Source organism: Streptomyces sp. TRM70350 (assembly GCF_019219825.1).
Taxonomy (GTDB): Bacteria; Actinomycetota; Actinomycetes; order Streptomycetales; family Streptomycetaceae; genus Streptomyces.
Genome location: NZ_JAHUXH010000017.1, coordinates 1 through 57,671, shown reverse-complemented (window position 1 = coordinate 57,671; position 57,671 = coordinate 1). Strand labels below are relative to the sequence as shown.

43 protein-coding genes and 9 pseudogenes (1 of these 52 running past the window's edge) are annotated in these 57,671 nt (G+C 71.4%); 18 read left to right on the top strand and 34 right to left on the bottom strand.

Annotated elements, in window-relative coordinates; translation table 11 throughout:
- Window positions 1–667, bottom strand: partial view of a sugar ABC transporter substrate-binding protein gene (locus KWI83_RS23890; RefSeq protein WP_256362727.1) — the 5' portion only. It extends 593 nt beyond the left edge of the window; only the first 667 of its 1,260 coding nucleotides appear in the window; it begins with the start codon at window positions 665–667; its stop codon lies off the left edge, out of view.
- A 190-nt stretch (window positions 668–857) separates the two neighbouring features.
- Window positions 858–1,892, bottom strand: a complete 1,035-nt coding sequence (locus KWI83_RS23885) for a LacI family DNA-binding transcriptional regulator (RefSeq protein WP_256362726.1) — start codon at window positions 1,890–1,892, stop codon at window positions 858–860.
- A gap of 266 nt (window positions 1,893–2,158) precedes the next feature.
- Between KWI83_RS23885 and KWI83_RS23880 the strand changes: the two genes are divergently transcribed.
- Both KWI83_RS23880 and KWI83_RS23875 read left to right on the top strand, forming a co-directional pair.
- Complete coding sequence (locus KWI83_RS23880; RefSeq protein ID WP_218516434.1) at window positions 2,159–5,104, top strand: GH32 C-terminal domain-containing protein; 2,946 nt, start codon at window positions 2,159–2,161, stop codon at window positions 5,102–5,104.
- Between the two features lie 994 nt (window positions 5,105–6,098).
- Window positions 6,099–6,401, top strand: a pseudogene (locus tag KWI83_RS23875) (DDE-type integrase/transposase/recombinase); the annotation flags it as partial.
- Between the two features lie 171 nt (window positions 6,402–6,572).
- On the opposite strand, the gene KWI83_RS23870 reads toward KWI83_RS23875, so the two are convergent.
- The gene (locus tag KWI83_RS23870; RefSeq protein ID WP_218516433.1) at window positions 6,573–7,946 is read right to left on the bottom strand and encodes a PI-PLC domain-containing protein; all 1,374 of its coding nucleotides are present in this window, start codon (window positions 7,944–7,946) and stop codon (window positions 6,573–6,575) included.
- 64 nt (window positions 7,947–8,010) lie between these two features.
- Window positions 8,011–8,727 (bottom strand): chitinase, encoded by a 717-nt coding sequence (locus KWI83_RS23865; RefSeq protein WP_218516432.1) that lies wholly within the window; start codon window positions 8,725–8,727, stop codon window positions 8,011–8,013.
- A 186-nt stretch (window positions 8,728–8,913) separates the two neighbouring features.
- Between KWI83_RS23865 and KWI83_RS23860 the strand changes: the two genes are divergently transcribed.
- On the top strand, window positions 8,914–9,372 hold the full coding sequence (locus KWI83_RS23860; RefSeq protein ID WP_218516431.1) for a hypothetical protein: 459 nt from the start codon (window positions 8,914–8,916) through the stop codon (window positions 9,370–9,372).
- Between the two features lie 18 nt (window positions 9,373–9,390).
- On the opposite strand, the gene polX is transcribed toward KWI83_RS23860, so the two are convergent.
- Window positions 9,391–11,136 (bottom strand): DNA polymerase/3'-5' exonuclease PolX, encoded by a 1,746-nt coding sequence (gene polX, locus KWI83_RS23855; protein ID WP_218516430.1) that lies wholly within the window; start codon window positions 11,134–11,136, stop codon window positions 9,391–9,393.
- Between the two features lie 33 nt (window positions 11,137–11,169).
- Window positions 11,170–11,526 (bottom strand): annotated as a pseudogene (locus KWI83_RS23850) (hypothetical protein); the annotation flags it as partial.
- 93 nt (window positions 11,527–11,619) lie between these two features.
- Between KWI83_RS23850 and KWI83_RS23845 the strand changes: the two are divergent.
- Window positions 11,620–11,947, top strand: a pseudogene (locus tag KWI83_RS23845) (ATP-binding cassette domain-containing protein); the annotation flags it as partial.
- Window positions 11,948–12,250: 303 nt separating this feature from the next.
- Here the strand turns inward: KWI83_RS23845 and KWI83_RS23840 are convergent.
- Both KWI83_RS23840 and KWI83_RS23835 read right to left on the bottom strand, forming a co-directional pair.
- Entirely contained in the window at window positions 12,251–13,438 is a 1,188-nt protein-coding gene (locus KWI83_RS23840; protein ID WP_218516429.1) for an RNA polymerase sigma factor, read from the bottom strand.
- The gene (locus KWI83_RS23835; protein WP_218516490.1) at window positions 13,438–13,791 is read right to left on the bottom strand and encodes a YciI family protein; all 354 of its coding nucleotides are present in this window, start codon (window positions 13,789–13,791) and stop codon (window positions 13,438–13,440) included. The genes KWI83_RS23840 and KWI83_RS23835 overlap by 1 nt, the downstream gene beginning before the upstream one ends.
- Before the next feature lie 97 nt (window positions 13,792–13,888).
- On the opposite strand from KWI83_RS23835, the gene KWI83_RS23830 reads away from it, so the two are divergent.
- On the top strand, window positions 13,889–14,929 hold the full coding sequence (locus tag KWI83_RS23830) for an acyl-CoA dehydrogenase family protein (RefSeq protein ID WP_218516428.1): 1,041 nt from the start codon (window positions 13,889–13,891) through the stop codon (window positions 14,927–14,929).
- Window positions 14,930–15,015: 86 nt separating this feature from the next.
- On the opposite strand, the gene KWI83_RS23825 is transcribed toward KWI83_RS23830, so the two are convergent.
- Window positions 15,016–15,183, bottom strand: coding sequence for a hypothetical protein (locus KWI83_RS23825; protein WP_218516427.1), 168 nt, complete (start codon window positions 15,181–15,183; stop codon window positions 15,016–15,018).
- 419 nt (window positions 15,184–15,602) lie between these two features.
- On the opposite strand from KWI83_RS23825, the gene KWI83_RS23820 reads away from it, so the two are divergent.
- Entirely contained in the window at window positions 15,603–16,043 is a 441-nt protein-coding gene (locus KWI83_RS23820) for an SPW repeat protein (protein WP_218516426.1), read from the top strand.
- Between the two features lie 69 nt (window positions 16,044–16,112).
- Window positions 16,113–16,357: pseudogene (locus KWI83_RS38975) on the top strand (nucleoside deaminase); the annotation flags it as partial.
- An 842-nt stretch (window positions 16,358–17,199) separates the two neighbouring features.
- Here KWI83_RS38975 and KWI83_RS39795 read toward each other — a convergent pair.
- Window positions 17,200–17,874 (bottom strand): chaplin family protein, encoded by a 675-nt coding sequence (locus tag KWI83_RS39795; protein ID WP_218516424.1) that lies wholly within the window; start codon window positions 17,872–17,874, stop codon window positions 17,200–17,202.
- 297 nt (window positions 17,875–18,171) lie between these two features.
- Between KWI83_RS39795 and KWI83_RS23805 the strand changes: the two genes are divergently transcribed.
- The 3 genes from KWI83_RS23805 (at window position 18,172) to KWI83_RS23795 (ending at window position 22,020) form a co-directional block, all read left to right on the top strand.
- On the top strand, window positions 18,172–19,785 hold the full coding sequence (locus KWI83_RS23805; protein WP_218516423.1) for an alpha/beta hydrolase: 1,614 nt from the start codon (window positions 18,172–18,174) through the stop codon (window positions 19,783–19,785).
- A 52-nt stretch (window positions 19,786–19,837) separates the two neighbouring features.
- Window positions 19,838–20,932, top strand: coding sequence for a chemotaxis protein (locus tag KWI83_RS23800; protein ID WP_218516422.1), 1,095 nt, complete (start codon window positions 19,838–19,840; stop codon window positions 20,930–20,932).
- A 62-nt stretch (window positions 20,933–20,994) separates the two neighbouring features.
- Window positions 20,995–22,020 carry a Gfo/Idh/MocA family protein gene (locus KWI83_RS23795; RefSeq protein WP_218516421.1) on the top strand — a complete coding sequence of 342 codons (1,026 nt, stop codon included), beginning with the start codon at window positions 20,995–20,997 and terminating at the stop codon, window positions 22,018–22,020.
- An 8-nt stretch (window positions 22,021–22,028) separates the two neighbouring features.
- Here KWI83_RS23795 and KWI83_RS23790 read toward each other — a convergent pair whose 3' ends face one another.
- Window positions 22,029–22,271 carry an SsgA family sporulation/cell division regulator gene (locus tag KWI83_RS23790; protein WP_218516420.1) on the bottom strand — a complete coding sequence of 81 codons (243 nt, stop codon included), beginning with the start codon at window positions 22,269–22,271 and terminating at the stop codon, window positions 22,029–22,031.
- A gap of 302 nt (window positions 22,272–22,573) precedes the next feature.
- Between KWI83_RS23790 and KWI83_RS23785 the strand changes: the two genes are divergently transcribed.
- Entirely contained in the window at window positions 22,574–23,995 is a 1,422-nt protein-coding gene (locus KWI83_RS23785; protein WP_218516419.1) for a PP2C family protein-serine/threonine phosphatase, read from the top strand.
- 44 nt (window positions 23,996–24,039) lie between these two features.
- Here KWI83_RS23785 and KWI83_RS23780 read toward each other — a convergent pair whose 3' ends face one another.
- The gene (locus tag KWI83_RS23780) at window positions 24,040–25,533 is read right to left on the bottom strand and encodes a hypothetical protein (protein WP_218516418.1); all 1,494 of its coding nucleotides are present in this window, start codon (window positions 25,531–25,533) and stop codon (window positions 24,040–24,042) included.
- A 245-nt stretch (window positions 25,534–25,778) separates the two neighbouring features.
- Between KWI83_RS23780 and KWI83_RS23775 the strand changes: the two genes are divergently transcribed.
- A complete protein-coding gene (locus tag KWI83_RS23775) occupies window positions 25,779–26,960 on the top strand; it encodes an aminoglycoside phosphotransferase family protein (protein ID WP_218516417.1) in 1,182 nt (393 codons plus the stop codon).
- Between the two features lie 276 nt (window positions 26,961–27,236).
- Window positions 27,237–27,498, top strand: a pseudogene (locus KWI83_RS23770) (N-acetylmuramoyl-L-alanine amidase); the annotation flags it as partial.
- A gap of 29 nt (window positions 27,499–27,527) precedes the next feature.
- Here KWI83_RS23770 and KWI83_RS23765 read toward each other — a convergent pair.
- The 8 genes from KWI83_RS23765 to KWI83_RS23730 form a co-directional block, all read right to left on the bottom strand.
- A complete protein-coding gene (locus KWI83_RS23765; protein WP_218516416.1) occupies window positions 27,528–28,025 on the bottom strand; it encodes a hypothetical protein in 498 nt (165 codons plus the stop codon).
- Between the two features lie 71 nt (window positions 28,026–28,096).
- Window positions 28,097–28,696: an ABATE domain-containing protein gene (locus tag KWI83_RS23760; RefSeq protein WP_218516415.1), complete on the bottom strand. Its 600-nt coding sequence runs from the start codon at window positions 28,694–28,696 to the stop codon at window positions 28,097–28,099.
- 46 nt (window positions 28,697–28,742) lie between these two features.
- Window positions 28,743–29,648 carry a universal stress protein gene (locus KWI83_RS23755; protein WP_218516414.1) on the bottom strand — a complete coding sequence of 302 codons (906 nt, stop codon included), beginning with the start codon at window positions 29,646–29,648 and terminating at the stop codon, window positions 28,743–28,745.
- A 149-nt stretch (window positions 29,649–29,797) separates the two neighbouring features.
- Window positions 29,798–30,040, bottom strand: a complete 243-nt coding sequence (locus tag KWI83_RS23750) for a DUF397 domain-containing protein (protein ID WP_218516413.1) — start codon at window positions 30,038–30,040, stop codon at window positions 29,798–29,800.
- 82 nt (window positions 30,041–30,122) lie between these two features.
- On the bottom strand, window positions 30,123–31,289 hold the full coding sequence (locus KWI83_RS23745; protein ID WP_218516412.1) for a thiolase domain-containing protein: 1,167 nt from the start codon (window positions 31,287–31,289) through the stop codon (window positions 30,123–30,125).
- Window positions 31,286–32,335 carry a thiolase domain-containing protein gene (locus KWI83_RS23740; RefSeq protein WP_218516411.1) on the bottom strand — a complete coding sequence of 350 codons (1,050 nt, stop codon included), beginning with the start codon at window positions 32,333–32,335 and terminating at the stop codon, window positions 31,286–31,288. Before KWI83_RS23740 ends, KWI83_RS23745 begins: the two co-directional genes overlap by 4 nt.
- A complete protein-coding gene (locus KWI83_RS23735) occupies window positions 32,332–33,273 on the bottom strand; it encodes a Zn-ribbon domain-containing OB-fold protein (protein WP_218516410.1) in 942 nt (313 codons plus the stop codon). The genes KWI83_RS23740 and KWI83_RS23735 overlap by 4 nt, the downstream gene beginning before the upstream one ends.
- Before the next feature lie 141 nt (window positions 33,274–33,414).
- Window positions 33,415–34,215: a crotonase/enoyl-CoA hydratase family protein gene (locus KWI83_RS23730; RefSeq protein WP_218516409.1), complete on the bottom strand. Its 801-nt coding sequence runs from the start codon at window positions 34,213–34,215 to the stop codon at window positions 33,415–33,417.
- A gap of 186 nt (window positions 34,216–34,401) precedes the next feature.
- Between KWI83_RS23730 and KWI83_RS23725 the strand changes: the two genes are divergently transcribed.
- A complete protein-coding gene (locus KWI83_RS23725) occupies window positions 34,402–36,006 on the top strand; it encodes an acyl-CoA synthetase (protein WP_218516408.1) in 1,605 nt (534 codons plus the stop codon).
- On the opposite strand, the pseudogene KWI83_RS23720 reads toward KWI83_RS23725, so the two are convergent.
- Window positions 36,003–36,983, bottom strand: a pseudogene (locus tag KWI83_RS23720) (IS630 family transposase). The gene KWI83_RS23725 and the pseudogene KWI83_RS23720 sit on opposite strands and share 4 nt — an antisense overlap.
- Before the next feature lie 157 nt (window positions 36,984–37,140).
- The gene (locus KWI83_RS23715; RefSeq protein ID WP_218516407.1) at window positions 37,141–37,992 is read right to left on the bottom strand and encodes an alpha/beta fold hydrolase; all 852 of its coding nucleotides are present in this window, start codon (window positions 37,990–37,992) and stop codon (window positions 37,141–37,143) included.
- A 169-nt stretch (window positions 37,993–38,161) separates the two neighbouring features.
- Between KWI83_RS23715 and paaK the strand changes: the two genes are divergently transcribed.
- Window positions 38,162–39,457 (top strand): phenylacetate--CoA ligase PaaK, encoded by a 1,296-nt coding sequence (paaK, locus tag KWI83_RS23710; protein WP_218516406.1) that lies wholly within the window; start codon window positions 38,162–38,164, stop codon window positions 39,455–39,457.
- A gap of 1 nt (window position 39,458) precedes the next feature.
- Here the strand turns inward: paaK and KWI83_RS23705 are convergent, their stop codons facing one another.
- The 3 genes from KWI83_RS23705 to KWI83_RS23695 all read right to left on the bottom strand — a co-directional run bounded on the left by KWI83_RS23705 (window position 39,459) and on the right by KWI83_RS23695 (window position 43,730).
- Window positions 39,459–40,958, bottom strand: a complete 1,500-nt coding sequence (locus KWI83_RS23705) for an acyl-CoA synthetase (RefSeq protein ID WP_218516405.1) — start codon at window positions 40,956–40,958, stop codon at window positions 39,459–39,461.
- 115 nt (window positions 40,959–41,073) lie between these two features.
- Entirely contained in the window at window positions 41,074–42,621 is a 1,548-nt protein-coding gene (locus KWI83_RS23700) for an acyl-CoA synthetase (RefSeq protein WP_218516404.1), read from the bottom strand.
- A complete protein-coding gene (locus KWI83_RS23695; RefSeq protein ID WP_218516403.1) occupies window positions 42,618–43,730 on the bottom strand; it encodes a nitronate monooxygenase family protein in 1,113 nt (370 codons plus the stop codon). The genes KWI83_RS23700 and KWI83_RS23695 overlap by 4 nt, the downstream gene beginning before the upstream one ends.
- A 129-nt stretch (window positions 43,731–43,859) precedes the next feature.
- Between KWI83_RS23695 and KWI83_RS23690 the strand changes: the two genes are divergently transcribed.
- Window positions 43,860–45,638 (top strand): serine hydrolase domain-containing protein, encoded by a 1,779-nt coding sequence (locus KWI83_RS23690; protein WP_218516402.1) that lies wholly within the window; start codon window positions 43,860–43,862, stop codon window positions 45,636–45,638.
- Window positions 45,639–45,653: 15 nt separating this feature from the next.
- Here the strand turns inward: KWI83_RS23690 and KWI83_RS23685 are convergent, their stop codons facing one another.
- The 5 genes and pseudogenes from KWI83_RS23685 to KWI83_RS23670 all read right to left on the bottom strand — a co-directional run bounded on the left by KWI83_RS23685 (window position 45,654) and on the right by KWI83_RS23670 (window position 51,298).
- On the bottom strand, window positions 45,654–48,044 hold the full coding sequence (locus tag KWI83_RS23685) for a SpoIIE family protein phosphatase (protein WP_218516401.1): 2,391 nt from the start codon (window positions 48,042–48,044) through the stop codon (window positions 45,654–45,656).
- A 109-nt stretch (window positions 48,045–48,153) separates the two neighbouring features.
- A complete protein-coding gene (locus KWI83_RS23680; RefSeq protein WP_218516400.1) occupies window positions 48,154–49,725 on the bottom strand; it encodes an NAD(P)/FAD-dependent oxidoreductase in 1,572 nt (523 codons plus the stop codon).
- Between the two features lie 279 nt (window positions 49,726–50,004).
- A pseudogene (locus KWI83_RS23675) lies at window positions 50,005–50,562 on the bottom strand (oxygenase MpaB family protein); the annotation flags it as partial.
- Window positions 50,520–50,717: pseudogene (locus tag KWI83_RS38960) on the bottom strand (hypothetical protein); the annotation flags it as partial. The pseudogenes KWI83_RS23675 and KWI83_RS38960, both read right to left, overlap by 43 nt.
- Before the next feature lie 104 nt (window positions 50,718–50,821).
- Window positions 50,822–51,298, bottom strand: coding sequence for a MarR family winged helix-turn-helix transcriptional regulator (locus KWI83_RS23670; RefSeq protein ID WP_218516399.1), 477 nt, complete (start codon window positions 51,296–51,298; stop codon window positions 50,822–50,824).
- Between the two features lie 199 nt (window positions 51,299–51,497).
- Between KWI83_RS23670 and KWI83_RS23665 the strand changes: the two genes are divergently transcribed.
- Window positions 51,498–52,622, top strand: a complete 1,125-nt coding sequence (locus tag KWI83_RS23665) for an amidohydrolase family protein (RefSeq protein ID WP_256362723.1) — start codon at window positions 51,498–51,500, stop codon at window positions 52,620–52,622.
- A gap of 373 nt (window positions 52,623–52,995) precedes the next feature.
- On the opposite strand, the gene KWI83_RS23660 is transcribed toward KWI83_RS23665, so the two are convergent.
- The 4 genes and pseudogenes from KWI83_RS23660 to KWI83_RS40370 form a co-directional block, all read right to left on the bottom strand.
- A complete protein-coding gene (locus tag KWI83_RS23660; protein WP_374106360.1) occupies window positions 52,996–53,340 on the bottom strand; it encodes an IS3 family transposase in 345 nt (114 codons plus the stop codon).
- A 112-nt stretch (window positions 53,341–53,452) separates the two neighbouring features.
- Entirely contained in the window at window positions 53,453–53,770 is a 318-nt protein-coding gene (locus KWI83_RS23655; RefSeq protein WP_218516397.1) for a transposase, read from the bottom strand.
- 283 nt (window positions 53,771–54,053) lie between these two features.
- Complete coding sequence (locus KWI83_RS23650; RefSeq protein ID WP_374106362.1) at window positions 54,054–55,841, bottom strand: rhamnogalacturonan lyase; 1,788 nt, start codon at window positions 55,839–55,841, stop codon at window positions 54,054–54,056.
- A gap of 39 nt (window positions 55,842–55,880) precedes the next feature.
- Window positions 55,881–56,372 (bottom strand): annotated as a pseudogene (locus KWI83_RS40370) (RICIN domain-containing protein); the annotation flags it as partial.
- Window positions 56,373–57,137: 765 nt separating this feature from the next.
- Here KWI83_RS40370 and KWI83_RS23645 point away from each other — a divergent pair.
- Entirely contained in the window at window positions 57,138–57,566 is a 429-nt protein-coding gene (locus tag KWI83_RS23645; RefSeq protein WP_218516395.1) for a hypothetical protein, read from the top strand.
- The last annotated feature ends 105 nt before the right edge of the window (window positions 57,567–57,671 follow it).

Sequence of the window (57,671 nt, the reverse complement as noted above, 5' to 3'; positions counted from 1 at the left end):
CCAGGGCGCCCGAGGCGGTCTTGTAGCCGTCACGGTTGATCAGGTCGCCGCCGAAGCTCTGCAGCTGCGGGGAGTACGCGTACGGGTACCACTCGCCGAGGCTCCCCGTCCCCATCTCCAGCGGGTACTCGAACTTCCCGCCCTTCTTCAGCTTGGCCAGCGCGGCGTCGAACTCGGCCTTCGTCCACGGCTTGTCGATGGTCGGGATGCGGATGTCGTACTCGTTCAGCACCGACTTGCGGGCGAAGAAGGTGAGGGAGACGTCGTAGAAGCCGAACGCGTACACCTTGTCCTTGTAGCGGCCGACGGTGCTGGGCAGCTGGTCGTCCAGCGGGACCTCGCTGCCGGAGACGTCGATCGGGGAAAGATAGCCGCCCCAGGCCCAGTTCGGCACGTTGGGGCCGTCCACGTCGAGCAGGCAGGGCAGCTTGCGGGCCGAGGCCGCGGCCACGACCGAGTTGTTGTAGTCGTTCTGCGGGAACGCCTGGAGCTCGACCTTGTACGTGCTCTGGGAGCCGTTGAAGTCCTTGATGATCTTCTTGACGACGTCGAGCTCGGCCGAGTTGCCGGCGTTGTGCGTCCACAGGGTGAGCGTGTCGCCGCCGGCTCCGGACGTACTGCCGCCGCTTCCGGTCGCGCATCCGGCGACCAGCGCGGTCGCCGCCATGACGGCTACACTCGCACCAGCGAGGCGCCTGGTTCTGAACACCACGAGGGTTCCTCCATCTCACTGAGACGGGTCTTGCCGGACCCGCCTCGGCGACCGGTTGCGACGGTCGCTGTTCTTGGTGGTCGTCCCGCCGCCCGGGAGTCTCAGGTCCCGGGCGGCGGGACAACCGTCTTTCGGGCGCCCGGTATCAGCCCTCAGCAGGCGTGCCGATGGAGGCACGTTCCCGCAGCGGCATGGGCACACGGTGTACGACGGCTTCGAGCGGCCCCCTGCGGAGGATCAACTCCACGGCGAGGCGGCCGAGCTGGTAGTGCGGCAGTTTCAGCGTGGTGAGCGCCGGGCGCAGTACGGCCGCGATGTCCTGGTCGTCGAAGGAGACCACCGACACATCGCCGGGCACGGACAGACCCGCCTCGCCGAGCGCCTGGTAGGCGCCGAAGGAGACCCGATCGGTCAGGCACACCAGCGCCCGGGGGCGGTGGCCCGCCGCGAGCAGCGCGGACACCTCCCGGTAGCCGTCCGGTGTGCTCCAGTCGCACTCGACGACACCGTCCAGGCGGGCGCCGCCCTCCCGCAGGACCTCCTCCAGGCCACGCATGCGCTCGTTGCCGGCGATGATCCCCTCAGGCGTGGCCGGGACGGCCTGGTGGCCGCCGATCGCCCAGATGCCCTCGGTGTGGCCGACCGCGAGCAGGGCGCGGGCCGCGTCGCGGCCGGCCTCCAGCTCGTCCGGGACGACGGACGGTGCGTCGAAGCCGGGGGCCAGGCAGTTCAGCAGGACCACCCGGCGCCCGAACAACTCCTTGGGCGGCGTCACGTACCGGGTGAACATGGACGCGTAGATCACCGCGTCGACCTGCCGGTCCAGCAGCGCGTGGACCAGCGACGACTCGGCTTCGCGGTCGCCGCCCGCCTCCGTGATGAACAGCAGGTTGTCCCGCTCCCGCGCGGCCTCCATCGCGCCGCGGATCACCTCGCCCGCGAAGGGTGTCGTGGTGATCCGGTCCGACACGAACCCGATGGTCTGTGTCGACTTCGTCCGCAGGCTGCGCGCCGTGACGTTCGGGCGGTATCCCAGCTCCTTCGCGGCGTCCAGCACCTTCCGACGGGAGGCGTCGGAGATGCGCATGTCGGTACGGCCGGACAGGGCGAACGACGCGGTCGTCGGCGAGACGCCCGCCTTGCGGGCGACATCGGCCATGGTCACGCGACGTTCAGACATCAGCTGCTCAGCTCCGTTGTTAAATCGGATTAGCAAGGTGCGACGAGACTGATGCGCGTATCGCCTGATGTCAACACCCCGGACATTGCGAATGGGAAACGTGGGCACTATGTGCCGTTTTGTGAGGTCTTCAGGTAACAGCCAGGTAAATCGGTCTGCGTTAGCTCTTGCGTTAGCAGGAGCGGCGCGCGAACGATGCCGAGCCACCCGCTTAAACCGATTTGGCAGAGCGTCAGACCTGCCGCGTACCGCCCAGGAGCCAGTCCATGAGCAAGCCCATGAGGAGAAGGACAGCCCTCAGTGTCGTGTCCGCCGCCATCGGCGGCGCCGTCGTCCCTCTCTCGTTCGCTCCCGTTCCCGCCGCCGCCCAGGAACGGCGCGGCCCTCAACACCCCACGGCCCGCTGGGACTTCGACGAGCGCACCGGCGCGGTCACCCACGAGGCGGTCTCCGGCTCCGCCGACCCCATCGACTACGTCTTCAACGACGCCCGTTACAAGCCCGACAGCGATCCCCTACGGCGCCATGGGGTGCGCGGCCGGGCACTGTACTTCGACGGCTACTCCACCGTCGTCACCGCCCAGGGCCCCGGCAAGCTCGACCCGGCCGACGGCATGACCGTCGACGTGTGGATCGCCCCCTACGCGTACGAGCACGGCATCGACGGCAAGCCCCAAGCCCTGGTCAACCAGCACAACCCGGACGCGAGGACCGGATTCCTGCTCGGCCTGCGCCGCTTCGGGCGGATCGTCTTCCAACTCGGCTTCGGCACCGACCTGATCGAGGTCAAGGGAGCCCAGGACCAACCGGCCGCCAAGGGCAGATGGACGCACGTGGCGGCCACCTACGACCCTGCCGCCCATGAACTGCGCCTCTACCGCGACGGCCGTCTGATCGGCACCACGACCACCCCGGACAAGGCTCCCGAACTGGCCTCCGGCGAGCCCCTGCTGATCGGGCGGCACAACCGGCCCACCCTGCTCAACGGCGAGTTCCACGCCAACATGTACATGGGCCTGATGGACAGCCTCGTGATCCGCCCGGGCGCCCTGGACGATGCGACGGCGCAGCGGGAGCACGCCGACACGATCGCGGCGCTCCCCGGCCGCCGCGTGCCGAGTCCGGACCTGACCCCCAACCGGGCCCGCTTCGACGGCGACCGGCACCGCCCCCAGTTCCACATGCTGCCACCCTGGCACTGGATGAACGAGCCGCACGCGCCCGTGTACTTCAAGGGCAAGTACCACATCTTCTACCAGCACGACCCGCTCGGCCCCTTCTGGGGCCAGATCCACTGGGGGCACGCGGTCAGCACCGACATGGTGCACTGGCGCGACCTCCCCATCGCCCTCGCCCCCGCCGCGGACTCGGTCGGCCCGGACGGCTGCTGGTCGGGCTCGGCCTACGTCGACGGCGACCGAGGACCGGTGCTCTTCTTCACCGGCGGCGACGACCGGCTGCCCTACCGCCAGCGCACCGGCCTCGCCGTGTCCACGTACTCCACCGACGGCGACACGGACCTGCCCACCTGGACCATGAAGCCCGAGCCGGTCACCGAAGCCCCCGCCGACCTCCCGGCCGGCCCCGGCACCGCCTGGGCGGAGAACTTCCGCGACCCCTTCGTCTGGGAGGAGGACGGCGTCTGGTACCAGCTGGTCGGCAGCGGCATCGTCGACTACAACGGCACCCAGGTCACCCGAAAGCACGGCGGAACCGCCCTGGTCCACACCGCCCGCCGCCCCGAGGGGCCGTGGAAGTACCGCGGCCCGCTGCACTGGAACGACCTCGCGACGGTGCCCGAACCCGGCGAGGTGTGGGAGCTGCCGGTCCTCCTCCCGCTCCCCGGCCCCAGGGGGCGGCGCACCGGCAAGCACATCCTGCTGATCAGCCCGTGGTGGGAGGCGTTCAACCCGAACGCCGTCAAGCACACCTACTACTGGATCGGCACCTTCGACAAGGACACGTGCCGCTTCGTGCCCGACCACGAAAAGCCCCGCGAGTTCGACTTCGGCGAGCACTTCACCGGCCCCTCCGGCTTCGTCACCCCCGACGGCCGGTCCGTGCTCTTCAGCATCACCCAGGACCGCCGCAGCGAACAGCAGCACGCCCAGTCCGGCTGGGCGCACAACGCCGGGATGCCCGTCAGTGTCTCGCTGCGCCAGGACGGAACCCTCGGCATCGAACCGATCGCCGAGGCGGCCGGCCTGCGGGGCCGGAGGCTGGCCAGGATCCGTCAGACCTCGGTGAAGGAGGCGAACCGCAGGCTCGCCGATGTCTTTGGCGACATGCTGGACATCGAGGCCGTCATAGAACCGCGCGAAGCCACGACCATCACCCTGGCTGTCCGGGCCGCCGCTGACGGCAGCGAGCAGACCCTGCTCTCCTACGACGCAACCGAGCACCGCTTCTTCATCGACCGCAGCCGCTCCAGCCTCGACCCGGACGTCCGCAAGGGCGTCCACGGCGGGACCGTGAAACTCGACGGCGGACGACTGAGGCTGAGGATCCTGCTCGACCGCTCGGTGCTGGAGGCGTACGTCAACGGCACCAACAGCCTCACCAGCCGTGTCTATCCCACCCTGGCCGACGCCACCGGCCTGCGACTGACCAGTGAGGGCGGATCGGCCCGGGTCGTGTCCCTGGACGTCTGGCGGATGAACGGCGCCTACGACACCCCTGTCGCTCCCGCCGCCTACGACCCGCCGCGCCCGACGGACGTCGACGCCCTCCCCAACCACGACTTCGCCACCGGAGACCTCACCGGTTGGACCGTCGTCTCGGGCACGACCTTCAGCGACGCCAACGTGACCACCCGCACCGACTGGGGCTGGGGCGGACCCTTCTACCAGGCCGAGACCGAGGACGACTCGGCCGGCCACCACCTGTGGGGCTTCAACCCGGACCGGGGCGGTGACGACGCGGTCGGCGTCCTCCGCTCCGCCACCGTCACCCTCGGCGGAGACGGCATCGTCGATCTCCTCGTCTCCGGCGGCAACGACCCCGACCGCCTCTACGCGGCCGTCGTCCGTGCCGGCGACGAGAAGGTGCTGGCCAAGGCCACCGGCCGCGGCAGCGAACAGTACCGACGTGTGACCTTCGACCTCTCGGGCCACATCGGCGAACGGATCTACGTCGAGGTCGTCGACAAGGCGACCGGCGGCTGGGGCCACATCAACGTCGACGACGTCAACGTTCCCGTGCGCCGGGCGTAAGGACCGCCACCGCGGCATGACGATCCGCGGTGCGCCCACGGGGCCGACGACCGCGGTGACGTGGCCGGGCACGGGCGCGCAAGTACAGGGCCACTGACGCTGGTTGGGCTGACCTGCGGCGATGACCATAGAGGCTCCGCCCCAAGTACCTGGGCGGAGCCTGTGGGCGCTGTCCGGCGCGAACTGCCGGGGTCGGTCAACGCGTCGGCGACGCACTCGCCGATGACGGAGGACGCCGATCAGATAGCGATCCGCACAATGGTGTTCTGCCTCATCACGAAGTTGAAGGCGATCATCGCCAGCGTCCACGCCTTCGTGGCGACGCCCGCTAGCCAGAGTCCCTGAACGAGCTACGGCGCGTTTTCCGCGATCGTGGCTATTCCGTCCGCCATCGCCCCCAGCACGCGGAAGAGTGGGCCGGAGAGCGGAGAGAGTGCCCGTCCCACTTCGAAGAACGCTGCCGATGTCGCCGAGCGACTCGGCTGCTATCGGGCCCATCCTGCTCGCGTAGTCGAGGAAGCGCTCAAACTCGGGAGAGCCTCGGAGCCCAGTCCCCCAGTTCGCGAATCGGCCGGTGATCCGCTGCATTCGCTGGGAGATGGATTCCATGTGCGGGAAGAAGGCGTCGACGATTCCCACGATGCCCTTGAACGTATTTCCAAGCGCGATACCCAGCCCGACGATCGCGGGCTTCGCACTCTCCCTGGCGTCAGACCGGGGATCGCGGGCTTCGCACTCTCCCTGGCGTCAGACCGGGGAGGGACTTCTTCGCCCCGTCGACGGCCCGCGTGAAGAGCGGCAAGACATGCGGTTGGAGTTCCCGCGCCCACGCCTTGTACGCGGCCGTCAGACCCTTCGGGCTCGCGATGGAGTCGTACAGGGCTCGTTGCTCGGGAGTCGGCTTCGCGAGGGCCCTTTGGCACTCGTCCGCCTTTGACGACCTCGCTCTTCCAGACCACGGGCCGCCGCGGACACGATGGACTCCGAGGCCCGGATCTGGGTGCCGGACAAGAAGCTCGGCAACATCCCCGACGGCGGCGGCCACAAGGTCCTCGGCCCCGCCGCGGGCCGCAAGAAGCGTTCCGGCGCCGGCTACAGCTACCTGCACACCGCCGTCGACGACCACTCCCGCCTGGCCTACAGCGAGATCCACGCAGACGAGAAGAAGGACACCGCCACAAACTTCTGGAGCCGCGCGCAGGCGTACTTCGCCTCCTGCTGGATCACCGTCGAGCGGGTCCTGACCGACAACGGCTCCTGCTACAGGTCCCGTCTGTGGCGCGATGCCCTGGCCGCGCGTCTGTCGTCATCGACACCACGGCGCGGGCTGTCACGAAAGGAGCAGAGCGCGCCCTGGACGGTGACGAGTCGGGGCACCGACTACACGTACACCAATCTCTCCGACCATTACCCGGTGACCGGGTACTGAGTCGTGCTACGGGGGCCCCGGTGTCCGGGGCTTATGGCGTTACGGATACGTGTAGGTGTTCAGGGCGTTCACCGCGGACGCGGAGTCGCCCAGCTCGTAGCGGTCCACGGCGAGGAAGTTGGGCTTCTTGCGGGCGGCAGGCTGGCAGAAGCGGCGGGCGCGGTCGGCGAGTTTGGTGTTGTCGTTGCGGACCGTGGCGGTGATCGGGACGTCACGGAAGTGGTTCATCACGAACAGCGGGCGGAAGCCGGGTTCGGTGCGGGTCAGCGGGATGTTGGTGCCCGCGTCATACCAGCGGCTGTAGCAGGACCAGTCGGAGGAGCCGATGCCCGAGCCCATGGACCAGTAGTTCTCGACGGTCCACTCCCGCTGGTACATCACGCCGAAGCTGTCCCGGGTCAGGCCCGCGGACTGGTCCGCGGAGCGGCTGTGGTCCGTGAAGATCAGCAGCCGGTCGTTGGCGGCGACCAGGTCGGCGAGCCGAGGCCAGCCGTTCTGGCGGACGCCTGCCCGGTCGGGACGGTACAGGACGTCGTCCAGGCCGTTCACGCGGGCGAGTTCGGCGCGCAGGACGCCCGGGTCGACGTAGTCCTCCAGGAAGACGGTGACGAACTGGTCGGGGTGGGCCCGGAGGAAGTCCACGATCCGCTGGAGGTCGACCCACAGGGCGACCGGTCTGCTGACCAGGGTGCAGCTGTTGTGGCAGAGGATCGCGCCGTCGGGGGTCTGGTGGATGTCGAGCATGAATCCCCGGACTCCGTCGGCGAGTTGCTGGGTGAGGCCGCGCGACTGGTTCGGGGCCAGGTTCACGAAGGGCGGGGCGAAGCCGCCGTCGACGCCGTTGGCATAGGCGTTGTGCGAGGTGAGGAAGGTGACCTGGTCCAGGGTGCGTTGGTCCTGCGGTGGCATGGGGGTGGTGGCCGGGGTGACGGGGGTGAGGTACCAGGCGGCGAGGGAGCCGGGGGTGCCGATCGCCAGTTGGGCAGGGTAGTTGGCGCCGGAGGGCTTGGGAGCGAGTGTGAGGTGGCGGTCGGTGCCGGGGGCCTTCAGGGTGTACTGGTCGGCGCCGGTGGGCGTGATCTCCCAGGCCGCGTCGGCGCTCGCGCAGGCGACGGTGCGCGCCCGGTCGGCCGAGCGGCCGAGGCAGCTGCCCGTGGCGTCCGTGCTTTCGAGGACGTACGAGGATCCGCTCGGCCGCAGGTTCCACTGCTGGCGGTCCTCGTTGCCCTTGGGTCTGTGCTGTTCGACCGTGCCTTGGCTGTCGGCCGCGTTGAGGCCGGTGATGGTGCTCTGCAGGTAGTACGCGCCGGGAGCCGGGGCCGCCGCCGCGGCCCCGGCCGGGGGCGAGGGCGCCACCACCGCGGCGGCCAGCGCGGTGGTCGTGGCGAGCAGGGCGTGGGGGGTGCGACGCATGACGATGCCCTTCGTCCGCAGGGATGGCAGTCAGGTGCATGACACCATGCCCCGCGAACCGGCGTCAGCAGTAGAGGTTGCCGCCCGGTGAAACTCCGAGGATCTGCGTGAACCGCTGGTAGTTGTTCACCCGGCTCTGCACCTGCGCGGGGTTTTTGCCGTCGCACTCCAGGGCGCCGTTGATACTGCGGACGGTGTGGCCGAAGCCCGCGCCGTTGACCATGGCGTTGTGGCCGGTCATGGTGCCGGGGCCGGTCTGGGTGTTCCAGTACCACAGGCCCGTCCTCCAGGCGACCGAGGCGTTGTTCTGCACCCTCCAGGGGTTGTTGAGGAGGTTCAGGCCGAGCGCGTCGCCTGCGGCCTTGTAGTTGAAGTTCCAGCTGAGCTGGATGGGACCGCGCCCGTAGTAGGCGGACTGTCCGGCCGGGCAGCCGTACGGCCGGCTCCAGTCGCAGTAGTGCGGGTGGTTGGCCTGGTTCTGCTCGACGATGTGCACCAGGCCGCCCGTCTCGTGACTGACGTTGGCGAGGAAGGCCGCGGCCTCCCGCTTCTTCACGGTGTCGCTGCCCGTGTTCGCGAAGCCGGGGTAGGCACTGAGGGCGGCGGTGAGACCGCTGTACGTGTAGAACGAGTTCCGGTTCGGGAACATCTGGTTGAACTGCGCCTCGCTGACCACGAATGCGGCGGCGGACGCGCTGGGGGCCGGTTGGAGGACCAGGGCGGCGCCCGCGAGGGCGAGCGAGCTCAAGAGTGCGGAGATGCGAAGACGACGCCTCGACACAGGTTCAGCTCCTTTGCGGTGCACGGCCGCTCCCCGGGGAGGGACGGCGGGGGCAGCCGTGGTGGGGGGTTGGACCGACACTCAACCGCGTTGGTCTGTACCAGTCAAGGGTGTAGACCAGTCAAACGTCCGGGATGTCGGACGAGTTGACGCATGCGCTGGCCGCGCACGGTGGATTCAGGGGGCATGACCAGGGAGAGATCCGCCGGGACCGTGGACGTCATCGACCACGACGGCTTCGGGCGGCAGTTGGCGGCGGTCAGTGATGTCTCCGGGATGGTGCTGTGCGTGGAGCCGCCGGACACGTCGATCGCTCGGGGCTGCCGGGAGCGCGGGATCCGCCTCGTCGATGTCGGCGCACAGCCCGATCAGACCGAGCCGGTGGGGGCCGTCCCCTCGCCGGGTCGCGTCCCCGGATTCGGCCAGGACGGCGTACCCCTTCCCCCTTTCCGACCAGCACACGCTCCCCCGCCCCCTCGGACTCCCGGACGTCACGACCCGGCTGTGTCCGGACTCCCGCCGCTCACCGCCGCGCTGTTCTCACCGCGGCGTACGGGACTTGTGCGGCTGATGGACCGGCCGGACGTGCAGGTGCGGCCGACTCGGGACGGTGGTGTCGGGCTGCTGCGCCGACGGCTGCCCTGAGGGGGCCGGGTCCAGGTGCTACCCCGTCCGCCCCTTGCGCAGGAAGCGCCGCAGGCGGGTCAGCGGCCAGGTGTTGATCACGTCGTCCTTGGTGAGCCAGCCGCGCTGTGCCGTGCCCACGCCGTAGCGCAGGTGGGCCAGATGGAGGGTCGAGTGGGCGTCGGTGTCGATGGCGAACTTCACCCCGTACCGCTTGGCCCGCAGGATGTGTTCGTCGTTGAGGTCGAGCCGGTCGGGGTGGGAGTTGATCTCCAGCGCCGTGCCGGTGCGGGCGCAGGCGGCGAAGACCTCGTCCAGGTCGACGTCGACGCCGGGGCGCTTGCCGATGATGCGGGTGGTGGGGTGGCCGATGATGTTGATGTACGGGTTCTCGCAGGCCCGCACGAACCGCTGGGTCATCGCGTCGTGCCCCTGGTTGAAGTGCGAGTGCACGGAGGCCACGCACAGGTCGAAGCCGGTCAGGAAGTCGTCAGGCCAGTCCACGCCGCCGTCGGGGTCGATGTTCAGCTCCACGCCGTGCAGCAGCCGCATCCCGCCGCGCCTGCCGCGCCGCCCGTACTCCTCGTCGAGCTCCCGGACGCGCTCGCGCTGGGCCAGGATCCGTTCGTCGGTCATGCGCTGCATGTAGAGGTTGGGCGCGTGGTCGGTGATCGCGTAGAAGGCGTAGCCGCGTTCGGCGGCCGCGGCGACCATCTCCTCCAGCGGGGCCAGACCGTCGGTGAGGTCGGTGTGGGTGTGCAGGTCGCCCCGGATGTCGGACTCCTGGACCAGCTCGGGCAGCTCACCGCGCAGCCCCGCCTCGATCTCGCCGCGGTCCTCGCGCAGGGTCGGCGGGATCCAGGGCAGGCCGAGCCGGGCGTAGACGTCCTCCTCCGTCTCGGAGACGATCTTCTCTCCGCTCTCGACGTCGAACAGCCCGTACTCGGACAGCTTGAGCCCCTGGTGCACGGCCCGCTCCCGGGTGCGGATGTTGTGCGCCTTGGAGCCGGTGAAGTACTGCAGCGCCGCTCCCCAGGAGTCCGGCGGTACGACCCGCAGGTCGACGGCGAGGCCCTTGGTGGTGCGGATCGACGTCTTGGTCGTGCCGTGCGCGATGACCTCGCTGGTCTCCGGCAGTTCGGTGAAGGCCCGCATCAGCGGCTCGGAGTTTTCGGCCGCGGCGAGGATGTCGATGTCGCCGATGGTCTCCCGGACGCGGCGCAGCGAGCCGGCGTACGCGCACCGACGGCAGCCGGTCACCTTCGACAGCTGGGCGACGATGCCCTCGGCGACGTCCGTGGCGGCGTCGATGAGGACCCGGTCCCCGGAGGACCGCAGCAGCGCGATGCCGTGCAGGATGTTCTCCTCGGTCTTGGGCCCGAAGCCCTTCAGGTCCCGCAGCCGCTCCTCGTGGATGGCGTCGGCCAGTTCCTCGATCGAGGAGATGCCCAGCTCCTGGTAGATCGCCATGGCCTTCTTCGGGCCGAGCGTGGGAATGGCCGTCAGCCGCCGGACCCCGGCGGGAATTCTCGCCCGCAGCTCCTCGACCGCGGACACCTGGCCGGTGCGGAAGTACTCGACGATCTTCTCCGCGATCGACTTGCCGACGTTGGGGATCTCCTGAAGGCCCTTGACGTCGAGCTTGGACACGTCGGCATGGTGGCCACCGATCGCGCGGGCGGCCTTCTCGTACACGCGTGCCCGGAACGCGTCTCCTCCGGTGATCGAGATCAGGTCCGCGTACTCGGCGAACAGCGCGGCGACCTCATCGTTGGAACGAGCCACGTCTCCAGGGTAAGCACGGCCTCCGCACGCCGCTCAGCTGAGCGGTTTGTCAAGGACCGCCTTGCGGTGGCTGAACGTCTCGATCGACCGGCGGCCGTGGTGGCTGCCCGTACCGCTCTCTCCTCCTACCCCGCCGAACGGCAGGTCGAAGACCGTGAGAGGGGCGAGCGGCTTGTCGGGGCGTTGAGGAAGCCGATCGCCGCGTCGGGGCGGGGGGACGGTGACAGGCGCGATGTACGTGGTCGTACGGTCGACCGGGCGGGCCTGCGGGGGCTCCGGGACGGCGGCGGTCTCCGGGTCGGTGAGGACGTGGTCGGGGGCGACACGGGTCTGGCCGACGTTGAGGAACTTGCGCGGGGCCGGCCGATCGGTGCCGCGGTCGACGTAGGACGACGTCCAGGGGTCGTACTGGGTCAGACCCGCGCGTCCGCACGGAGGCCGACCGGGACGAGGACGGCGACGCGCTCGGGGCGCAGCCATGTCGAGCTGTTCCCGGCGCTGCGGGCAGTGGCGAACCGCCGCGCGGGCCTGCTCTCGGGTGGTCAGCGGCAGCAACTCGCCGGCGCCCGGGCACTATGACGGAGTCTCGGGTGCTGCTCCTCGACGAACCGACCGAGGGCATCCAGCTGTCGGTCGCGGCCGAGATCGAGGCCACGATCCTCGCCCTGGCCGCACGTGGCGGACTCTCCGTAGTACTGGTCGAACAACACGTCGGCTTCGCGAGCGCGCCGCCCAGCGGTACTACGTCCTGGAGGGGGGCCGGGTCGCCTCGTCCGGCATGGACGGGCGGGATGCGGAAGCGTTGGTGCGGGGGGGCGCTCGGCGTGTGAGGGCGGTCCCGGGGCGCTCAGCCGTAAGGTCGGTGCCGGTAAGCGCTCAGCCACGAGGGGGTGAGGTCGGTGCGGCGGGCGCTCACCGTGTGCGGTCGGGTGCCTGCGAGGCACTCAGCCACGAGGTCTGTGCCGCAGGCGCTCAGCGCATGACGTGCCCGGAACGCGCTCAGCACGAGGTCGGGTCGGCATACCCTCAGCGCGTCAGGTCGGGTGCCCGGGAGGCGCTCAGCCGTGAAAGTCGGTGCGGCAGGCGCTCAGCGTGTGCGGTCACCCTGGCTGCCTCAGCCTGCGAGCTCGTCCCGGCGGCGTGCCAGGACGGCACGCTCCGCCGCGCTCCCGGTCAGTGCGATGGCCGCCTCGTACGCCTGTACGGCCTCGGCGTGGCGGCCGAGGCGGCGCAGCAGGTCCGCGCGCACGGCGTGGAAGACGTGGTAGCCGTCGAGGTCGAGCGCGTCCACCAGGTCGAGGGCGGCTCGGGGGCCCTCGACCTCGGCGACCGCGACGGCCCGGTTCAACGCCACGACCGGGCTGGGGGCGAGGGCGGTGAGCTGGTCGTAGAGGGCGAGGATCTGCCGCCAGTCCGTGGCGTGGGCGGTCGGCGCGTCGCTGTGCACGGCGTTGATCGCGGCCTGGATCTGGTACGGGCCGGGACGGCCTCGGCGCAGACACCGGCGGACCAGCGACTGGCCCTCGGCGATCAGCGTCCGGTCCCACAGCGTGCGCTCCTGCTCCGGCAGCGGCACGAGCGCACCGTCCGCGTCCTGCCGTGCGGGCCTGCGGGACTCGGTGAGCAGCATGAGCGCCAGCAGGCCGGTGACCTCGGGCTCGTCCGGCATGAGCTCGGCCAGCAGGCGACCGAGGCGTACGGCCTCGGAGCACAGCTCGGGCGCGCCCGTGTACCCCTCGTTGAAGATCAGGTAGACGACGGCGAGGACGGTGGCCAGCCGGTCCGGGAGGTCGGCGTCGCCGGGGACGCGGTACGGGATGCGCGCGTCGCGGATCTTCGCCTTGGCCCGTACCAGCCGCTGGGCCATGGTCGGCTCCGGCACCAGGAACGCCCGGGCGATCTGCGCCGTGGACAGGCCGCCGAGCAGCCGCAGCGTCAGGGCGACCCGCGCGTGCGGGGCCAGCGCGGGATGACAGCAGGTGAAGATCAGCCGGAGCCGGTCGTCGCGCACGGGACCCTCCTCCACCGGTGGCTCGGCGGCGTACAGCAGCGCCGCCTCGGCGTGCCGGGAGTCGCGGGAGGACTCCCGGCGCAGCCGGTCGATCGCGCGGTTGCGTGCCGTGGTGATGATCCAGCCCGCCGGGCGCGGCGGCACACCGCTCTCCGGCCAGTGCCGCACCGCGGTCATGAACGCGTCCTGGACGGCTTCCTCGGCGAGGTCGATGTCACCGAGGAAGCGGACCAGGACGGAGACCGCGCGGCCGTACTCGGCCCGGAACACGGCCTCGACGTCAGCCGTCATCAGTCGGCTGCCTCACCCATGAACGGGCGCACCTCGATCGGCAGGGTGGTCGCCAGGGCGGCCTTGCGGCCCCAGTCGAGGGCGGCGTCGAGGTCGGGCGCCCGGACGAGGCAGATCCCGCCGAGATGCTCCTTGCCCTCGGCGTACGGGCCGTCGGTGATCAGGACGTCCCCGTCGCGGGGCCGCAGCACGGTGGACGACTCCGGTCCGTGCAGTCCGCCGGCGAAGACCCAGGCGCCGGCCTCGCGCAGTTCCTGGTGGAAGTGGTCGAGGTTCTTGCCGATCTCGGCGAGCACCTCGGGGGCGGGCGGTTCGCCGGCCGGCTGCATCACGCTGAGCAGGTAGTACTTCATGACGGCCTCCGGGGCGTCGAGGGGTTCTCTCACCTCCTACACGAACGACGTCCGCCGTGATCGACACCGCGCGCCACGACACCGGAAGATCTTTCCCATGACCACCACACCGCACCCGCTCGTCACCCGCGCCCGGCAGCTCGCGGACGACCTCCTCGCCCCGCACGCCGAAACGGTGGACCAGTCGGAGGTGCCCACCGGCCACATCGCGGCGATCAAGCGGTCCGGGCTGCTCGGGATCGGCGCACCCGAGGCGTACGGCGGTTCGGCCGCGCCCGCCTCGGTGGCGCGGGAGACCGCGGAGATCCTCTCGGGGGCGTGCTGCTCGACCTGGTTCGTACAGACCCAGCACCACACGCCGGTCGCGACGCTGGTGAAGGGCGCGCCGCCGGCGCGGGAGCGGCTGCTGGGCCCGATGGCCCGCGGTGAGCTGCTGTCGGGCGTGGCGTACGCGCATCTGCGGGCGTATCCCCGGACCCCGGTGCGGGTGGTGCGGGAGCGGGGCGGGTGGCGGTTCGACGGGACCGTGCCCTGGTACACCGGGTGGGGGCTGAACGACGTCATGCTGCTGGCGGGGGTGACCGACACCGGCGAGGCGCTGTTCGCGTTCACGGAGGCGCGGGAGCAGCCGGGGCTGCGCGCCTCGCCCCCGATGCGGCTCGCGGCGCTCACCGCGGCGCGCACGGTGTCGCTGGAGCTGGACGGGTTGTGGCTGCCCGAGGAGGCGGTGGCGCTGCGGGCGCCGTACGAGCGGTGGGCCGCCGAGGACCGTCCGAAGACGGTGACCGCCTCCCCCGCCGTCTTCGGTGTCACCGAGGCCGCCCTCGGTCTCCTCGACGACGACACCGCGGGTCCGCTGCGCACCCGCCTCGCCGAGGTGCGCCACCGCGCCTACACGCTGGCCGACGAGGCGGCTCCCCACGAGCACCTGGACGAGCGGCTGGCGCTCAGGCTGCGGTCGTACGAGGTGATGCGCGCGGCGACCACGGCGGCGTTGGTGTCCGGCGGCGGCCGGTCGATGGCGCTGAACAGCAAGGCCCAACGGCTCGCGCGCGAGGCCATGTTCCTGCTGCTCCAAGGGCAGACCGCCGAGTCTCGGCGCGCGCACCTCAGCGCCCTGGCCAGGATCCCGGACTGACGTGCGCACTGCTCGTGGGAGACAGGCCGGGCGGCAACGGAAACCCTTCAACGGCCCGGCAGTCCACCGCATTGGGCGGCCAGTAGTCACTCCTCGTCGCGCGCCGGAACCACCACAAGGAACGCGTCCGACTTCAGGTCCATCACGACCGTCGCCGGCTCCCCCTCGGCGCGCAGCGCGGCGGCGTACTCCTCCGCCGGCCACGATCCGCGCGGGGCCCCGGCGGGAAAGCGCTCCATCACCTTCGCACCCATAGCCGCAGACACCTCCAACGTCGAACCCTCGACGGATGCGGACAACTCCCGTACGATTCGCCTGCCCTCGATCCGCGCGACCATGTACGCCTGCGTGAACTGCGCGCAACCCGCCGCCGACAGCAGGTGACGAGCAGGTGTCGCACTTCGCGCCCCGCGGCTCTGCCCTCAGCCGCCGGAGGCCCGGTGCAGCGAGTTCCGCGGTGGTCTCGGCGAGCGGTTGGTAGAGGAAACGCAGGTCGGCGTCCCCGGGGGGGGGCGCGCTCGCGCGTGTGGTCCATGTGATCGGTTCTGTCCACGGTGATCAGAGTGGCGAGATCTACACATAAAGGCGAAATAAGAGCAGAATGGACTTGCGCGGCGCTTACCGCATACCGCACCAGACGCGGTCAGGCCGGCAAAGCCAAAGGAGACGAGTCATGGCCAACGTCCAGCCCAGCAGAGGTGACATAGCCAGCCACCCCGATGCACTCGAAATGCGGGACCGGTACTCCCGCGTGCTCGGCGGTCGTGATGTGGCGCTCGTGGACGGACCGGTGTTCCTGCTCGGTCTGTACTGTGCCGTATCCCCCTGGGTGGTCCACTACAGCACCAACCAGCCCGCACTCGCGACCCACAACCTGATCATCGGGATCGCGATCGGCCTGCTGGCACTCGGGTTCACACGGGCACCCGAACGCATGTACGGCCTCAGCTGGGCCATGTGCGCGCTGGGTGTGTGGATGATCATCTCGCCGTGGATCGTCGGCGAGAACCCGGATGCCGGCGTCGTCTGGAACAACGTCATCATCGGCGCTCTGGCCTTGATCCTGGGCCTGGTGTGCGCCGGTACGGCGGCGAAGAGCGCCCCCAAGCCGTAGGAAACCCCGTCAGGAAGGGAGTCGATGAGTCACGCCCAGGCCGGCCCGCGGCCCTCGCGGACCGGCCCTGACAGGGTGGCCTCCGGCGACCGCACCCGGCACCCGGGGTTCGAGCCGGCGCACTGGTCGGCGGCGCATCTGTAGCCGGAGCAGCGGGCGGCGACGGTGTACACGTCCGGCGAGCACTGCCCGATGTGCGCGACCGCGCACACCTCGGTGGGCGTGTGCCGCATCGTGTACGTAGCGTCCTCCGAGCAACGCCCTCAAGGCTGGCGGAGTTGGACGTGCCACCACCTCCGGTACGGCCACTGCCATACGGAAGTTGCACCGCCGCTCTACCAAGTGCAGGGCTGAGCCGCCCCACCCTGGCCGTCCCCTGGCGTCGCGGGCCCATGCCACAAACACAGGTGGCAGATTCAGGCCCCCGGCCATGGCCCCCACAACCAGAACCAGCAAAGCCCCGGGCCCTGGCCACAGACCGCCAGAACCCTGGCCCGCACACCACAGGCCCGCAGGCCCTCGGCCCTCTGGCCACAGCCCACAGGGCACCAGCCTCGGCACCAGGCCACACGCCACAGGGCACCAGCCTCGGCACCAGGCCACACGCCACAGACCGCCAAGACCCCCGGCCCCGGCTCTCACACCCCACACCACAGGCCACCAGCCCTCAGTCCCCTGCCCCCGCCCACAGCCCCCAGCCCACCGGCCTCGACACTCAGGCCACACGCCACAGACCGCAGGCCCCGTCCCTCAGGCCACAGGACGGGCCGCAAGCCGCCGCTCCTGGCCGCAGACCACAGCCCCCCGCCGCAGGGCCGCACCACAGTCCACCAGCGCCAGCCCCCAGCCCACCAGCCTCGGCACCCAAGCCACACCACGGCCCGCAGGCCCCGCCCCTCAGGCCGCACCACAGGCGCAAGCCCCCCGGCCCTAGCCACGGCCGCCACATCCCCGGCCGCACGCCACAGCCGCCACATCCCCGGCCGCACGCCACAGCCGCCACATCCCCGGCCGCACGCCACAGCCGCACGCCACAGACCGCGAGCCCCCGGCCCCGGCCCAGCCCCCGACTCTGGGCCCGGGCCCCCTGGCCCAAGGCCCCACCGGCGATCCCCCGCCGATGGGGCCCCCTCGTGCGTGCCGTGAGCGCGTGGGCTCAGCGCACCGCCCGGGGGCGGAACCGCCGGTACAGTGCCGCCCCGCCCAGCACCATCGCCGTGCCGCCGATCGCCGCGGGCAGAGTCACGTCCGCGCCCGTGTCCGCGAGGCCGGACGTGGTGGGCGGCGCGGTGTGCGGGGCCGTCGGCTTCGGGGCCGGGAGGGCCTTCGGCGGGATCGACGGCTCGGGCGGCGACGCGGGACGCTCGGGGCGGACCGGGCGGTCGCCGGGGCCATTAACGGACTCGTTGCCGACGGCCCCGTTGCCGACACCGACGACGTTCACGGTGTTGCCACTGACGTTGACCGGCAGATGCACCGGGACCTGCACCCCGTTGCCGGAGATCACACCCGGCGAATCCTTTCCGCTGCTCTCGGCGACCGCTCCCCCGCCCGACGAGCCCCCCGACCCGGGGTCCTGGTCGTCGGCGGCGCTGACGTTGGCGCAGCGGTTGCCCGCGGCGGGGTTGAGGAGCCCCACCACGTTGACGGTGTTCCCGCACACGTTCACCGGGACGTGCACCGGCACCTGCACGGTGTTGCCGGAGATCAGACCCGGCGAGCCGACCGCGGCTCCGTCGGCCGCGGAGTCGGCGTGCGCCGGAAACGTCACAGCCATCGCGCCCGAGGCGGCGGCGACGGCGATCACACCGTTTCGGGTAACCCGTTTCATGGGGTCCCTGCCTTCCAGACGTGGTCACGGGCACTCACCCGCATCGGATGAAACGCTGGTGAGCCATCCGAGTTATGGCTTATCCGCCTTTCACCCCATCGAGTGGCACGGTTGTCGAACTAGCAGTAAAGCCATCCGAACCACTCGACACAGTGCGTAACCCCACGTATCGGACGCGTGAGCGGGCAGGGTGCGACAGCTCGGGGCGTCCCGCCCGGAGGCGGCCCCTCGGGGCGGCGCTTATCGTGAGCAAGGGCGCCGTCCACCGGTCCCCAGCGGGGCGCCCTGGAGGCATCGATGCTGGCCAAGCTGTCACCGCGGCGCGCGGTACGACGCCACGCGGTCGCCGGAGCCATCGGCCTGGCGATGCTGGGCGCCGCTCTGCCGGCCACGGCCGCGGACGATCCGCAGCCCGACCTGACCCGGTTCTACCGGCAGAAGGTCACATGGCAGGCGTGCGAGGGCGTGCAGCCGCCCGACGGCCTGCAGTGCGGAAAGGTCACGGTGCCGCTCGACTACGCACGGCCCGGCGCCGGAACGCTCGATCTGGCCCTCGCCCGGTACCGGGCGAGCGGCGACAAGCGCGGCTCGCTGCTGCTGAACTTCGGGGGGCCCGGCGGTTCCGGCGTCAGCGAACTCGCCACCAGCGGCGACGACTTCATGGACCTGACCGACGGCTACGACGTGGTGAGCTTCGATCCGCGCGGTGTCGGCCGGTCCTCCCCGGTCAGCTGCGGCAGCGACCCGTACGGCGGCTCCAACGTCACGGCCGGGACCGACGAGACGCTCCGTGATCCGAACGCGGTGCTACGGCAGCTGAAGGCGGCGGCCGAGGCGTGCGCCAAGCACTCCGGGCCCGTGCTGTCGCACATAGGTACGGTGAACGTCTCCCGGGACATGGACGTCATACGCCAGGCGCTCGGCGACGACAAGCTCAACTACCTCGGGTTCTCCTACGGGACGCGGCTCGGCGCGGTGTACGCGGCCCAGTTCCCGGACAAGGTGGGCCGGGTGGCGCTCGACGGAGTGGACACGCTGACGGAGTCGGTCACCCGGCAGGGCGTGGCGGGTGCCGCGGGCCAGCAGACCGCGCTGGAGGACTTCCTCGACTGGTGCGTGAAGGACATCGCCTGTCCGTTCGGCCAGGATCCGCGGACCGCCCGGGAAGCTGTCGTACGCCTGGTCCGGTCGATGGACGAGGACCCGGTCCCGACCGCGTTCAGCGGCGAGTTCACCGGTCAGGACCTGGTCGCCGCGCTGAGCCAGGGGCTCTACAGCAGGGACATGTGGCCGTCGCTGGAGCGCGCCCTGGCCCTGCTGGTCGAGGACGGGGACACGCGCGGGGTGGAGGCCTTCGCCACCGGCGGCTTCGCGCTCCCGGGCCTGCGACAGGTCCGGCAGGAAACCTCGCCGTCCGCCGACGGCGGGCTGGTGGACCAGGAGGACGTCCCCCTGGACAACCTCCCGGCCGCGCTGATGGCGATCAACTGCGCCGACGACCCCGACCGCCCCACGGCCCGGGAGATCACCAGGAACCTCGACCGGCTCCGCGCCGCGTACGAGGAGGCCTCGCCCGTCTTCGGCCCGTACCGCCTCACCCAGGTCCTGCTGTGCTACGGCCGCCCCAAGGGCACCGACTTCATCCGCGAGAAGGTGAAGAACGTCGACACGCCCAAGATGCTGCTGGTCGGGACCCGCGGCGACCCGGCGACGCCGTACCGCTGGACGGTGCAGACGGCGAAGCGGCTGGGACCGTCGGCCGTGGTGCTCGACAACAAGGGCGAGGGTCACACCGGTTACACCTCGTCCAAGTGCGTGCACCGCAAGGTCGACGACTTCCTGCTGTACGGCACGCTGCCCGCGAACGGCAGCTCCTGCGGGTCGGAGAACGGCGTGGGAGCGGGGCAGTGACGATCACGGCGCCCCAAATGCCCGATACGTGAATCGGCCCTATGGTGCTGTCATGGAGCACGCACTCAGTCCCACCGCCCTGGCCGAGCTGCGCCGACCGCGCCCCTACCCCGCGGTGTCCGTGCTGACGCCGACGCATCGCAGGGAGCCGTACAACGCGCAGGACCGGGTCCGGCTGCGCAATGTGGTGGCCGAGGCCAAGAAGCAGCTGGAGGCCGACCCCGCGGTGACCCGGGAGCGGCGTGTCGATGTGGCGGCCCAGCTCGACCAGGCGCTCGGCGAGGTCGACCTGACGCACGCGGAGGACGGCCTGGTGATCTTCGCCGCCCCGGGTGAGCACCAGGTGTGGGCCCTCGCCCGTACCGTGCCCGAGCGGGTGGTGCTCTCCGACACCTTCCTGACCCGCAACCTCGTCTCCGCACAGGTGTCCGAACGGCCGTTCTGGGTGCTGTCGGTCTCGGCCGACCGCGCCACTCTCTGGAACGGCGGCGGGGGCCGGGTCACCGAGGAGCGCACCGGTGGCTTCCCGCTGACCCGCAGGAACGAGAACTTCGACCCCGAGCGCCTGGAACGGTTCGGTGACATGCCGAGCACCTTCCGTGACGAGGGCACCCGGCACTTCCTGCGGGAGACCGACACGGCGATGGGCGCGGTGCTGCGCGACAACCCGCGGCCGCTGTACGTGACCGGTGAGCAGGCGGCGCTGTCCTGCCTGGACGAGATCGGGGACGTCACCCGGCGCGCCGTGCACATCCCGCACGGCGGCCTCTCGCACGGCACGCCGGACGCCGTGTGGCAGGCCGTGCGCCCGGTGGTCGAGGCCGAGGACCTCAGAACGATCGACACCGTGACGAAGGAACTCGGATCGGCCCGGGGCCGCAAGGAGTTCGTGGCCGGCGTGGACGAGGTCTGGCAGAACGCCCGGGAGGCCCGGGTCCGGCTGCTCGCCGTCGAGGAGAACTACCGGGTGACCGTGCGCGACGACGGCGGCCATCTCGTCCCGGCCTCCGGTGACGATCGTGACGCCCGTGAGGACATCATCGACGAGATCGTGGAGCAGTGCCTGGAGACCGGCGCCGACGTCCGCTTCGTCCCCGACGGCACGCTGGCCGACGCCAACGGCATCGCGGGGGTACTGCGCTACTGACGGCACCCGGGCCCTTCCGCCTACGCTACGCCGGGACAGTCGGCGGAGCGGGAGGGCTGCACGTGGGTGAGCTGCTGGGCGTGGCGGTACTGGGCGCGGGACACATGGGAGCCGACCACATACGGCGGCTGGACCGGGTGGTGAGCGGCGCCAGGGTGGCCGCCGTGGCCGACCCGGACCCGGCACGGGCGAAGGAGGCGGTGGCCGGTGTCGACGGGGTCGCGGTGCACGTGGAGACGGAGGCCGCGCTGGACGCGCCCGGCGTCGACGCCGTACTGATCGCCTCTCCCGGCCCCGCCCACGAGGAGGCATTGCTCGCGGCCTTCGCGCGGGGCCTTCCGGTGCTGTGCGAGAAGCCCATGGTGCCGGAGTCGGCCGGCGCGCTGCGGGTGGTCGAGGCCGAGGTCGGGCTCGGCCGGCGGCTGGCGCAGGTCGGCTTCATGCGGCGGTACGACGCCGAGTACCGGCAGCTCAAGTCGCTGCTGGACAGCGGCCGTCTGGGGCGGCCGCTGATGCTGCACTGCGTCCACCGCAACGTCTCCTCCCCACCCGACTTCACCAGCGCGATGCTGGTGAACAGCTCGGTCTCGCACGAGATCGACGCGGCGCGCTGGCTGCTCGGCCAGGAGCTGACCGCTGTGACCGTACTGCGCCCTGAGCCCTCCGCGAACGCCCCCGAGGGCCTGCTCGACCCGCAGTTCGTGCTGTTCGAGACCGAGGGCGGCACCCTGGTCGACGTGGAGGTCTTCGTCAACTGCGGCTTCGGCTACCAGGTGCGCTGCGAGGCCGTCTGCGAGGCGGGCAGCGCCCGGATCGGGGAGGGCCGCGCGATGGTCGTCACGGCGGAGGGCGGCGCCCGCGAGGAGGTGCCGCGGGACTACCTCGTACGCTTCGCGGACGCCTACGACCGCGAGGTGCAGGCCTGGGTCGACGCCACCCGGCAGGGGCGGGTCACCGGCCCGAGCGCCTGGGACGGGTACGCGGCCTCCGCCGTCGCCGAGGCCGGGGTCCGGGCGCTGGAGAGCGGCGGCCGGGTGACCGTCGAGCTCGCGGCGCGCCCGGAGCTGTACGCGGCCGTCAGCGGCTGACGTCGACGTCAGACCCCGTCGAACAGGCTGCTCAGCCCCCGATCGACGGCTCCGGCGACGTCCTCCTCCCCGGCCGCGACGACCGCGTACGTGCGCAGCAGGCAACGGCGCAGGGCCGCGGTGTCGAACGGGAGCAGCGCCAGCCCGCACGGCCAGTCGAACTCCAGCACCGTACGGGCGCGTCCGCACGGCCAGATGCGCACGTCACCGCTCCCGGCCGGGCCGCGTACTCCCTGGAGAGTGGTGTCCATGCTCTTACGGCCTCGTTCCGGCGCCCGACGCACACCTGGAACGCACGTACGTCGAACACCCGAATGAGCGCGACGATCCCACCCCGACGGACCGTCAATTCACGTACGCTACCTACGACTTGCTCAGCCGTCCGAGTACGCCCCACCTACGCCACAAGCACTCCGCGTAGACGGTGGCATATGCCAGAAGCACCACCGTATCGTGTGTTGCCAAATCCCTTACAGGGCGTCGCGGGCTGTGCAACAGTCGTAACGGTCCCACCGTCAGCCTTGGCCGTACCGTCCCCGCATCGGAGTGCGTCATGCCGTCCCATCTCTCTGCGGACCGCCCAGCCGCCCAGCCGCCAGGACGCGGTTCGGTCGACGCCCTGATATCGCAGACGCGGCGGCTCAAGGGCGACGTGGACGCCGTACGGCGGGACGCACAGAGTGACGGTTCGGACCCGCGGGATCGTTGGCAGCGCGCACTCTACGACCTCGCGCTGCACCAGCTCAACGATCTCGACGAGCACCTGGCCCAGCTGCGCGACGGCCCACCGCCCGTGACCCCGGCCGCTCAGGCCGAGCCGGTACGGGCGGCACCGCCCGCTCCCCGGGGCGAGTCACTGCTCAGCCGGGTCGGCAGCGCGGAGTGGAACCTGCTGACGGACCAGGCCAGTTGGTCCGGCGAGCTGCACGAGATCCTCGGCCGCGACCCCGCCGCTCCCCCGCTCACCTTGGACGAGCTGCCCTCGCTGGTGCTGGACGCGGACCGGCCGAAGCTGACCGCTATGGTCACGGACTGCCTGGTCGACGCCAAGCGGATCGACGGCGAGTTCCGGATCGTACGGCCGGACGGCGAGGTGCGGACCGTGCACATGATGGGCGAGCCCGTGCTCGACACTGACGGCAGCACCGCCTCGATGTGGGCCGTGCTGCGGGACGTCAGCGAACTGCGCCGCAGCCAGCAGGCGGTGAGCGAGACCCGTGACTCGCTCGAACGCCGACGGCACGCCGCACAGACCGAGCACCGGCTTGCGGTCGAGCTGCAGGAGGCCGTGCTGCCACCCTGGCACGGCACCCTGCGGCTCCCGCACCGGGGCCCGCGCAGCCTGGACGTGGCGGCCCGCTGTCTGCCCTCCTCGGCCGGCGGGCCGGTCGGCGGCGACTGGTACGACGCCCTGGAACTTCCCGACGGCGAGACCCTGCTCAGCGTCGGCGGCCTCACCGGTCACGGCGTCACGGTGACGTCGGGCATGGCGATGCTGCTCGGCGCGGTGCGCGGCATGGCGATGGCGGGCACCCGGCCAGGCACGCTGCTGGCCTGGCTCAACCAGCTGCTGGACACCACCGTCCCGCCCGCCCTCGGCAGCGCCGTCTGCTGCCGCTACCGCCCCGAGACGCGCACGCTGGTGTGGGCGCAAGCAGGGCACCCCGCCCCGCTGCTGTTCCGCAACGGGACGGGGCGCAGGTTGGACGCACCGGACGGCGTCCTGCTCGGCGCGACCTCGGGTGCCGCCTACGGCGAGGCCGAGGAGACCCTCGAAGTGGGCGACCTTGTCCTGCTGCACACCGACGGGCTGGTGCCCGGGGACTGGGGGTCCCCCCACCGCCTCACCGGCCTGGCCCCGCGCCTCGCAGCGGCACGGACCGCGCAGGACTGCGTGCGGACGGTGGTGGAGGAGTTCGGCGACACCGAACGCGAGGACGACGCCTGTGTACTGATCGCCAAGGTCACGTCATAGGGGACAGTTGATAGGTGGCGTGGTAAGAGGCGGGGACAGTCGAACTACACCTGTGAGCTGTTGCCGCCCCTCCCCTTCGTCTTCGGCAGCGCCAGCTTGATCTCCTCCCGCAGCTCCTGGATCTTCGGATACTCGGCGTACTCGGCGGTGAGCCGGTACATCTGGCGCAGCCGGTCCCAGGTGCGGCGGGAGGAGTTCTGCCCCATCGACATCAGGGCGAGGCGGGCGAACCGGTCTGCCTGTTCGGGGTCGTCGGCGATGAAGCAGGCGGAGGCCATGGACAGGAAGTCGAAGATCTTCGACCGCTGCTGTGCTTCGACCCGCAGCGCCAGCGCCTTGTCCGCGTAGTACTGGGCGTACGTCGCCGCGCCCGGCTCGAACTCCGCGAGCGTGCGGTAGGCAAGGGCCTGCATGCCGTACAGGTCCGCCTCGTTGAACAGCTGCATCCAGCTGGGCGGCGGCACGTCCGCCTTGTCGGAGACGAACAGGTCCTCCGCCTGGCCGAGGGTGCGGCGCATGGCCTGGCCCTTGCCCATGGACGCCTGGGCCCACGCCTCGATGGTGTGGAACATCGCCCGGGTGCGGGGCAGTACCTCCTCCCCGGAGCCGGACTGGGCGAGTTTCATCAGGTCCAGCGCGTCGTCGGGCCGGCCCAGGTGCACCATCTGGCGGGCCGCCCGGGAGAGCGCCTCGCCGGCCCGGGGCCGGTCGCCGCCCTCGCGCGCGGCATGGGCGGCGATGACGAAGTACTTCTGGGCCGTGGGCTCCAGGCCGACGTCGTGCGACATCCAGCCCGCGAGGACGGCGAGGTTGGCGGCGACGCCCCACAGGCGCCGTTGCAGATGGGGTGGGTGACGGTAGGCGAGCATCCCGCCCACCTCGTTGAGCTGGCCCACGACCGCCTTGCGCTGGAGCCCGCCGCCGCGGGCCGCGTCCCAGGCGCGGAACACCTCGACCGAGCGCTCCAGTTCCTCGATCTCCTGGGACCCGATGGGGGCGGCCTCATAGCGGTCGAACCCGGCGGGGTCGGCGTGCAGGGGGTCGTCGAGATGGGGAGCGTCGGCCGCCAGGGCCGGATCGGTGTGCAGCCAGTCGTACATGGCGCTGCTGAGTGCGGATCCCGCGGCGAGCGCGGCGCCCGCGCCCACCAAGCCGCGTCGGTTGAGCATGAGGTCCATTCCCGTGAATTCGGTGAGGACCGCAGCGGTCCGTTCGGGCGCCCACGGCACACCGTCGGGATGCTCCACACTCCCGCCGCCCTGCCGCTTCCCCGTACGCCCGTGCCGGACCAGACCGAGGTCCTCGATGGTCACGACACGGCCGAGACGCTCGGTGAACAGAGCCGCCAGCACCCGCGGCACCGGATCACGCGGGATCTCTCCCATGTCGATCCACCGCCGCACCCGTGAGGTGTCGGTCGCCAGCTGGGGATGGCCCATGGCCGCCGCCTGCTTGTTGACCAGCCTCGCGAGCTCGCCCTTGGACCAGCCGGCCAGGCCGAACAGGTCCGCAAGGCGGGTGTTGGGTTGTCCGCTCACGTCAAGCCCCCAGGTTCTCGGCTGAGTTGACAGTAGCCCGGGGCGAGTTGCCGGGCGACTATTCGCCAGGGTTCGCCAGGGTGCGCCAGATGGTGTGCCACGGGGCATCGGGTGTCAGGTAGGAACGCGCCACCCCGACCCGGTCGCCGTCCTGATACGGCTGGTGCATTCCCCAGGGTGCACCCGGGCGGTCGGTTCGGGTGGCGTCATGACGTCGCAGGCACACGAAGGGATCTGTCTCGCCCATGTACGCAGCATCGTCCTCCGTGTCCGCCCCGCCCCGGCCGCTGCGCCCGCGCCCCGCGGCTCCCGCCTCCCCCAGGCCGGGAGAGCCCCCGCTGCCGGGCGGCGGCGGCCCCTACCTCGCCCCCGCACGCCCGACGGCCCCCGTGCTCGGTGCGGGCCGGACGCGGCGCCCCGCGGGGCTCGGCACCCAACCGCTCAGCGGGAGACTCGACTTGTCCGGCCCCCAGGGCGCCCAACTGCGTACGGCGATCGCCTCGGTGCACCGGATCTGCCCGGAGTTCACCCCGGTGCAGGTGCTGCGGCGCAGCGGACGGTCCGTGCTGCTGGTCGGTACCACAGGACGCAGTACGGCCGTCGCCAAATGTTTACTGGACCAATCCCCGGCGTGGGCGGAGCGGATCCGCCACGAGATAGCGGCATACCGCTCGTTCGTCCGGCACCGCCCGCCCGTGCGGGCGCCCCGGCTGATCGCGGCGGACCCGGACAACTGCACCCTGGTCATCGAGCGGATGCCGGGACGGGCGGCGGCACTCCAGCGGCACCCGGCGGAGGCACCGCCGCGCGCGGACATCCGGCAGGCGCTGAGCGCGATCTGCCGCCTGAACGCCTGGCGGCCCCCCGCGGGCACGTTCGACGCGCCGCTGGACTACGCGGCCCGGATCTCCCGGTACCACGAGCTGGGGCTGCTCACCGACCGGGACCTGGGCGACCTGCAGAAGCTGCTGCACGGCATCGCGCTCGCCGCGGGGCGGCAGGGCATGGGCCAGTTCTGCCACGGCGACGCGCTGCTGTCGAACATCCTGCTCTCGCCCGCGGGACCGGTCCTGGTGGACTGGGAGCACGCCGGCTGGTACCTGCCGGGGTACGACCTGGCCACCCTGTGGTCGGTGCTCGGCGACGCCCCCGCCGCGCGGCGGCACATCAGCCAGATCGCCCAGTCCGCGGGGCCGGCCTCGCGGGACGCGTTCCTGGTCAACCTGATGCTCGTACTGACCCGCGAGATCCGTACGTACGAGACGGCCGTGCAGCGTTCGATGCACGACGCGACCCCGGCGGCACCGGGAGTGGCGCATCCGGGTGCCGCGCCGTCCGGCGAGGAGCAGCGGCTGCTGCTGCGGCGGCTGCACGACGACTGCCAGCTGGCCCGCCGGGCCGTGCGCGCGGCGGTCGGCACTCGCTGAAGGGGGATGACGGTTCGCGGTGCGCCAAGGACAGCGGCGCACCGCGGACCTCGTCGCGTCCGGGGCAGGGCCGTCGCGGACCGGTTCATTGGTGTACGCCGCTGACGCCCCGCAGGCCCGTCGGCCGCCGCCACGAAACTCCCACAACCCTGCCCTGACCGGGGAAATCGCCTCCTGGGTTGCATGATGGCGCCCAACCGCCCCAGGAGGCTGCTTTGCCGGGGAGGGCGTCCTGGACCTCGTGCAGGACCCGACCTACGTGTCCTTCCGGGCCCGGCGAGGGTCTCCACGGGCCAGCAGTTCGCGGTGGCCGGACGCCAGGGCGACTGGACGGCGATCTGGTACCTGGGGCAGCAGGCGTGGTTGCGCAACCCGGCGAGGGCGCCGACCGCGGTCCCCGCGAAGGGCCTGGTCATCACGCCGAAGCACGGTCTGGACGGCGTCCCGGTGTACGGCCGCGCCTACCCGGCCGTCCGCCTACCCGGCGGGAGTGCCCGCCCAGCCGGTGTCCCCGCTGCCGTACCGGCTGCGTCCGGGCGGCCGACGTGACGGTGTCGTCGTAGCGGCTCAGCCCTGCTGGAACAGTTCCGCCGGGAGCGGCTTCAGCAGGGTGTACAGGTCGTCGGTGATGGGGCGGTCCCAGGCGGCGATGGTGACCAGGACGTTGTCGCTGCGGTCGAACTGCACGCAGGAGATCCGGCTCTCGGAGAGCTTCAGGCGGCGCACGATGAGGAGATTGTCGCCCTGCATCACCGGCACGTCCTCGGTGCCGACGACCGTCACCTCCTCGTCGTTCTCCAGGGCCAGCAGCAGCTGGGCCACCTCGAACGGGACCTGCCCCTCGGCGACCTCGCGGGCCGGGGAGCCCTCGGGCAGGTTGCCGATGATCATCGCGGGGCCGCGGCCGCCGAACAGGTCGTAGCGCAGGAAGACGCCCTGGCAGGTGCCGTCGGGGGCGGGCAGCAGGCCCGCGCCCAGATTGCCGGGCCAGTCGCCCGGGTCCATGGCCAGCACGTCGAAGTCGGGCCCGGCGGGGGTGGCACTGCGGCGGCGGAGGAACGACATGCCGCCATGGTACGTGCCCGCAGGTCGTCGGCGTCGGGCAGGCGGGACTCCGTTGCGGCGGAGGTCGGCGGCTAGACGGACTTTTTGTGCCGTTCGTGGTGGCGGGCCACCCGGGCGCGGTTGCCGCAGGACGGTTTGCACCACTCCTGCCGGGGGTGCTCCTTCAGGAAGTAGCGCACGCAGCGAGGGGCGTGGCAGGCGCGCAGCCGGTGGCGTTCGGGGCTCGCGAGGAAGGCGATGGCGGCCCGCGCGAGCACTGCCGCGAGGTCATGGTCACCGTGTGCGGAGTGGTGGTGTACGGCGGGTTCGGCGTCGTCGGGCCAGTGCAGGACGGGAACGGTGGGGACGCGGGCGGCCGCGGCGTTCAGGCGGGCCAGGGCTTCCGGTACGGGCAGCAGGCGGGCCGCGTCGGCGGGGCTCGGGGCGGCCGGGCGTACCGCGCGGGCGAAGAGGGCGCGGACGGCCGCGCGCACCTCGCGGACGGCGGCGAGCGTCTCGGCGTCGGCGGTGGAGGCACCGGCGCCGGGCAGGGCGTCGGGATGGGAGCGCACCCAGGTGGTGAGCCCCTCGGAGTCGGTCAGGTCGTCGGCGACGCCGCCGTGTCCGTCGTGCCGGATGGTCAGGGCGAGGTCGAGCGCGAGCCGGGCGTCCCCGCTGGTCGAGTCCTGCATGGCGCTAATGATATGGGCCGAGGCAATCATTAGCTCGCGGGTGGCTTCACTCCTCCGGCGGCGCGGGCGGCACCACCGCCACCGGGCTCGCCGCGTGCAGCAGTACGGCAAGGGTGACCGAGCCCATCATGCGGGCGGGGGCGAGCAGGCGGCGGCGGTGGCGGCCGACGACGACCAGGTCGGCGTCCAGGGAGTTCGCCACGAGGTGGGCGGCGGCGTCGCCGGGGGCCACGTACGGTTCCGCCCGGACGTCGGGGTGGCGCCGGCGGTGCGGGGCGAGGAAGCCCTCCGCGAGGACGCGTGTCTCGCTCTCGACGGCGTCCTGGTCGATGCCGGTCGGCAGCAGCTCGCCCGCGCCACCCGCCCAGAGCTGCACCGGCCACGGGTAGGCGGCGACCACCTGCAGGCGGGCGTCGCGCAGGGCGCCCTCCTGGAATGCGAAGGCGAGGGCGGCGTCGTCCGGGCCGTCCACGTTGAGGCCGACGACCACCCGGGGTCCCGGTTCCTGCGGCGGGGCGTCGTCGACCTCGCGGCCGGGCCGGGGCACCACGACGACCGGGCACTCGGCGTCCCGGGCCACCGCGAGGCCGTTGGAGCCGAGCAGGAGCCTCGCGAAGCCGCCCCGGCCCCGCGCGCCGAGCACCAACAGCTGGGCCTCGGCGCCCAGTTCGGGCAGCACGGCGGCCGGTGTGCCCTCCGGGCCGAGGTACTCCACGAGCAGCCCCTCGGCGCGCTCGGCGACGTACGCGCGGGCCCGGGCGAGCACCGGGTCGTCCTCCGGCTCCGGCAGCCGGGCGACCTCGACACCGGCGGGCACCCGGACGGCGTACTGCCGCACATGCACCACCCGCAGCGGCGCGCCGCGCCTGCGGGCGGCGTCGAGGGCCCAGTCCAGGGCCCGCAGGCTGTCGTCCGACCCGTCGAACGCCGCGATGACCGGCAGGGTGTTCATGTTCCTCACCTCCGGAGTGGCGACCCACCCCTTCCCGGGGCCAGCCTCGCTCAGGCCTCGGCCCGGGGAGGGCTCACAGGGACGCGTGTCCGGAAAATCGGGCGGAACACCCCCGGATCGGCCCGTCCACCCGGTTCGCCCGGGCGGCCTCAGGTCAGGTCGAACTCGCCTTCGCGCGCGCCCGACACGAACGCGCCCCACTCGTCGGGGGTGAAGATCAGGGAGGGGCTCTCCGGGCGGCCGCTGTTGCGCATGGCGATGAAGCCCTCGACAAAGGCGATCTGGACATCCCCCAGGCCGCGGCTGCTGGACTGCCATTCGGCGTTGCTCAGGTCCAGTTCCGGCTTGTCCCAGCCCATGAGCGGCTGCTGCTGGGTGGTGGTCTCGGCCACGTCCGTGCTCCTCCCGACTCGTCGTCCGCGGCCAGCCTAGCGATCGGCCCCCGGTGTCAACAGGCCACGTGAGGGGGACCTTTCAGGCGTCCGGCGGCTGCGCTCCCACCAGCCACATCGAGAAGAACTGCGAGCCGCCGCCGTACGCGTGCCCGAGCACCTTGCGGGCGCCGTCCACCTGGTGGTCGCCCGCCAGCCCGCGCACCTGCAGGGCCGCCTCCGCGAAGCGGATCATGCCGGAGGCGCCGATGGGGTTGGTGGACAGCACGCCGCCCGACATGTTGACCGGCAGGTCCCCGTCCAGTTCGGTCACCCCGGACTCGGTGAGCTTCCAGCCCTCGCCCTCGGCGGCGAAGCCGAGGTTCTCCAGCCACATCGGCTCGTACCAGGAGAACGGTACGTAGATCTCGGCGGCGTCGATGTCCCGGCGCGGGTCGGCGATCTGGGCCTGCCGGTAGACGTCGGCGGCGCAGTCCCGGCCGGCCCGCGGCGAGACGAAGTCCTTCCCCGCGAAGAGGGTGGGTTCGCTGCGCATCGCGCCGCCGAGCATCCAGGCGGGCGGGCGGGGGGCGCGGGCGGCTCCCGCGCGGTCGGTGAGGACCATGGCGCAGGCGCCGTCGGAGGACGGGCAGGTCTCCGAGTAGCGGATCGGGTCCCAGAGCATCGGCGAGGCCTGGACCTTCTCCAGGGTGATGTCGTGCTCGTGGAGATGGGCGTAGGGGTTCTTCAGGGCGTTGCGCCGGTCCTTGTACGCCACGAGCGAGCCGATCGCGTCGGGTGCGCCGCTGCGCCGCATGTACGCCCGCACGTGCGGGGCGAAGAAGCCGCCCGCCCCGGCCAGCAGCGGCTGCTGGAACGGGATCGGCAGGGACAGGCCCCACATGGCGTTGGACTCGGACTGCTTCTCGAAGGCGAGGGTGAGGACGGTGGCGTGCACGCGGGCGGCGACGAGCTGGGCGGCGACCAGGGCGGTGGAGCCACCGACCGAGCCCGCGGTGTGCACCCGGAGCATCGGCTTGCCGACCGCGCCCAGCGCGTCCGCCAGATACAGCTCCGGCATCATCACGCCCTCGAAGAAGTCGGGCGCCTTGCCGATGACCACGGCGTCGATGTCGGCCCAGGTCAGTTCGGCGTCGTCGAGGGCCCTTCGGGCCGCCTCCCGGACGAGCCCGGCGATGGAGACGTCCCGGCGTGCCGCCACGTGCTTGGTCTGGCCGACGCCTACGACGGCCACGGGCTCCTTGCTCATCGGGAATCCCCTTCGAGTACGGCGACCAGGTTCTGTTGCAGACAGGGGCCGGACGTGGCGTGGGCGAGGGCCCGGTCGGACTCGCCCCGGTGGATGCGCGTGGCCGCCTCGCCGATGCGGACGAGACCGGCGGCCATGATCGGGTGGGCGGCGAGCGCGCCGCCGGACGGGTTGACGGACACGGTGTCGTCGAGGCGCAGCGCCTTGCGCAGGACGATCTCCTGGGCGGTGAAGGGTGCGTGCAGCTCGGCCGTGTCGACGGGGCGTTCGAAGGCTCCGGCCCGCTCGGCGGCCAGGCGGGTGGAGGGCGAGTCGGTGAGGTCACGGACGCCGAGGCCGTGCGCCTCGATGCGGTGGTCGATGCCGCGGATCCAGGCGGGGTGGGCGCACAGCTCGCGGGCGCGCTCCCCGGCGGCGAGGATCACGGCGGCGGCACCGTCGCCGATGGGCGGGCAGTCGCCGGTGCGCAGGGGCCGTACGACGTACTCCCCGTGCGGCACCGGACCCCGCAGCTGGGCGTGCGGGTTGTCCTGGGCCGCCGCGCGGCTGCGGGCCGCCACGGCCGCGAGGGCGGGCTCGTCGGTCTCGCCCGCGTCGATGAGCGCCTGGGCCTGGAGGGCGGCGAGGGCGACGGAGTCGGGCCACAGCGGGGCGACGTAGTAGGGGTCGAGCTGGCGGGTGAGGACGTCCCGTACGGGGCCGGGCGAGGACTTGCCGTACGCGTACACGAGGGCGGTGTCCGTCTCCCCCGTCAGCAGCTTGGTCCACGCCTCGTACAGCGCCCAGGCGCCGTCCATCTCGACGTGCGACTCGGAGATCGGCGGCCAGGCGCCCACCCCGTCCAGGGCGAGCGTGAAGGAGAAGGCGCGGCCAGCGAGGTAGTCGCTGGAGCCGGAGCAGGTGAAGCCGATGTCGGCGGTCTTCAGGCCGGTGCGGTCCAGCACCTCGTGCAGGACCGGCATGAGCATCTCGACCTCGGAGAACTCGTCGCTGGTGCGCCGGTGGCCGTTCTGCGCGAAGGCGACGACGGCGATGTCGCGGGTCACAGCAGCTCCTTGTAGGTCTCGTAGTCCGCGTCGGGTTCGCCGGTGGGCCGGTAGTGGTCGGGGTAGCGGCTGTCCTCGGTCCACACGGGTTCGACCCGCAGGCCCATCCGGACCTGGTCGTACGGGATGCCGCCGATGCGTCCGTGCAGGGCGAGGTCGGCTCCGTCGAGGGCGATGTGGGCGTAGACGTACGGGACTTCGATGTCCAGGTTCTTCGCCTTGATGTTGACGATGCAGAACGTGGTGACCGTGCCGCGCGGGCCGACCTCGACCTGTTCCCCGGTGGCGACGCCGCAGGTGGGGCAGGCGCCGCGGGGTGGGACGTACACCTTGCGGCAGGACGGGCAGCGTTCGCCGACGGTCCGCCGGTCCGAGAGTGCCTTGATGTAGGCGGACTGGGCGCGGCCGGGGCTGTAGGTGTAGTCGAGCCGGGCGTGCGCGACGATGCCGGTGACCGGGTCCTCGAACTGGCCTGTGTGGCCGGTGGGTTGGGCGCTCTCGCCGTCGTACGGCTCGAAGCAGGCGATGTCGGTGATGGCGCCGGTGCGGTGCTCCGCCCAGCGGACGCGGACCCGCATGCCCGTGTGGACGTGCTCCGGGCCCGGGGCGTCGAGGGCGTGCAGCAGGGCTGTGTCGGCGCCGTCGAGGCGGACCAGGGCCCAGGCGAAGGGGGTGTCGAGGGGCTGGCCTCGGCGGGGGGCGTGGTTCCAGGCCCAGGTGGTGACGGTGCCGGTGGAGGCGACCTCAACGAGGTCGCGTATCTCCTCGGCGGTGACGGGGTCGTACTCGACGGGTGGGACGAGGGTGCGGCCGTCTGCGGTTCGCACACCGAGGACGGCCCGTTCCCGCAGTCCGGTCAGGAAAGCGCTCTGGACGGGACCGAGGGAGCGGGTGAAGGGGAATTCGACGGTCAGCGGCGCCTTGAGGACTTCGGACATCAGGGGGCGTGCCTCCTCCGGAGGTCGGGTGCGTGAAGCGCCCCGAAAGGGGCGCGGGGCAGTGACATATGCGGCTCCGCCGCGTGGGCGCGACCAGCCAGAGACGGCCCGCAGCTCAAACCGGCCCAAGCCAGCGCAGCGCTACGCGCGCTTGTAGTCAGGCGGTCGCTTCTCCGCGAAGGCGCGGGCGCCCTCCTTGGCGTCGGCGGTGTCGAAGATCGGCCGGCCCCGCCTGAGTTCGGCGGCGAGGCCGTCGGTCTCGGTCATCTCGGCGGTCTCGTACACCGACGCCTTGACGGCCTCGACGGCGAGCGGGCCGCAGGCGTTGATCTGCTCGGCGATCTGAAGGGCCTTGGCCAGCGCGGTGCCGTCGGGGACGACATGGCCGACCAGGCCGATGTCCGCGGCCTCCCGGGCGCTGTACGGCCGTCCGGTGAGCAGCATTTCGAGGGCGTGGGTGCGGGGGATCTGGCGTTGCAGTCGGACGGTGGAGCCGCCGATCGGGAAGAGTCCGCGCCGCACCTCGAACAGTCCGAAGGTCGCGGACTCACCCGCGACGCGGATGTCGGTGCCCTGGAGGATCTCGGTGCCGCCCGCGACGCAGTGCCCTTCGACAGCGGCGATCACCGGTTTGCGGGGCCGGTGGTGGCGCAGCATGGCCTTCCAGTGCAGGTCGGGGTCGGCCTTCAGCCGGTCCCGGTACTGCTGGCCCTCCATCCCCCTCCCCGCCAGGGCCTTGAGGTCCATGCCCGCGCAGAAGGCGCCGCCCGCGCCGGTCAGCACGATCGAGCGGATCGCGTCGTCCTCGTCGGCCTCGATCCAGCCGTCGTACAGGCCGACGAGCATCGGCAGCGAGAGCGCGTTCCTGGCCTCGGGCCGGTTGAGCGTGAGCACCAGTGTGGCGCCTTCGCGCTGCACGGTGAGGTGTTCGGTGCCACCCATGGATGTCCTCCCCGTCCTGCCGTGTCGGGCGCGTCCGCAGGAACGAGAACAGGTTGCAGCAGGCGGGTCGGCGCTTCAAGGGTTTTCTGACAGGCAGTCAGATTTCTGCTGCGCGGGCCCTTCACACTTGTGTCGCCCTTTGCTCTGATGACCGGCAACCGAGGGGCAGCGAGGTCAGGAGGAGCGGTGGAGTACAACCTTGCCGACCTGTTCGAGTCGGTCGTGGACGTGGTGCCGGACCGCGAGGCGCTGGTGTACCTCGACCACCCGGGCACGGGCGCGGAGCGCCGGCTGACGTACGCCGAGCTGGACGCGGCCGCCAACCGCATCGGTCACCACCTGCTCGACAGCGGCGTCCGCCCCGGCGAGCACCTCGGGCTGCACCTCTACAACGGCGTCGAGTACCTCCAGACGGTGCTGGGTTGCCTGAAGGCTCGGATCGTGCCGGTGAACGTCAACTACCGCTATGTCGAGGAGGAGCTGGTCCATCTCTACCGGGACGCCGATCTGGTGGCCCTGGTCTTCGACGCGGAGTTCACGGACCGGGTGGCGGCGGCGCTGCCCCGGGTGCAGAAGGTGCGGCATCTGGTGCGGGTGGGGGCGGGGGGCTCGCTGGGCGTGCCGTTCGCTCGGGCCGAGGCGGCCGGTTCTCCGGAGCGCGGTTTCCCGGACCGCTCCGGGGACGACCAGTTCATCATCTACACCGGCGGTACGACGGGGATGCCCAAGGGCGTGATGTGGCGGCAGGAGGACCTGTTCTTCTCCGGGCTGGGCGGCGGGGCGCCGACCGGTGAGCCGGTGAAGAAGCCTCAGGAGCTGGCCGAGCGGGTCGCGGCGGGCGGGTCTGGCATCACGTTCTTCCCCACTCCCCCGCTGATGCACGGCACGTCGACCCTCACGGCGTTCATCGGCTTCGACTTCGGGCAACGGGTCGTGCTGCACCGCAAGTTCGTGCCGGAGGAGGTGCTGCGGACCATCGAGAAGGAGAGGGTCACCAGCATGTCGGTGGTCGGCGACGCGATGCTGCGCCCGCTGATCGACGCCCTCGCCGGGCCCCTGAAGGGTACGGACTGCTCCTCGCTGTTCAGCGTGTCGTCGTCCGGCGCGATCATGTCGGAGACGGTCCGGCGGCAGTTCCTGGCGCTCGTCCCGCACGTGATGCTGCTGAACAACTTCGGCTCCTCCGAGTCGGGCTTCAACGGCACGGCGACGGACGACTCCGGTCCCGAGCGGGGCTTCCGCATCCGCGTCAACCCCCGTACGCGGGTGGTGGATCCGGCGACGCACGAGACGGTGGCCGTCGGCGAGGTGGGCCGGATCGCCCAGTGCGGCCACGTGCCGCTCGGCTACTACAACGACCCGGCGAAAACCGCCGAGACCTTCTTCGAGAAGGACGGCGAGCGTTGGGTACTGCTCGGCGACATGGCCACCGTCGACGAGGAGGGCGTCGTCACCGTCCTCGGCCGTGGCTCGCAGTGCATCAACACCGGGGGCGAGAAGGTGTACCCCGAGGAGGTCGAGCAGGCCCTGAAGTCCCATCCCGACGTGTACGACGCCCTGGTGGCGGGGGTGCCGGACGCGAAGTGGGGCAACCATGTCGCGGCGGTCGTGCAGGTGCGCGAGGGCGCCCGGAGGCCGACGTTGGCAGACATCCAGACCCACTGCCGGGACCGTCTCGCGGGCTACAAGATCCCACGCCAGCTCGTCATCACCGACTCCATCCGCCGCTCGCCCAGCGGCAAGGCGGACTACCGCTGGGCGCGGGACGTGGCCGTGGCGGCGGACGGCTAGTGTCCTGCGCCTGAAATCCGTCGGCAGAAGTGGGCGAGGGATTCGAGGATCTCTTCGGCGGTCTTCGTCCAGATGAACGGCTTGGGATCCTCGTTCCAGTCCTTGACCCAGCGGCGGATGTCGGCTTCGAGGGCCTGCACGTTCTTGTGGGTGCCGTAGTTGTCGCAGATCAGGTGGACCTGCAGGTGCGCGGGCACCTCCTTGTCGATCCGGATCAGGAACTTCTTGAACTCCGCCGCCCGGTGCCGGCGGTGCAAGGCGCTGATGGCCTCGCCGGTGGCCACGTCGAACGCGGCGACAGTGTGGTCAGCCCGTTGCGGACGTAGTCGTGGGTGCGCCGCTCGGGCATGCCCGGCATTATCGGCAGCACAGGCCGGGATCGGTCCAGGGCCTGGATCTGCGACTTCTCGTCCACTGAGAGGACTACCGCGCCCTCGGGCGGGTTGAAGTACAGGCCGACGACGTCGTAGACCTTCTCCACGGACAACGGGTCCGTCGACAACTTGAAGGTGTCCGTCAGATGCGGCTTGAGCTGGAACTTCCGCCAGATCCGGCCAACTGTGGACTTGGACAGGCCGCTGTGCTCGGCCATCGATTTGCGCGACCAGTGCGTGGCGTTCTTCGGGATCTCCTCCAGTGTGGCGATCACGACCGCTTCGACCTGGTCGACACCGATGGTGGGCGGACGCCCCGGCCGGGGCTCGTCGGCCAGGCCGTCCAGCCGCTCGGCGAGGAACCGCCGCCGCCATTTGCGGACCGCGTCCGCGGCAATCCGCAGGTGGCGGGCCACCTCGACGATGGGCGGGACGTCAGGGGCCGGCACAGGCCAGCACGATCCGCGCCCGTAACGCCAGCGCCTGGGCAGAGTTCGCCCGCCTCGTCCAGCGTTCCAGAACAGCACGTTCGTCATCGCCGAGCAGCAGCGGTTCCAGCTTCGGACCACGACGCGGCACCGGCACCCCGGCAGAAGAACTCATGCAAGATCTAACGACGGACCACCGGCGCAGGACACCAGGGACTGCCCGGCAGATCCCCGTACGGCGAGCCGGGGACCGGCGGTGTGTTGACGGACAGGTACTCGTCGATCTCGCCGGCGCCGTACGACTCCACGGTGCAGCCCTGCGCCCGGATCGGCTACTCGCCCTTCCCTTTCCCGGCGAAGAAATCCGCAGTGCGTCCCACGAACCACTCCGGGTCGTCCACCCATGGATAGTGTCCCGCGCCCGGCTGCACGGCGACCTCGGCGTTCGGGAAGGCCTCGGCCGTGCGGCGGGCGAGGTCGGGGCGCGGGCCGCCGTCGAGATCGCCGCAGTACACGAGGACCGGGGCGGGCAGCGTGGCGAGTGCGGCGCGGGTCGCGGGTGGGTCGTAGGCGCCCTCGGAGCCGTACCGGTGCGCGGCCTCTTCGTTGCCCTCCTCCTCGTCCCGCCGGGCATGCGCGGCGGCCGCCTCGTCCCAGCGGCCGTAGAAGAACGGGATGAACCTCGGGTCGAAGTCGCCGCCCTCCAGCAGCCAGCTCGCGAACGCCGGGTACGCCTCCGCGAACCACGGCTCCCCCTCCCGCAACCGTGCGGCGGCCAGCCGGTCCTCGGTCGTCGCGGGCATGCCGAGCGCCCACGGCGTCGCGGTGATCAGCGCCAGCCGTGCGACCCGGTCGGGATGGCGGGCCGCGTACAGCATGGCCAGGCTGCCGCCCGCCGAGTGGCCGAGCAGGTCCATCCGCTCCAGTCCCAGGTGAGCCCGCAGCGCCTCCACGTCGCCCACGAGGCGGTCGCAGCGGTACGTCGCCGGATCCGCGGGCGTCGCGGAGTCGCCGGTGCCGCGCAGGTCGAGCAGGACCAGTCGGCGGTGGGCGGCGAGTCCGCCCAGGTCACCGAGGTAGGCGCAGGGCCGCATGGGGCCGCCGGGCAGAACGACCAGGGGGTCGCCGTCGCCGCGCAGATGGTAGGCGAGCCGGGTTCCGTCGGGGGCGCTGAAGGTGGGCATGCCGATCATCCTCCGGGCCGGTGATGCCCCTGCACAACAGACTTCCGCCCGCCGGAGAAAGTGCGGGCGGAGCACTTGCCTCCACCACGCCGGGCTGGATTACTGATCCACACAACCTCGACCGAATGATCGGTCGCCCGGATTGCTGCGGTTGGTAAGGAGAGGTCCCATGGCGGAGACGACGGACCTGCTGGACGCGGGAGAACGGCTGGGTGCGGACGAGCTGCGGGAACTGCAACTGGAGCGACTGCGGGCGCAGTTGGGGCACGCCTACGCCAACGTGCCCTTCTACCGGCAGTCCTTCGACAAGGCCGGAGTCCACCCCGACGACTGCCGCTCCCTCACCGACCTCGCCCGCTTCCCCTTCACCACCAAGGCCGACCTGCGCGAGCACTACCCGGACGGGATGTTCGCCGTGCCCCGGGAGCGCGTCCGCCGTATCCACGCGTCGAGCGGCACCACCGGGCGCCCGACGGTCGTCGGGTACACGGACAACGACCTGTCGATGTGGGCCGACGTGGTGGCCCGTTCGATCCGGGCGGCGGGCGGCCGGCCGGGCGACACGGTGCATGTGGCGTACGGGTACGGGCTGTTCACCGGCGGCCTGGGCGCCCACTACGGTGCCGAGCGGCTCGGCTGTACGGTCATTCCCGCGTCCGGCGGCATGACGGCCCGTCAGGTGCAGCTGATCCAGGACCTGAAGCCCGGCCTCATCATGGTCACGCCGTCGTACATGCTCACGCTGCTGGACGAGTTCGAGCGGCAGGGCGTCGATCCGCAGAGCACCTCCCTGCGGGTGGGGATCTTCGGGGCCGAGCCCTGGACGGAGGGCATGCGGCGGGAGATCGAGGAGCGGTTCGCGATCGACGCGGTGGACATCTACGGGCTGTCGGAGGTGATCGGCCCGGGGGTCGCCCAGGAGTGCGTGGGGACCAAGGACGGTCTGCATGTGCACGAGGACCATTTCTACCCGGAGATCGTCGACCCGGTCACCGGTGAGGTGCTGCCCGACGGCGAGCGGGGCGAGTTGGTCTTCACCTCGCTCACCAAGGAGGCCATGCCCGTGATCCGGTACCGGACCCGGGACCTGACGCGGCTGCTGCCGGGCACGGCCCGCGCCTTCCGCCGTATGGAGAAGGTCACCGGCCGCAGCGACGACATGGTGATCCTGCGCGGCGTGAACCTCTTCCCCACCCAGATCGAGGAGATCGTGCTCCGCACGCCCGGCGTGGCCCCGCACTTCCAGCTGCGTCTGACCCGCGAGGGGAGACTGGACTCCTTGACCGTCCGGGCGGAGGCCCGCCCGGACGCGACCGCCGAGACGCGAAAGGCCGCGGCGCGGGCCATCGCGGCGGCCGTGAAGGACGGCATCGGCGTGTCGGTGGCGGTGGAGATCGTCGAACCGGAGTCGCTGGAGCGGTCCGTGGGGAAGATCAGGCGGATCGTGGACCTGCGCCCGAGCTGACTCAGCCGTCGCCGAACCGGCCCCGCAGCTCCCGTTTGAGGATCTTGCCGCTGGCGTTGCGCGGCAGCGCGTCCACGAACACCACCCGCTTCGGTGCCTTGAAGTGCGGCAGCTTCGCGCGCGCGTGGGCGATCAGCTCCGCCTCCGTCACCTCGCCGCGCGGGACGACGACGGCGGTGATCGCCTCGATCCACTTCTCGTCGGGCAGACCGACCACGGCGACCTCGGCGACCGAGTCATGGGTGTAGAGGGCGTCCTCGACCTGCCGTGAGGCGACCAGCACGCCACCGGAGTTGATGACGTCCTTCACCCGGTCGACGATCGTGAAGTAGCCCTCCGCGTCCCGCACCGCGAGGTCGCCGGAGTGGAACCAGCCGTCACGGAAGGCCTCGGCGGTCTCGTCCGGTTTGTTCCAGTAACCCTCGCACAGCTGCGGGGAACGGTAGACGATCTCGCCGGGTGTGCCGTCGGGCGCGTCCTTGCCGTCCTCGTCGACGACCCGGGCGTCCACGAAGAGCACCGGCCGACCGCAGGAGTCGAGCCTGCCCTGGTGCTCGTCGGGTCCGAGGACCGTGGCCAGGGGGCCGATCTCGCTCTGGCCGAAGCAGTTGTAGAACGCCAGTTCCGGCAACCGCTCCCGCAGCCGCTCCAGGACGGGCACCGGCATGATCGACGCCCCGTAGTACGCCTTGCGCAGTCCGCTCAGGTCGCGGGTCGCGAAGTCGGGCCGGTTCGCCAGGCCGATCCACACGGTGGGCGGTGCGAACAGGCTGTCCACCCGCCCGGCCTCGATCAGGTCGAAGAGCCGGTCGCCGTCCGGCGCGTCCAGGATGATGTTCGTCGCCCCGACGGCGAGGTACGGCAGCAGGAAGACATGCATCTGCGCCGAGTGGTACAGCGGCAGCGCGTGCACCGGCCGGTCGCCCGCGCCGAGGTCGAGGGCGGTGATCGCGCTGAGGTACTCGTGCACCAGCGCGCGGTGCGTCATCATCGCGCCCTTGGGCAGGGCCGTCGTGCCCGACGTGTAGAGCAACTGCGTCAGGTCCTCGGCGCGCGGCTCCGGACCGTCGTGGGGGGCCGTGGACGGCAACCGGGCGAGCAGTGAGTCGTCGGCGTCCCGCAGCGGCAACACCCGTACACCGTCGGGCAGTCGATCGGCCAGGTCCGGGTCGGCGAGGACCAGCCCGCTGCCGGACTGCTGGACGATGTACGTCAGGTCGTCGCCCGTCAGGTTCTGGTTGACCGGCACGTGCACCAGGCCGGCGCGGGCGCAGGCGAGGAAGCCGATGAGGTAGGCGTCGGAGTTGTGGCCGTAGGCGCCGACCCGGTCGCCGGGGGCGAGGCCCTCGCCGAGCAGGAGGCGCGCCGCCCGGGAGACGGCCGCGTCGAGCTCCTCGTACGTCCAGCGGCGGTCGCGGTACTCGACCGCGACGCGCGCCGGGGTGCGGCGGGCGCTGCGCCGCAGCACCCCGTCAACCGTGCTGCCGTGTCCGGGCGTCATGTCCGTCGATCCTCGTTCCGTGTCCGGACCAGGTCAAGTCGAACCCGCACCCGGCCCAGTTCGCCGACTGGACACGGCTGTCCGTGTGGCCGTTGTGCGCTCGCGTCATGCCCCGTCACATCGCCCGAGCCCGCCCCTCCCAGTACGGCTCCCGCAGCCGCCGTTTGTACAGCTTGCCGTTGGGGTCGCGGGGCATCTCGGCGATGAAGTCGACGCTCTTGGGGCGTTTGTATCCGGCCAGCCGGTCGGCGCAGTGGGCGAGGAGGGCGGCGGCGAGGTCGGGGCCGGGTTCGTGGCCGGGGGCCGGTTCGACGACCGCCTTCACCTCCTCGCCCCAGTCGTCGTGCGGGATGCCGAAGGCGGCGGCGTCGGCGACGGCGGGATGGGCGAGCAGAACGGACTCGATCTCGGCCGGGTAGATGTTGACGCCGCCGGAGATGATCAGGTCGATCTTGCGGTCGCGGAGGAAGAGGTAACCGTCCTCGTCGAGACAGCCGAGGTCGCCGACGGTGAAGAAGTCGCCGATGCGGTTCTTGCGGGTCTTGTCGTCGTCCTTGTGGTACGAGAATCCGCCCGTGCTCATCTTCATGTAGACGGTGCCGAGTTCGCCGGGCGGCAGCCGGTTGCCGTCGTCGTCGAAGATCGCGAGTTCGCTGATGGGCCACGCCTTGCCGACCGTGCCGGGCTTCTTCAGCCAGTCCTCGGCGGTGGCGAAGGCTCCGCCGCCCTCGCTGGCCGCGTAGTACTCCTCGACACAGGGGCCCCACCAGTCGATCATGGCCCGTTTGACGTGGTCCGGGCAGGGCGCGGCGCCGTGGATGGCGTGCCGCATGGAGGAGACGTCGTACGACCGCCGGACGTCCTCCGGGAGCGCCAGCAGCCGGTGGAACTGGGTCGGGACCATGTGCGTGTGCGTGCACGTGTGGGTGTCGATCAGGCGGAGCATCTCCTCGGGCGTCCACTTGTCCATCACGACCAGGCGGTGCCCGATGTGCAGCGAGGCGCCGGCGAACTGCAGGACGGCCGTGTGGTACAGCGGCGAGCAGACGAGGTGGACGTTGTCGTCGTGCGGCTTGATGCCGAAGATGCCGAGGAAGCCGCCGAGGTAGGACTCCTCCGGGAGCCTGCCGGGCAGGGGGCGGCGGATGCCGCGGGGACGGCCGGTGGTGCCCGAGGTGTAGTTCATGACCCAGCCGAGGGTGCGGTCGGCGGGCGGCGACTCGGGTTGCCCGTCGAGGAGTTCGGCGTACGGCCGGAAGCCCGCGGGCGTGCCGACCGCGTACCGGTGGGTGGGCGGAAGGCCCGCCTCGTCGGCGGCCCGGCGGGCGGGGTCGGCGAACCGTTCGTGGGCGATGAGCACCTTGGCGCCGGAGTCGGCGACGATCCAGGCGATCTCGGGGCCGACGAGGTGGTGGTTGACGGGGACCAGGTAGAACCCCGCCTGCGTGGCGGCCAGATACGCCGTGAGGAACTCGGGTCCGTTGGGCAGCACGACCGCGAAGGCGTCGCCGCGTTCCAGCCCAGCGGCACGCAGGCCGTGCACCAGGCGGTTGGCGGTGGCGTGCAGGCGTCCGGCGGTCCACTCCTCGCCGTCGGGTGCGACGAGGACGCGGCGGTCGGGGTCGGCGGTGGCCTGGGCCCAGAAGCCGGTGGGGTGGTTCATGACGGGCCGCTCCTTCCGGCGATGCGGTTGATGCGGTCGACGGCCCGCTCGAAGCCGCGGGTGAGGTCGTCGAAGACGGCCCTCACGCTGCGTTCGCTGGTCATCCGGCCGACGATCTGACCGACGGGCGTGCCGAGCAGGGGGTCGACCTCGTACTTCTGGATGCGCGAGACGGCCTCGGCGACCAGGAGGCCCTGGAGGGGCATGGGGAGGGTGCCCGGTCCGGCGGGGTCGTCCCAGGCGTCGGTCCACTCGGTGCGCAACTGGCGGGCGGGCTTGCCGGTCAGGGCGCGGGAGCGGACGGTGTCGCCGGAACCGGCCGCGAGGAGCTTGCGGGTCAGGGCCGGGGAGTGCAGGTCGGCCTCGGTGGTGGTCAGCCAGATGGAGCCCGTCCACACACCCTGCGCGCCGAGGGCCAGCGCGGCGGCCACCTGCTGTCCGCTGCCGATGCCTCCGGCGGCCAGCACGGGCAGCGGGTCGACGGCCTCGACGACCTCGGGCGTGAGCACCATGGAGGCGATCTCGCCGGTGTGGCCGCCCGCCTCGTACCCCTGGGCCACGACGATGTCGATCCCGGCGTCCCTGTGCTTGCGGGCGTGCCGGGCGCTGCCCGCGAGCGCGGCGACCAGGACGCCCCGGTCGTGGGCGCGCCGGACGACATCGGCGGGCGGTGAGCCGAGGGCGTTCGCCAGCAGCCGGATCGGGTAGTCGAAGGCGACGTCGAGCTGTGTGCGGGCGACCTGCTCCATCCAGCCGGTGATGCGCCACCCGGACGCCTCGCCCTCGGGAAGTTCCGGTACGCCGTACTTGGCGAGGGTCTCCTCGACGAACCGCCGGTGCCCCTGCGGGATCATCGCCTCCACGTCGGCCTCGGTGACGCCCTCGACCTTCGTCGCGGGCATCACGACGTCCAGGCCGTAGGGCCGGCCCTCGGCGTGCGCCTCGATCCAGTCCAGGTCGCGCTTGAGGTCGTCGGGGGCGGTGTAGCGGACCGCGCCGAGCACTCCGAAGCCGCCGGCCCGGCTGATGGCCGCGGCGACGGCGGGGAACGGCGTGAAGCCGAAGAGGGCGTGCTCGACTCCCAGTTGCTTGCTCAGCTCCGTCTGCATGGGCGCAGGATGCCGCAGTCCTCCGGACGACGGAAGAGGTTTCCTGACAGAGCGTCAGATTTATCGGGGCGGCGCGCGGACATGCTTTCGGGTACGTGCGCGGCCGACCCACGTTCGGGAGGATCCTCGATGACCGAAGGCATGGCAGACAGAGCGGTGACCCGCCGTCAACTCGGCCGAGCCGCCGTGGCCCTGGGCGGAGCCCTGACCCTCGCGCCCTTGCCCGCGGGACCGGCCGCGGCCGCCACTCCGGGGAACGGTCACCCCACTCTGCGCCACGGCTCCCCGGAGCGCGCCGGGCTGCTCGGCTCGCACCTGCGCCAACTGGTCACCGACGCCGAGGCCTTCCTCGGCCCCTCCCCCAGGCACCCGTGGTACGCGGGGGCCGTGCTGCTCGCCGGGCGGGGCGGGACCGTGGCGTTGCACGAGCCGGTCGGGATGGCGGTGCGGTACGCGGCGTACGACGAGAAGAGCGACACCGGCGTCGAGTTCCCGGCCGAGGAGCAGATACCGATGGCCGAGGACACCGTCTTCGACCTGGCCTCGGTGTCCAAGCTGTTCACCTCGATCCTGGCCGTGCAGCAGATCGAGCGGGGAGCGCTGGAGCTGGAGGCGACGGTCGCCTCGTATCTGCCGGAGTTCGCCGGTGCGGGCAAGCAGGACGTCACGGTACGGCAGCTGCTGACGCACACGTCGGGGTTCCGGGCGTGGATTCCGCTGTACAACGCGCCGACGTACGAGGGGAAGCTGCGGCTGATCTGGGACGAGGCGCCGGTCAGCGCGCCGGGGAGCAGGTATCTGTACTCCGACCTCAATCTGATCTCGCTTCAGCTGGTGCTGGAGAAGATCAGCGCTCTCCGTCTTGACGCACTGCTCCGAAAGGAGATCACCGCTCCACTCGGGATGCACCGCACTCGCTTCAATCCCCCGGCCTCCTGGCGACCGAGGATCGCGGCGACCGAGGACGCCCGCAAGCCGTGGTCGGGGCTGGACCGGGGGCTGGTGTGGGGCGAGGTGCACGACGAGAACGCGTACGGCCTCGGCGGGGTCGCCGGGCACGCGGGGGTGTTCTCCTGCGCGTGGGACCTCGCCGTGCTCGGCCGCACGTTGCTCAACGGCGGCTCCTACGGCCGGGCGCGCATCCTGCGGCCGGAGTCGGTGGAGCTGATGTTCACCGACTTCAACACCGCCTTCCCCGGCGACGAGCACGGCCTCGGCTTCGAGCTCTACCAGCACTGGTACATGGGCGCGATGGCCACCCCGCGCACCGCGGGCCACACCGGCTTCACCGGCACCTCCCTCGTCCTCGACCCGACCACCGACTCCTTCCTCGTCCTGCTCGGCAACTCGGTCCACCCGGTGCGCGGTTGGCGCTCCGGCTCCGCGCCCCGGGTCGCCGCCGCGAACCATCTGGCGCGGGCCGTACCGGTACGGCCCGTACGCGGACGTACCGCCTGGTTCTCCGGGATGGCGAGCTCCACGACCGCGACGCTCACGCTGCCCGCGCTCGACACGTCCACCGGCGCGGCGCGGCTGCGCTGCGCCCTGTGGTGGGACACCGAACCGGCGGCCGACGGCCTGGTCCTGGAGTCCTCGACGGACGGCGGCGCGACCTGGCAGCCGGTCCCGTTCACCACCGACCGGCGCGGCGAGGAGCCCGAGGAGCACCTGTCCGGCCGGGTCACCGGCTGGTCGGGCCGCACCTGGCACCGGCTCACGGCGACCCTCCCTGCGGACCCGAGGCTCACCCTGCGCTGGCGGTACACCACCGACCGGCTGTACGTGGGCCGTGGGGCATACGTCGACGGCCTGCGCGTCGAGGCGGGCCGCACCGTCCTCTTCGACGAGGCGCGGCCCGCCGACGCGGCACGGATCACGGCGACGGGGTGGGCGGCGTCGGCCGACTGACCGGCAACGCCGTCCTCAGACGACCGGCAACGCCTGCTCCGCCCAGATCGTCTTCCCCGTCCCGCTCGGGCGCGTCCCCCACCGCTGCGTCAGCTGGGCGACCAGCAGCAGGCCACGGCCGCCCTCGTCGTAGGTGCGGGCCCGGCGCAGGTGGGGCGAGGTGCTGCTGGCGTCGGAGACCTCGCAGATGAGGGCGCGGTCGCGGATGAGCCGGAGCTGGATGGGGGCGCCGCCGTAGCGGATGGCGTTGGTGACCAGTTCGCTGACCACGAGTTCCGTGACGAACGCGGCCTCGTCGAGCCCCCAGCCGGTCAGCTGGTCGGTGGCGTACTGCCGCGCGGTGGCCACCATCGCCGGGTCGGCGGGCAGGTCCCACACGGCCACCTGGTCGGCGTCCAGGGCACGGGTGCGGGCGATGAGCAGGGCCACGTCGTCGGCCGGGCTGTCGGGGAGCAGGGACTTGAGGACGGTGTCGCAGATGTCCTCCAGCGTCTCGGCGGGTGCAGCGACCGCGACGCGCAGGGCCTCCGTGCCCGCGTCCACGTCGAAGTCGCGGGCCTCGATGAGGCCGTCCGTGTAGAGGGCCAGGACGGAACCTTCCGGAAGCTGAAGTTCCCTGGCCTCGAAGGGCAGCCCGCCGACGCCGAGCATCGGCCCCGCGGTCATCTCGACGGCCTCGACCGTCCCGTCGGGCAGCAGGACGACGGGCGGCGGATGGCCGGCGGCGGCGACCGTGCAGCGCCGGGACACCGGGTCGTACACCGCGTACAGGCAGGTCGCGCCGAACTCGCCGGCCGCCTGGTCGTCGCCGCCGGCGAGGTGGCCGACCAGGTCGTCGAGGTGGGTGAGCAGTTCGTCCGGCGGCAGGTCGACGTCGGCGAGGGTCCACACCGCCGTACGGAGCCGTCCCATGGTCACGGAGGCGTGGATGCCGTGGCCGACGACGTCCCCGACGACCAGCGCCACCCGGGTCCCGGACAGCGGGATCACGTCGAACCAGTCGCCGCCCACGCCCGCCTCGGACAGCGCCGGCAGATAGCGGGAGGCGCACTCGACCGCGGCCTGCCCGGTCACCGCCTGCGGCAGCAGGCTGCGTTGCAGGGCGAGGGCGGTGGTCCGCTCGCGGGTGTAGCGGCGGGCGTTGTCGACGCACACGGCGGCACGGCTGGCCAGCTCCTGGGCCAGGGAGACGTCGTCGCGGTCGAAGGCGTCGGGCGCCTCGGGGGTGAGGGCCCGGACGAGGACGGCCACGCCCAGCGTCGTACCGCGGGCGATCAGGGGGACGGCCATCAGCGAGAACTCCGGCCGCTCGGCGCCGGTCAGCACGGCGGTGCGGGCCTCGTGCCGGGCGAGCCAGGTGTCGAGGTCGGCCTCGCCGGTCCGGGTGAGCACACAGGTGCCGGTGGCCAGGGCACGCGCGGGCGGCGACTCGGGCGGGTAGACGTCCTCCGCGCCGAGGTCGATCGCGGCCTCCGGCACCCCGGGAGTGAGCGAGTGGTGGGCGGCCCGGCGCAGCACCACGTCGGCGCCGACCACGCCGACGGCGGGTTCCTCACCCTGCAGGACCGAGTCCAGCAGGTCCACGCTGGCGAAGTCCGCGAGCCGGGGCACCACCAGTTCGGCCAGTTCCCGGGCGGTGTGCACGACGTCGAGTTGGGTGCCGATGCTCTCGGCGGCCTCGTTCAGCATCGCCAGCCGCTGCCGGGCCCAGTGCTGCTCGCTGCTGTCGAACGCGGCCAGCGCGGTGCCGATGAGTTCGCCCGAGGAGTCCCGCACCGGCCACATCTCGGTGTTCCAGGCGTGCATGCGGCGACCGGACGGGGAGCGGGTCCAGCTCTCGTAGTGGAGCGGTTCCCCGGTCTCCACCACGAGCTTCAGATGGTGCAGGAAGCCGCGGCTGTGCTCGGCGTCCTCCACGGTGTCGGGGAAGTGGCGGTGCAGGAACTCCGCCTCGGGCCGGCCCATGACCCGGCAGCCCGCCTCGTTCATGCGCAGATAGCGCTGCCCCATGTCGAAGACGGACATCGAGATGGACGCCTGCTCGAACGCCAGCTCGCCCAGCATCCGCGTCCGCTCGTCGTGGGCCGCGGTGACCACGTAGACCCGGGCCTGCCCGTCGGCGCCCGCCAGGGGGCAGGCGCGCAGGGCCAGATCGGCGCGTCGTCCGTCCCGCCGCCGTACGGGCACCACGGCGGCGCCCGTCTCTCGCAGGGCGCGCCAGGGAGTGCGGGCGTCGCCGTCCACCAGGTCGGCGGCCGGGCGGCCGGTCACCTCCTCGGCCGAGTGGCCGGTGAGCAGGCGCGCCCCGTCGCTCCAGCCCGTGATGACGCCGCGCGTATCGACCACGGCCATGGCGTCCCCGGCTGTGGTCGCTCGCGCCGCGTCGTCGAGCGGCGACGTCACCATGTGTACGAGGATCGCGCGCCCCGCGACCTGCATCAAGCCGGGCCGGTACGGACGCCGCCGACGGGTCACCGGGGCGGGCTGTCGGCGCCCCCCAGCACCGCCCTCCCGGTCAGACCCCGTCGCCCCCCTCCAGCACGGCCATCGCCGCGTTGTGCCCCGGCACCCCGCTCACCCCGCCGCCACGCACGGCGCCCGCTCCGCACAGCAGCACGTTGGCGTGCCGGGTCTCCACGCCCCAGCGGCCGGTGCCCTCCTGGGCGTACGGCCAGGACAACTCGCGGTGGAAGATGTTGCCGCCGGGCAGCCGCAGGTCACGCTCCAGGTCGAGCGGTGTCTTCGCCTCGATGCAGGGCCGTCCCTCGGCGTCGGTGGCCAGGCAGTCGGCGAGGGGTTCGGCCAGGTGGGCGTCGAGCTGGGCGAGGGTCGGCTTCAGCAGGGCGTCGCGGACGGCGTCGTTGTCCGGGGCGAACAGCCGGGCGGGGGTGTGCAGGCCGAACAGGGTGAGGGTCTGGTAGCCCCGCTCGACCAGGTCCTGGCCGAGGATCGACGGGTCGGTCAGGGAGTGGCAGTAGATCTCGGAGGGCGGGGCGGCGGGCAGGTCACCGGCGGCGGCCTGGGCGTAGGCGGTGGCCAGTTGCTCGTATCCCTCGGCGATGTGGAAGGTTCCGGAGAACGCCTCGCGCGGGTCGACCGAGGTGTCGCGCAGCCTCGGCAGCCGTGTGAGCAGCATGTTGACCTTGAGCTGGGCGCCCTCGGCGGGGGCGGGCGGAGTGTCGCCGGTGAGGGCGGCCAGCGCCTGCGGGGAGGCGCCCACCAGCACGTGCCGGGCGACGGCGACGCCCTCGCCGTCGTGCGTGCGGTAGGCGACCTCGGCGGTGCGGCCGTCGGTGTCGATCCGCAGGGCCTCGTGGCCGGTGGCGAGGACGGCGCCCGCCTCCCGGGCGGCGGCGGTGAGCGCTCCGGTCAGGGCGCCCATGCCGCCGACGGGGACGTCCCAGGCGCCGGTGCCGCCGCCGATCACGTGGTAGAGGAAGCACCGGTTCTGCCGCAGCTCCCCGTCGTGCGCGTCGGCGAACGTCCCGATCAGCGCGTCGGTCAGGACCACGCCCCGCACCAGGTCGTCGGCGAAGTGGTCCTCGACGGCGACGCCGATCGGCTCCTCGAAGAGCATCCGCCAGGCGTCCTCGTCGTCGATGCGCCGGCGCAGCTCGTGCCGCGTGGGCAGCGGCTCGGTCAGCGTGGGGAACACGCGCTCGGCGACGCGGCCGGTCATGCCGTAGAAGCGCTGCCAGGCCTCGTACTCGCGCTCCCCGCCCGTCAGCCGCGCGAAGGCCTCCCGGGTCCGCTGCTCGCCACCGCCGACGAGCAGTCCGGTCGGCCGCCCGTCGCGTTCGACGGGGGTGTACGACGAGATGGTGCGGGTGCGCAGGCGGAAGTCCAGGCCGAGGTCGCGCACGATCTTCCGTGGGAGCAGGCTGACCAGGTAGGAGTAGCGCGACAGTCGGGCGTCGACGCCGGGGAAGGGGCGGGTGGAGACGGCGGCGCCGCCGGTGTGGCCGAGCCGTTCCAGCACCAGTACGGACCGTCCGGCGCGGGCCAGATAGGCGGCGGCGACCAGGCCGTTGTGGCCGCCGCCGACGATGACGGCGTCGTACGCGCGGGAACCCTCGTGTGCAGGCATGGTTCTTGGTAACACGCACTGTTGCGGGTCGGCCAGAGCGGTCCCGGCTGTGGTACGTCTCCGCCGCCTCCTGCCCCCCGGCCGAGTTGCTCCAGGGAGGTCGGCGCCGACGTCCGGCGGCAGGTGAGGCCGATGTCGGCGCGATGTCGACGATGTCCGGGACCGGCGGTGGATGGTGCCTGTTGTCCTCCAGCACCTGGTGCGGCCCAGGGACCTGCGGCACTTCACACCCCGTCGCTGTGAGCCGCGCCCTCCCCTGGGTCCGTCCAGTAAGGCGACCTATGGTTCGAGTTCGTACGGTGCCGGGCGGGCGGCCGGGCCGAGTCGGGACATGGCGCGCAGGATGTGCTTCGGCGGACGTTGCCACCGCACCCGCGCCGGGATCGCGCGCAGCAGGGTGCCGGTGCGGCGCAGGCGGTGGGTGACGACGTCGGGCGCGGGGACGGGACGGCCGTACAACGCGTGGGCGTACGACGGCAGGGAGGCGTACGCCAGCCCGGCGACCCGGCGCCACAGCAGCTCGCGCGCGGGTGTCAGCGCCGGGGGTGTCGGCGGGCGGCGCAGGAAGGCGTCGACGTCCCTGGCCTCGGGCCCGGCGGCGAGTTCGGGGCGTACCTTCTCGAAGTAGGCGGCCAGTTCGGCCCGGTCGGCCGGTACGGCGTCCGGGTCGAGGCCGACCAGGCGGGCGCTGGTCCGCTGTTCGTGTACGTAGCGGTCCGCCTGGGCGTCGGTGAGCGGGTAGCCGGAGCGGCGCAGCACGTGCAGCCGCCTGGCGCAGCCGACACCGGGTTCGTCGCCTCGGCGCCGATGGTGAGGGTCTGGGTCTCGGCCCGGTAGGGGTCGTCGATCAGCGCCGACAGTTCGGTGGTGTTCATGACCGGCTGGACGCGCTGGGCGATCTTGTTCATGTTGCGGTACGAGCCCTGGAGCTGGAAGGGCGGCTCGGTGCGGGTCACGTCTGACTGAGCCGCTGAGGCGATGTACGCGGCGTTCTGCCGTGCAGGTTCCTGCCGGACCGGTCATGCGGTCCGCGCGTGGTGGCCCTGCGCCTGCCGCCCGGGGAGGTACCGGCCACTGCGCCCGGGAGCCAACAGCGTTACGGGGTGGAAAGGTCGGGGAGTTCCGCCACCGCCGATTCCGGAGATCCCCACGGTTCCTCCAGTGCGGCCCGTAGTGCGGTGACGGTATCCGCACCGACGCGTTCGGCGAGCGCGGCTTCGATCCCGGCCAGGATCTGCATCGTCTCCGCGCGGCGCCGGACACCGGCCGCCGTGAGGAGTACGAGCTTCGACCGGGCGGACTGCGGATCGCTCTCCACGGTCACCACTCCCAGGGCGACGAGTTCATGGACCCACTGGTGCGCGGTCGGGGCGCTGACGCCCAGACGCCGGGCCAGCTCGGCGATGCTCGCCCCTTCTGACGGGAGCTGACTGAGCAGGGTCACGTGTGCCGCACTGACGGCCGGCCCGTCTTCCTGGTTCTCGAACGCGGTGGTCAGGGCGGCTCGGAACCAGTTGTGTGCGCGCCACAGCAGCCGGATGAGCGGCTCGGATTCAGACAGGGAGGAGGACATGCGGTTCTGCTTTCACGGCGGGACGGTCGGTTCGGCGCGGTCTGCCGATCGTAAGCCGGTCAGGCCTGGTGCCCAACATCACGGAGCTTCCCAGATCATCCTTCATTAGGTAGCCTACGATTAGGCTACCTAATGGTGGGCTGGGATCGATCCCCAGCCCCATGCCCCCGATTCCCATACACCGATGGAAGGCAGGACGTTGACGACAGGATCGTCTGAATCTCCCCTCGCCGCGGGCACCTCGCGGCGGCGTCTGCTGGCCGCCGCGGCCGGCGCCACCGCCGGCACGGCAGCCCTCGCGGCCCCCTCCGCCGCCGCCCAGGCCGCCACCTCCACGTCGGCCGGGACCGCCACCGGCCGCCCGGGGCGCGGCATGAAGGTGATCGCGATCGAAGAGGCGTTCTCCGTTCCGGAGCTGATCCCGTGGCCGGGCGAAGCCTGGATGCCTCCCGGCTGGGGGGAAGAGTGGGGGCGCCGGCTAGCCGACTTCACGGAGTTGCGGCTGGCGGACATGGACGAGCATGGCGTGGACATGCAGGTCCTGTCGCTCACCTCACCCGGCGTGGAGGCCATGGAGGACCCCTCCGAGGCCGTGGCCACGGCCCGCCGGGTCAACGACCGCCTGGCCGACGTGGTCGCCGCCCACCCGACACGGTTCGCCGGCTTCGCCACCCTGCCGTTGCAGGATCCGAAGGCCGCCGTGGCCGAGCTGCGCCGGGCGGTGGAGCAACTCGGCCTCAAGGGAGTCCTGCACAACGACCACGTTCAGGGCCACTACCTCGACGAGCCGCAGTTCCGGCCCGTGTGGGCCGAACTCGAACGGCTCGGCGTGACCCTCTACCTCCATCCCGCGCTCTTCCCCGCCGATCAGTGGCGGGTGTTCCAGGGGCATCCCGTGCTGAGCGGGCCGTCCTGGGGATGGACAGCGCAGGTCGGCGCCCACGCACTTCGCCTGATCTACGGTGGAGTGTTCGACGAGTTCCCCGGGGCCTCGGTGACGCTGGGGCACATGGGAGAACTGCTGCCTTTCCAGCTGGCCCGGCTCGACAGCCGCTACCACCAGGCCGACCCCAAGAGCAGGCCACGACACCTGCCCTCCCACTACCTGCGGCACAACCTCTACGCGACCACCAGCGGCGTCTTCTCCCACGCGGCCCTCCTCGGAGCCGTCCACGCCATCGGCGCCGACCGGCTGCTGTTCGCCGTCGACTACCCCTACGAATCAACCGCCGAGGCAGTCGAGTTCCTCCGCACAGCGCCGTTCTCCCGCCCCGACCTCAAACGCATCGCACACCGCAACGCGGCACACCTGCTGAACCTCTGATCAAGACAGCAGCAGGTGAGGAGTGCGGCTGGGCCGACAGCGCATACATGTGCCGTCGGCCCAGCCCCGCGAGCACCGGCACCGGATGCTCGGTCCTGAGCCCACGGGATCCGCCCGCACGTCCATGGCGTTGTTGCTTGGTCGAAGCCCTTCCAGGGGCCTTGCATATCGATCAGCTCGGCCTTGAAGGTGCCGTTCAGGGCCTCGGCCATCGCCTTGTCGTGCTGTCCGCAACGAGCCGACCGATGCGGCAGCGCCGATCTCGGCGAGCCGAGCCCGGAGCCCTTCTTGACCCGTCTCCGCCACAGTGCCATCTCCAGCGCGTCCAGCGGGAGTTCGGTCCGCATGTGGCTTGCTACCTGCCAGCCGACGATCATCGCGAGTACCCGTCCAGGACGATCGCCACATACACCCAGCCCGACCAGGCACGCACATACGTCATGTCCGCCACGCACAGCTGATCGGGACGGCTCGCGGTGAAGTCCCGGTCGACCAGGTCCGGCGGGCGGAGCGCCGGCGGCTCGGGGACAGTGGTCCGACGCCGCTGACCTCGGGTAACGCCCTCCAGGCCCAGCTCGGCCATCAGCCGCTCGCCCGTAGAGCGGGCCACGACGACGCCCTTGCGTCTGAGCGCGCGGGTGATCCGGCGGGCACCATAGGTGCCGCCCGACTCGGCATGGACCTGCTCGGTCAGCGGCATTAGCTGCTCGTCCCGCACAGCCGGCGAGCTGACTTCGGCCGCTTTTTGCGGGCGAAGTACGTTGACGGCGGCAGCTCCAGCACCCGGCAGACGGGATCGACCCCGAGACTCTTCTCGCGCAGGTGGTCGATCACTTGCTCGGCCTCGTCCGGGGACGGTCGATCTCCTGGGCAAAAAACACCGACGCGGCTTTCAGGATCTCATTCGCCCGCTTCAACTCCGCGTTCTCCCTGCGGAGTCGCTTCAGCTCCTCGTGTTCAGCCGTGGTCAGCCGATCGTCACGGTCACCGGTATCGGCTTCGGCCTGGCGGACCCACTGCCTGAGGGCTTCTTTGTGGATGCCGAGATCCCGGGCGACATGCGCGACCGGGCGGCCGGTGGTGCGGAACTCGCGGGCGGCCCGCTCGCGGAGCTCGTCGGTGTCGGGGTACTTATGTGGTGCCGGCACAGCTCGTGGTTCTCCTTCGGGCCAGGATCATAAGCCTGGCTTCAGGGACTCCACGAAACCGGGGTCAGCTCACTACCGGAAGCCGTTCCAGCTCCGTATGCGTCGCATCGGCACCGTGGGGACTCCCTTGCCGTTGGCGCAGGTGTCGGTGAGAGACGATGTGGGTGTTGTCGTCCCCTGTTCACATTCACCTTCGTCGTTGGTCCAGGGACCTCGAGGCCAGCCGGGGCCGTCCCGGCCGGCCTTGAGGTGTTGTTCCTTCCCGCGTGCCGACGGGGTGCCGTCAGCGCACGTAGATGTTGGGCTGCGGCGGGCGGGTCATGCCGGCCCCGAGGAAGTAGCTCGGGTGGGGCGGCTGGTTGTAGGCGGTGTTCTGCCAGGCCAGTGCGACGCGGTACTGGGCGTCGTGGGCCAGGGTGTGCAGTTTGGTGGTCGTGGGGGTGGACGTGGCGTAGATGCGCAGGGCGTTGTTGCCGGAGTGGCGCCAGATGACTTCCTCACGCCAGTCGCCGAAGAGGTCACCCGAGAGCACCGGGGTGGATTTGGTGCCGTTGCTGGAGGCGACGCCGCTGCCGGTGAGCAGCCGGGTGTCGCCGCCGGTGCCGTACTTGTCGATCTGGGTGCCGTTCAGCAGTTCGCGCACCGGGTCGGCGTCCCACCAGGCGAGGAAGTTCGCCGAGGACGGGTTGCGGCCGACGTTGCCGCCGGAGGAGTTGCGCAGGTTGCTCATGTTCGGTCCGGAGCCCCAGAACTCGGCGCCCGCGTTGCCGGCGTAGATGTCACCGGCCACGCCGCGGCCCGGTCCCTCGGTGCCACTGGTGGGGGTGCGGTGGATGACCTGTCCGGTGCGGGCGTCGTGGAGGTCGGAGCCGGGCTGGTTGCTCGCCTCGTGGATGGTGAAGACCTCCAGGCCGGTGCGGTTGGGCACGAAGTCGCCGACGTGCAGGGCGTCGCCGTGGCCGAAGCCCGTGGCATACATCAGGCGGCCGTTGTCGTCGATGGTCGCGGAGCCGTAGACGATTTCCTGGCGGCCGTCGGCGTCGACGTCGGCGATGGACAGCTGGTGGTTGCCCTGGCCGTACGCGGCGCCGTTGCCGGAGGAGTTGGAGTCGAACGTCCAGCGCTTGACGAGCTGCCCGTTGCGGAAGTCCCAGGCGGCGATGACGGCGCGGGTGTAGTAGCCGCGGGCCATGATCAGGGACGGGCGCTGTCCGTCGAGGTAGGCGGTGCCGGCCAGGAAGCGGTCCGCGCGGTTGCCGTAGTTGTCGCCCCAGGAGGAGACGTTGCCGCGCGGCGGGTCGTAGGTGACGGTGGACATCGCGGCGCCGGTCAGACCGTTGAACATGGTCAGGTACTCGGGCCCGGCCAGGATGTAGCCGCTGGAGTTGCGGTGGTCCGCGCTCGCGTTGCCGATGACCGTGCCCCGGCCGTCGCGCGTGGCGTCCGCCGTCTTCATGGCCACCTCGGCCCGGCCGTCGCCGTCGTAGTCGTACACCTGGAACTGGGTGTAGTGCGCCCCGGCCCGGATGTTGCGGCCGAGATCGATGCGCCACAGCCGCTGGCCGCCCAGCCGGTAGGCGTCGATGTAGACGTTGCCGGTCACGCCGGACTGCGAGTTGTCCTTCGCGTTGTTCGGGTCCCACTTGACGATCAGCTCGTACTGCCCGTCGCCGTCCACGTCACCCGGGCTCGCCTCCACCGGTGTGTAACCCGAACCGGGCGAAGACAGCGGCACGTCAAGGTAGTTGCCGCCGGTGAAACGCAGCGAGGACTCCGAAGCCGGCTGCTCCGTGCCGTTCACCACCGCGCGCACGGTGTACGAGGCGTCCGAAGGGGCGCCGTTGTCCAGGTAGTTGGTGGAGTTGGTGACCGGCGAGCCGTTCACCTTCGTGCCGTTGCGGTACACGTTGAACGCCGTGTCGTAGCTCTCGGTGCCCAAAAGCCGCCAGGACACCAGATTGTTCGAGCCCGAACGCACCGAGACCAGGCCCCGGTTCAGGTCCTCCATCTGCAGGGCCTCACCGACCGGCGGATCGGGATCCGGGGCGGTGCCGCCGCCGACCTTGACCAGCCGCCACTGCTGATTGAAGCCGTCGATGTCGTCGTACTGCGAGATCCGGGCACCGTCGTCCGTCGACCGCTCCCAGACGTCCAGAGCCTTGCCGCTGTTGCGGTTGATCAGCTGCACATACTGGCTGTCGATGTCGACCACGCGGAACTGCTGGTTGACGGCGTTGTTGTCCGTCCACTGCAGCACGTTCGCGCCGTTGGCCGTGGACCAGCCCTCGACGTCGAGCACCTTGCCACTGTGCCGGGCCTTGATCCGGTAGTACCCGTTGCCCGAATCGACGAACTGGAACTGCTGGTTGGCGGCGCTTCCAGGGGTCCACTGGACGACCTTGGCGCCGTCGGCGGTGGAGCCTTCTGAGATGTCGATGGCCTTGCCGCTGTGGCGTGAGACCAGTTGATAGTAGGCGGACGTGTCGATCACGGCCGCGCTCGCGCTGGACGCGGGCAGCGCGACCAGCGAGACGGCGGCCAGCAACACCGCCAGCAAAAACGTGACCGGCCCGCGGGTTCTTCGCAGACTTCGGACGGACATGTGCGGCTCCTTCACGTGGGCGGGCAAGGACTTGCGTGGTCCCCGACAAGTGAATGAAACGATTCATCCACACCGTGCACGAGGGAGGGGTCTCGTTTCGGTGGGTGGGAGCGTTCCCAGTGAGGCTAGAAGGGGCCTCCAGGAGCGGCAAGACCTGTGCGCGGACCGAATGTGACAATCTGTTTGATCAAGTGGGTTCCCCGACGCAGGGTCACGGTTGACCGTCCCTGCATGCGACCGATTCACGCCAGCGCGTCGACTGATGTCAACCTGGGAGCAGGGGGCGGTCGTTTCCTGATCAGCGCTGATTCCCGCCCTGCGGCGAGACTCGGGAACCTGGCGGGCTGATGCCTTGCCGTATGCCGGGTGCCTTAGTACCGTCCTCAATTGTCAACAGAACCGGAAGAACCTCAACGACCCCTCCGGCGTCGCGACGACGAGCCGCACGCGGCGCGACAGAACGTGGCACGCCCGGGCCGGGTGACGTGCCGGTCTCGTAACTCGCCGAATCCACCTGCGTGGTGGCGTGCTTCTGGACTCCCGCACAGGGGTCGCATTTGTCATGGACGCGTCTTCCTGGGGGGCTCATTCGCTTGTCCCGGCGGGCTGCGGAAGCGCCGCCGGTTCCACCTCGTCGATGTGAACCACGACGCCCAGCCGGCTGCCCGCACCTGGCTGTACGTCAACGGCATCCGCATGCGGGCGATCTGACTACGTCAAGAACCCGCGTGCGGTGAACCGGTCCTTCGGTGTCCCGCGGGACTTGTGGAACGTCCCCCCGCGCAGATCCTCGCCAAGGCCTTGACCCCGGTCCGCGACGAGTTCTCCGTCAAGGGCGCCGACGGGCTGCGTGTTACAAGCCTCTGCCCGAGTGCCTGGCGGGCTGAGCCCGTGTGGTCCGAGCGGTTCGGTGAGTGGTCGATGTACCGCTTCCTGTCCGAGCACGCGCGTCTCGATCCGAACAACGATCGACCTGCTCGGCGCCCTGGAAAATCTCACGTCCCGGCTGCCGCTCGCTTTCCTGCACAGCTTCATGGGCTTGGCGCTCATCCCCCCGGCACCCGCTTCTACGAGATCGACGGCGGCACCGCCCGCCTGGCCGACGCCCTGCTGGCCCGGGTGCGCGATCGGGTCCGCGATCATTGCGCCGACGAGGACGAATGCGGTGCGGCGTCTGCGCGGACGTCGCGGTGAGGTCGGATCGTGGAAAGGTCCGTCCAATGTGGTCGCGAAGGGTTGTCGGCGCCCTGTCGGGGCACCGCCCGCCCTGTTGCCCGAGCGGTGCCCCGACAGGTCCCG

Coding starts and splice junctions, on each gene's coding strand:
- KWI83_RS23885 (WP_256362726.1), bottom strand. CDS start 1,892: ATGTCTGAACGTCGCGTGACCATGGCCGATGTCGCCCGCAAGGCGGGC.
- KWI83_RS23880 (WP_218516434.1), top strand. CDS start 2,159: ATGAGCAAGCCCATGAGGAGAAGGACAGCCCTCAGTGTCGTGTCCGCC.
- KWI83_RS23870 (WP_218516433.1), bottom strand. CDS start 7,946: ATGCGTCGCACCCCCCACGCCCTGCTCGCCACGACCACCGCGCTGGCC.
- KWI83_RS23860 (WP_218516431.1), top strand. CDS start 8,914: ATGACCAGGGAGAGATCCGCCGGGACCGTGGACGTCATCGACCACGAC.
- KWI83_RS23840 (WP_218516429.1), bottom strand. CDS start 13,438: ATGACGGCTGACGTCGAGGCCGTGTTCCGGGCCGAGTACGGCCGCGCG.
- KWI83_RS23835 (WP_218516490.1), bottom strand. CDS start 13,791: ATGAAGTACTACCTGCTCAGCGTGATGCAGCCGGCCGGCGAACCGCCC.
- KWI83_RS23830 (WP_218516428.1), top strand. CDS start 13,889: ATGACCACCACACCGCACCCGCTCGTCACCCGCGCCCGGCAGCTCGCG.
- KWI83_RS23825 (WP_218516427.1), bottom strand. CDS start 15,183: ATGGGTGCGAAGGTGATGGAGCGCTTTCCCGCCGGGGCCCCGCGCGGA.
- KWI83_RS23820 (WP_218516426.1), top strand. CDS start 15,603: ATGGCCAACGTCCAGCCCAGCAGAGGTGACATAGCCAGCCACCCCGAT.
- KWI83_RS39795 (WP_218516424.1), bottom strand. CDS start 17,874: ATGAAACGGGTTACCCGAAACGGTGTGATCGCCGTCGCCGCCGCCTCG.
- KWI83_RS23805 (WP_218516423.1), top strand. CDS start 18,172: ATGCTGGCCAAGCTGTCACCGCGGCGCGCGGTACGACGCCACGCGGTC.
- KWI83_RS23800 (WP_218516422.1), top strand. CDS start 19,838: ATGGAGCACGCACTCAGTCCCACCGCCCTGGCCGAGCTGCGCCGACCG.
- KWI83_RS23790 (WP_218516420.1), bottom strand. CDS start 22,271: ATGGACACCACTCTCCAGGGAGTACGCGGCCCGGCCGGGAGCGGTGAC.
- KWI83_RS23785 (WP_218516419.1), top strand. CDS start 22,574: ATGCCGTCCCATCTCTCTGCGGACCGCCCAGCCGCCCAGCCGCCAGGA.
- KWI83_RS23775 (WP_218516417.1), top strand. CDS start 25,779: ATGTACGCAGCATCGTCCTCCGTGTCCGCCCCGCCCCGGCCGCTGCGC.
- KWI83_RS23765 (WP_218516416.1), bottom strand. CDS start 28,025: ATGTCGTTCCTCCGCCGCCGCAGTGCCACCCCCGCCGGGCCCGACTTC.
- KWI83_RS23760 (WP_218516415.1), bottom strand. CDS start 28,696: ATGCAGGACTCGACCAGCGGGGACGCCCGGCTCGCGCTCGACCTCGCC.
- KWI83_RS23755 (WP_218516414.1), bottom strand. CDS start 29,648: ATGAACACCCTGCCGGTCATCGCGGCGTTCGACGGGTCGGACGACAGC.
- KWI83_RS23745 (WP_218516412.1), bottom strand. CDS start 31,289: ATGAGCAAGGAGCCCGTGGCCGTCGTAGGCGTCGGCCAGACCAAGCAC.
- KWI83_RS23735 (WP_218516410.1), bottom strand. CDS start 33,273: ATGTCCGAAGTCCTCAAGGCGCCGCTGACCGTCGAATTCCCCTTCACC.
- KWI83_RS23730 (WP_218516409.1), bottom strand. CDS start 34,215: ATGGGTGGCACCGAACACCTCACCGTGCAGCGCGAAGGCGCCACACTG.
- KWI83_RS23715 (WP_218516407.1), bottom strand. CDS start 37,992: ATGCCCACCTTCAGCGCCCCCGACGGAACCCGGCTCGCCTACCATCTG.
- paaK (WP_218516406.1), top strand. CDS start 38,162: ATGGCGGAGACGACGGACCTGCTGGACGCGGGAGAACGGCTGGGTGCG.
- KWI83_RS23705 (WP_218516405.1), bottom strand. CDS start 40,958: ATGACGCCCGGACACGGCAGCACGGTTGACGGGGTGCTGCGGCGCAGC.
- KWI83_RS23700 (WP_218516404.1), bottom strand. CDS start 42,621: ATGAACCACCCCACCGGCTTCTGGGCCCAGGCCACCGCCGACCCCGAC.
- KWI83_RS23695 (WP_218516403.1), bottom strand. CDS start 43,730: ATGCAGACGGAGCTGAGCAAGCAACTGGGAGTCGAGCACGCCCTCTTC.
- KWI83_RS23690 (WP_218516402.1), top strand. CDS start 43,860: ATGACCGAAGGCATGGCAGACAGAGCGGTGACCCGCCGTCAACTCGGC.
- KWI83_RS23685 (WP_218516401.1), bottom strand. CDS start 48,044: ATGGTGACGTCGCCGCTCGACGACGCGGCGCGAGCGACCACAGCCGGG.
- KWI83_RS23680 (WP_218516400.1), bottom strand. CDS start 49,725: ATGCCTGCACACGAGGGTTCCCGCGCGTACGACGCCGTCATCGTCGGC.
- KWI83_RS23670 (WP_218516399.1), bottom strand. CDS start 51,298: ATGTCCTCCTCCCTGTCTGAATCCGAGCCGCTCATCCGGCTGCTGTGG.